Genomic DNA, 57,671 nt, shown 5'->3' with positions numbered 1-57,671 from the left:
GCGTCGAGGCACCCGGGGATCTGGACGCCGTGCTGTCGGGGGTCGTGCTCGACCCCCACCTGAAGTCCGGCCAGCTGATCGCCGAGGAGTTCGTGCCAGGGCGGGAACTCCACGTCGACGCGCTCTGGTACGACGGGGAGCCGCTGTTCTTCGTGGTGAGCCGGTACTACCAGACCCGGCTCGCCCTGATGGCGGGTGCGGGCACCGACGGCGCCCCCGCCGACGGCAGCGTCGTGCTCACCGAGCAGGACGAACCGCAGCTGTACCACCGGATACGCGACCTGCATCACGACGTCAACGAGGCGCTCGGCATCCGGCGCGCGGCCACCCATCTCGAGCTGTTCGAGCGGCCGGACGGCGAGCTGGTGTTCTCGGAGATCGCCACGCGGCTCGGCGGCGGCTGGATCGGCGGTGTGCTCAGCGAGTACCTCGGTTACGACGTGCACCGCGCGATCGCACACGGCCTGCTGCTCGGGACCATCCCCGCCGCGAACCCGACCCGGCGCAGGCTCGGCGCACTGCACCTGCGGCCCGCCCGTTCCGGCCGGATCACCGCCATCCCCACCGAGGAACGCATGACCGAGGTGGCCGGTGTGCTGCGGGCACAGCGGTTGAGGAGCCCCGGCGACCACGTCGAGCTCCGTCACCCGTCGGAGTGGTGCGCCTTCGTCGTGTTGGGCGCGGACAGCGCCGACGAGTACGACCTGCTCGCGCGCACGGTGATCAAGGAACTCGAAGTAGAGGTCGAAGACCCCGAACAGACGGAGAGACGAGTGGGACGACAGGACCTGAAGGCACACGACATCGAGGCGATGAACTACAACCAGCTGATCGGGGTGGTGCGTGAGACCAACCGGCCACCCGGCGGCCTGCGCAGCATCGCGCTGCTCGCACAGCACGGGTTCCTCGGGCCGGGGTCACACGTGCTGGAGATCGGCACGAGCACCGGGATCACCGCCGTGGAGCTCGCGAAGCTGGTCGGCTGCCGCATCACCGCGATCGACATCAACGAGGAGAGCCTGGTCGAGGCCCGGCGGCGAGCCGAGGACGCGGGCGTCGCGCACCTGATCGAGTTCGAACGCAAGGACGCCACCGACACCGGCTACGAGACCGGCACGTTCGACATGGTGTTCTGCGGCAACGTCACCTCCCTCATCCCGGACCGGGAACGCGCGCTGGCCGAGTACGTCCGGGTACTCAGGCCGGGCGGGTTCGTCGGCGCGATCCCCATGTACTACGTGGACGAGCCCACCGAAGAGCTCGTGGCCTCGGTCTCCGCCGCCATCCAGGTCGACCTCCAACCGCTGTACCGGGACTTCTGGCTCGACTTCTTCGTCGGCGGCGAACGCCACGCGTACTGGCGGCAGGACTACCGGTTCGACGACATCCCGGTCGCCCAGGTGGAACGGTTCGTGGCCGACATCCTCGCCCGCCCGCACCTTGCCGAGCTCGGCGCCGACGCCGGCGCGGCACTGACGCGGAAGTACCGCGAACACATGGTGCTGTTCCGCGAGAACCTTCGCCACATGGGGTTCAGCGTCATGCTGGTGCGCAAGGAGCCGGTGGACGTGGAGCCCGAGCTGTTCACCTCGAGTCTGGTGTAGGCCGTGCCGCACTGGCCTGCCCCGCTCGTCGGCGGCGCCCGGCTCTCGGTGTGGGCGCCGAGCTCACCGGCCCCACGCATGTTCCCCGACCGGTTCGGCCGAGGGGTGCGGGCGCTGGCGGCGGACGGGTTCGCCGTGCGCGCGCTGCCGTCCTGCGCGGCGGCGGACGGCGTCACCACCCTCGCGCCTCGGGCGATCGCCGACGAGCTGCACGGTCAGCTCGTGGATCCGGAATGCGCCGGGGTGGTGGCCGCGGTCGGCGGCTGGACGATGGTGACCGTCCTGCCCCACATCGACTTCGGGCTGGTGGCCGAGGCGGCCAAACCGATCATCGGCTACAGCGACCTCAGCCTGTTGCTGACCGTCGTGTCCGCGCGGTCGGACCTGGTCACCTTCCACGGGCCGATGGTGGTCTCCGAATGGGGCGAGGCCGGCGGCCCGTGGGAGTACACCCGCGACCAGTTCCGCCTGGTGACCGGCGGCGTGTGGTCCGAGCACACGGTCGTGCCCGCCCCGGTGTGGTCGGACGAGATGCTCTGGTGGGACAAGGAGGACACCAGGCGGCGCACGCCGAACACGGGCGGTGAACGCGCGCGCACGGTGTCGCCCGGTGACACCGTCGAGGGCACGCTGTGGGGTGGTTCCCTCGGCGCGCTGTCCCTGCTGGCGGGCACCCCCTTCTGGGAGGTGCCCGCCGCCGCCATCGTCTTCCTGGAGACCGAGGCGATCGCACCGGACGAGTTCGCCGCGCGGCTCCAGCAGTTGCGGCTCGCCGGGGTCTTCGACCACGCCGCCGGAGTCGTCCTCGGCAAGATCGGCAGGCCGAGGGCCTGCCTGAGCGGGTTCGCCGACTACGACGAGGTCGTGCGCGACATCGTCCCGCCTGGACTGCCCGTGGCCGCCGGGTACGACATCGGGCACCCCGAACCCATGACGACACTGCCCGTGGGGGGCCTGGCACGGCTCACGTGCCCCACGGGCCGCGCACCCGATCTCACGTTGCTCGGACCGCACTGACCCCCTACCGCATGACAGGATTGGCGCTGAGATGACGATCGACCAGACACAGGACACGCCGCGGCTGGACATCTCCATGCCCGGCTTCCCGGAGTCCCTGCCAGGGGACGTGGTCTTCGAGCAGAGGATCATCCGGCAGATCGGCGAAGGCTTCGAGCGCGGCGGTTTCCTGCCGTTGGACACCGCCGCCGTGCAGCGGCAGGAGGTGCTGAACGCGGGTGGCGCGCAGTACCTCGACGGCGGGATACCCGAGTTCGCGTTCACCGTGGTCGAACCGCCGGAGTCCGACACCGGCACGAAGTTCGGCCTGCGCTACGACCTGACCGTGCCGGTCTCCCGGTTCATCGCCGAGCGTTCGGCCGACCTGTCCTTCCCGCTGCACTGCTACCAGATCAACAAGGTCTGGCGGGCCGAACAGATGCCGACGGCGACGCACTGGCGCGAGTTCTACCAGTGCGATGTCGACGTCGTGGGCCGCGACGAGCTGAGCCTCATGTACGACGCGGAGATCGCCTGCGCGGTGGTGTCGGCGTTCCGCGACATCGGGGTCGACGGCTTCACGGTGCGCGCCTCCAACCGCAAGGTGCTGGCCGCGCTGCTGGACAGTCACGGGATCCGGGTGCACCGGGCACGCGCGATCGTGCAGATCCTCGACAAGGGGCAGCGCCAGGAGCCTGCCGAGACCGCCGCCCAGCTCCAGGCCGCGGGTTTCTCGGCGACGGTGGCGACCGACCTCGGGCGGCTGACCGCGGCGACGACCCTGGCGCAGGGAAGGGACCTGCTCGTCCACCGCGGCGCCGACACGGCCGGGCTCGACGAGCTGGACACGGTGCTCAGGGCGGCCGCCGACCTCGGTATGCCTGCCGACCACCTGGTCGTGGACTTCTCGATCACGCGTGGCCACGACTACTACACCGGCACCGTGTTCGAGACGTTCGCCACGGGTCGGGAGCACTGGGGCGCGATAGGCGCCGGTGGCCGGTACGACGACCTGTTGCGGCACATCAACGGACGCGACTACCCGGGTGTCGGCATGTCGGTGGGGCTCGCTCGTCTCATGGGCCTGCTGCGTGAGGACGGCCTCTCCCGAGAGGTCGAGATCCGCGGGAACACCACCGTGGTCGTGCCGACCGCCGACGGCTGCGAGGACGGCGTGCTGCGGGCGGTGCGGGAGTTGCGCGGGGCGAACATCGCGACGCGGGCGGTGTTCGACGTCGTCGACTCCGACGGCGCCGTCCGGCTCGCGGCCGACTCGGCGGTCGCCGTGCTGGTCGAGGTGGGCGAGGGCGGCGTGCCTACCGTGCGGGACCTGTCCGCGCCCGAGGAGTGCCACAAGAGCCCCGCGAACCTGGTGGCTGCGGTCGAGTCCTTCTTCGAGGCCCACCGACCTGCCTGACGACGGCTCCCGGGGTCGCGAGACCACTCGCGACCCCGGGAAGCCGTCACCTCGGCCGCGCCAGCAGGTAGACGATCCCGTAGAGGTCCGTGCGTCCCGCGCGGCGGAAGTCCTCGCCCATCCGGTCGCAGTAGGCGACGGGGTCGGTGTCGGTCGCGGGCGTGCGCGCCCCCGTGAGCAGGTCGACCATGGTGACGTCGTACCCGGCGCGGTCCAGCGCCCGCGGCAGGCCGTGCGGGTCGTGCCCGTTGGCGCGCAGGCCGTCCGGCCAGAACTCCAGCCACAGCAACGGGTGTCGACGCAGCGTCGCCCGCATCCCGCACAGGACCGACCACTCCCAGCCCTCGACGTCGATCTTGACGACGTCGGGCGCACCCCACTGTCCCGCGAGGTCGTCCACCGTGGTCACCGACACCTCGACCCGACCGGTGACGGCCGGCACGAGGTCCACATTGGTCGAGTGGCAGGCCAGGTTGGTGCCGCTGCGCCACAACGCCGTCGTGCCGGGGGCGCCACCGGCCGCGGCACGAACGACCCGGACGCACTCGTGCCCGTTGGAGCGCATGTTCCGGTCCAGCAGGTCGGCCATGACGGGCTCGGGCTCGAGTGCGACGACCAGTCCGGCGGGCCCGACGCGGTCCGCGAACAGCGAGGCGCAGTACCCGAGGTTCGCGCCGACGTCGAAGACTGTCATCCCCGGCAGGACGAGCTCACGCAGGAGCCTGGTCTCGTGGGCCCAGCTCACGCCCGTCGTCAGGAAGTCGCCGAAATGGCTGGCGTCCTCCGCGAACACGGTGAGCTCGGCACCCCATTCGGTGCGCACGCTGGTCTCGGTGAACGTCATCTCACGGCCCTCCACGCCTCACGGCGACACAAGCCGCCAACCCGGTTCCTGATCGCGGACCACTTCCCGCGGGTCGTGCCGGTGCAGGAGGGTGGCGCCACACACGGACGCGCGGTCGAACGGGTCGCACCGCACCGCGTCCACCTCGACGAGGTAGAGGTCGAAGGCGGCGACCGGCAGTCCGCTCGCCGACCGCGCATTCGTCCTGACCTCGTCGAAATCGCGCCAACCGCCGTTGTTGAGCAGCCGGACCGTGCTTTCACAGAATTCTGTGCGCAGTGCCGTGTCGGAGCTGGTGATGAATACCTGCTCGACGATCGAGACAATGCGGAAGAACTCGACGGGCAGCAGTCCGAACGGGTCCATGGGCCCGGTACTGACGCCGCGCGTGTCGTACAGCACGACCCGCAACTGCTCCCACCGGTCCGGCAGCGAGTAGCTGAACATGTTGTAGGCACAGAAGGGCCAGCGGTTCCGGTTGCGGACCGTGTGCCACAGCTGCGCACCGAGGTGTGCGATCCCGGCGGCCAGCAGCACGGCGGCCCCGGTCCTGACGCGGGTCATGACTGCTCCGAACTCGGCAATTGATTCCTGGGCCAGGCTATGGTTCCCATGGAGGTGCGTCAACGCGGTTCGACACTGTTCAAGTACCGGCGCGAACAATGGACAGAATTACCCCGTCGAACTATCTTTCGGGCATCATCGGCAGGAGTCCAGAAATGAGCGGGAACGTGATCGCGCAGCGGCTGCACGAGATGGTGTTCGCACAACCGGGTGCGGCGGACAGGCTCGCCCTGTGCCGCATGACCACCGGGCTCGCGGTCGCGCGGACGGTACGCCACCTCCCGCCGAGCGACTTCGTCGCCGAGTACGGCAGGCTGCTCGACCGGGCCGAGGGGCGGTCCACCGCACGCGCCACGCTCACGCCCGCGACCTACGACCTGCTCAGGGTGATCGCCGCGGTGTCGTCGGTCGGCTGGTCGGTCGGCGTCGAGAACCCCGCCGTGAAGCTGGCCGCCAACATCTCGTTCGCCCTGCTGCAGCGCGAGGTCGTCAGGTTCCACGACAGGGCGTGGAGCTACAACAGCCACCTCAACGTCTTCCTGGCCGCACTGTCCATCATGGACAGCTCAGGCGACGCCGCCGACGACGAGCTGGCCTCGGTCGTGCTGTTCCTGCTCCAGGCCTGCTTCGCGTGGACCTACCTCCAGTCCGGAGTGTCCAAACTGGTCGGGACCGGCTGGCGCTGGGCGGACGGGCGCACCCTGCGTGGCGCACTCACCGAGCTGGGCACGCCGCTCGGCAAACACCTGTCGACCGCCGACCTCCGGCTGGCACGTGCGGCGAGCACGGCGACGATGGCCTTCGAGTTCTCCTTCGTGCCGCTGCTGCTGGTGTTCTGGCGACACCGCAGGCTGCTCGGGCTCGGCTCGGCCGTCTTCCACGGCGCCGTCAAGGCGACGATGGACATCTCCTTCTGGCACCTGTCCTGGTTCTCGGTACCGCTGTTCGTGGCGCCGAAGCGGATGACGACGTGGGCTCGCCGCGTCCAGGCGCGTGGCACGGTTCGACGAATCGCGAAATCACTGACCACCAAGAGGTGACGATGTCTCCTGAAGGAACCAACTCGGCCCGGATCCGGCCACCGTCGAGCTGGCGGACGCCGGACACGCACTTCCTCACCGTCCTCGAGGATCCGTGGTACCGGCACGTGTTCGAGCTGACCGACCTCTTCCACACCGCGACGGTCGACTTCTGGCGCTCTCGGGACGGCCGCGCCGCCTATCTGCCGCTGACGACCGGCTCGGTCTCCAGCCCCATGGGCAGGGGCAGCGACTCGATACCGGTCGCCATCCAGGTGTCCGGAGTGGACACCTACCTCGCCGACTCCATGCAGTTCCTGCTGGAGCTGACCTGCCGGCTGACGCCGGGCCCCTCCTACTACGTGATGCCCTCGTTCCGGGGAGAGCAGGCCGACCAGACACACCTGTGCCAGTTCTTCCACAGCGAGGCGGAGTTCACCGGCGGCCTGGACGACTGCGTCGACACGGTCAACGACTACGTGCGCCATCTCGCCGAGACCTTCCTCGACCAGGCGGGCGACCTCGTGGCGAGGCTCGCGGGCGGCAACGACCACCTCAAGGTCCCGCTCGACGGCGACGCCTTCCGGCGGCTCACCTTCGACGAGGCGGCCCGCCTCCTCGACGACCGCGAGGAGTTCGTCGGCGGTGTGGGTACGGCGACCCGTTCGCTGACCCGAGCGGGTGAGCGACGGCTCATGGAGCTGGTGGGGCAGTTCGTCTGGGTGACGCACATGGACCACCTGTCCGTGCCGTTCTACCAGGCCTTCGAGCCGGGCGACCGCGACCGGGCACGCAACGGCGACCTGTTGTTCGGCATCGGCGAGACGGTCGGCTGCGGCGAACGGCACGAGACCGCGGCAGAGGTCCGCGAGGCGCTCGACCTGCACGAGGTCACCGAGTCGGCCTACGCCTGGTACGTGCGGATGCGGGAGCTGACACCGCTGCGCACCTCGGGTTTCGGCATGGGCGTCGAGCGCTTCGTCCTCTGGCTCACCGGCCACGACGACATCCGCGACCTCCCGTTGCTGCTGCGGTTCAACGGCCAGCGGATCGATCCCTGAGCATGACCGGGCAGATCCACGCGGACTCGTTCGCCGACCAGGCGGCACGCGACCCGCACACCGTGTTCGCCCGCATGCGGGAGCGGGACCCGATCCAGTGGCACGCCCCGACCGCGAGCTGGTACGTGACGTCCTACGCGCTCGTGACGGACCTGCTCCGGGAGCGCACGCTGTCGGCCCGCCTCAGCGGCCACGCCGCGGCACGGGACGTGGCGGCCTCGGCGCGGCTGCGCCGGTTGGTCGAGCTGTTCGACAGCTGGATGGTGTTCAGCGACCCGCCGCACCAGACCCGGTTGCGCGACGCTGTCGCCGACGGCTTCCTGCCCCGCGCGGCGCGGGCGTGGGCGGAGTGCGCCCGGTCCGTCACCGAGCAGGCACTGCCCACCGCGGATGGTGACGTGGTCGAGGTGGACCGCGTCAGCACGGTGATCGCGACGCGGCTGACCTGCGCGGTGCTCGGCGTGCCGGTGCGGGACGAACACCTGGTGCGCGGGTGGTCGGCGGATCTCATCGGCTTCCTGGCCACCCCCTCGGCCGAGCCCGCACGCACGGCGGTCGCGGCCGAGGCGGTGGAGAAGCTCGACGAGTACTGGCGAACGGTGGTGTCGCCCCGGTTGGCCGAAGACGACCGCCTGGCGCCGTTGCGCGGCATGATCGGGCTCGACCACCACTCCGCGCTGGCGTTGTTCACGCAGCTGCTGACCGGTGGCATCGACCCGGTCGCCAGCACGCTGACCACGGCGATGCACCTCCTGCTGGGTTCGGACACCGAGCACGGAGACGTGGACGCGATCGTCGAGGAGGCGCTGCGGTTCGACGCGCCCTTCCACTTCGTGCCGCGCACGGCGACCGCCGAGCTCCGCATCGGCGGGCACACGGTGCCCGAGGGAGCACGGGTCGTACTCGTCATCGCGGCGGCCAACCGGGATCCGGCCGTCTACGAGGACCCCGACGCGTTCCGGCCGGGCCGTCCGGGGCCGCCGCACCTGGCGTTCGGCCTCGGCGGCCACTACTGCCTCGGCGCGAGCCTCGCGCGCGTCCTGCTGCGGGAGAGCATCGGTGCCGTGCTGCGCTGGTCGGCCGGGCGCAGGCCACGCGTGGTCGAGGCCACCCGCACCCCGGCCTTCGGTGCGACCACCTGGCAGCGGCTGGCGGTGTGGCTGTGAACGTCATCGAGTGCGCCGATCAGGACGACGTCGAGCGGCGGTCCCGGTCGTGGTCGGCGGGCGAGGAGTTCCCACTGCTGGCGGGCGTCGCGGTGAACCGCTACCGCGACGTGCTCGCCGCACACGGTGTGCGCGAGTGGCCCCGCGCACGCGAGTGGTCGGCGGAAGGCGTCGTCGTCTCGGTCGGCGGCGGGGCGGCGCGGGCGGCAGGCCGGCTGCTCGGGTCCGCCACGCACCGACCACACGAGCACGTCGCCGCCGGGGCGCTCGCCGAACACGTCCGCCGTCACGCGGCGGTCCCGGTCGCCGTGGTCGGGCTCGTGGACGACCTCGCCGAGGCTCGGGACTGGCCGGGGGCGTGGGCGGGGCGGGTGGGCGTGGTCACCGCGAGGGACACCGGGTCCCTGCTCTGCCTCGTCTACCGCACCCTGACGGTCGACGCGTTCGAGCCGGGTCGTGACCTGCTGGTGACGCACCACTCCATGGCGGACGCCGGGCAGGCGGACGCGACCGCGCTCGACGAGCTCGACGAGCTGCGCCACGGCTCGATCCGGACGCTGGTCCTGCGCACCCACGGCCGGGAATGCGCGGCGAGCCTGCCGGACGGCGTCCTCTGCGGCCGCTCCGACCACCTGGGCGCCCCGCTCCCGGTGTTGGCGGACGGCCGGCGCGGGCCGTCCTGCCTGCGGGGCGGCGGCTGTTTCCGGCCCGACCTCGAGCCGCACCAGCGGCTGCCGGTCGCCGACCTCGACGCCCGGCTGGTGTTCGCGCAGAGCTGTTCGGCGGTGGCCGTCGGCAACGCGGTGTTCCCCGGCGCGGTGGGGCTCGGTCTCGGGTTCCTGTCCGGCAGCGGCGTCGCCGTGCTCGGCGCGTTGGGCAGGCACACCGCGCACGTGTCGCTGCGCCACGAGTTCGAGGCGGCGATGAGCGAGGGGATCCCGCTCGGGGACGTGCTGCACCGGCTCAACGTCCGAGGACACCGGCTCTGGGGTGAGCTCGCGGCGTTCGGTCTGCTCGGCGATCCCGCCCTGGTGCTGGCCGGCCCGGCGCCGCCCCGGGCGCCGAGCGCCGCGCCCGTGGCCGACTCGCCGGTCCTGCGGGCGCTGCGGCACTGGAACTCGACGGTGCTCCCCCGGCTGGAACGGCTGCGCTGGTTCGACCTGGACACCACGGCCGTGGCCGCGCTCCGCGACCGGGTGCGGAACCTGACGGGACAACACGACACCGTCAGCGAGACCGTCCTGGAGGAGACGGCGGTCGCCTTCGCGCAGGCGCAGGAGGAGCTGCTCGGCGAGCTGACGCGGAAGGTGCACGACAGCTGGTGGCAGTTCCAGGGCGGCCTGATGTCCGCACTGCGCCTGACATCGAGCGAGCCGTGCGCCTGTCCGCACTGCGGGCCGGGGCGCGCGACCGAGGTCCGGCTCACCCACCTGGTCGACCCGGACCTGGTCGTCCGGGTCGTGCAGTGCCGGCGCTGCGGTCCCGTGTTCCAGTCCACCGGCGACGGTCCCCACCTGCGGCCGGTCGAGGAGGCGGTCTGGACCGGGCGGGCGGTGCCGGTGGACGTGAGCGCGGTCGTCGCCAACCACGGCACCGAACCGGTCGACTGCGCGGTCGGGTTCGCGTTCGTCGCCGGGGACTACCACGAGCTGCCGGGACCGAGCCGGCAACGGGTCTGGCTGGCGGGTGGCGAAGCACGCCCGATCCGCTGGCCGGTCCTGGTCACCTCGGCGAACGTCCGCCCGGACGAACACGAGATGGCCTTCCTCTCGCTGAGCGACGGCGTGCTGACCGCGATGAGCGGACACCTGTGCCTGACCGAGGACTCCACCACGGACGCGAGGAGTGACCGATGAACGCGGTCGACGTCATCCGGCTGAGCCGCCGGTACGGGCGCGGGGACTCCGGGAACGCGCTGTCGGACCTCTCGCTGACCATCCCGGTCGGCGAGGTGCACGGCCTGCTCGGCCCGAACGGGGCGGGCAAGACGACGCTGTGCCGGATCCTGTCCACTGTGCTCGCCCCGACGTCGGGTACGGCGACGGTGCTCGGCAGTGACGTGGTGACGCAGGCAGCGGCGGTGAAGCGGAAGCTCGCCGTCGTCTTCGGCGGGGACCGCGGCCTGTACGGACGGCTCACCGCCAGGCAGAACCTGTCCTTCTGGGCTGCGCTCTACGGGTTGTCCGGGCGCAGGGCGCGCGAGCGGGTCGACGCGGTGCTGTCGGTGGTCGGTCTCGACGAGCGTGCGGCCGAACGGGTCGACACCTTCTCCCGGGGGATGAAGCAGCGGCTGCACCTGGCACGCGGCCTCGTCGCGGAACCACCGGTGCTCATCCTCGACGAGCCGACCGCCGGGCTGGATCCGGTGGCCACCCGTGAGTTCCGCGAGCTCGTGCGTGCGCTTCGGCGCGGTGGGAGCACCATCCTCCTCGCCACGCACGACATGGCCGAGGCGACGGCGTTGTGCGACCGGGTCACGTTGCTGGACAGGGGCGAGGTCCTCGCGACCGAACACCCGGACGACCTCGGCAGGCTGGTGACGGGGCACGAACGGGTCGAGGCGGACGGCGTGCCGCCGGACGTGCTGGCGGACCTGTGCGAGCTGCCCGGCGTGCGTGCGGCGGACCCGGCCGACGACGGATGGCTGCGTCTCGAGTGCGCGACGACGGCGGCGACCAGCGCGGTGCTGGACGTGCTCGTCCGGGCAGGCGTGACGCGACTGCGCACCGGAAGGCCCACGCTGGACGAGGTGTACCTCCGCACCTACGGCGGCCGGGGTCTGGCGGTGCGGGCATGAGACTGTTCCTGGCCGCGTTCGGTTTCCAGCTGCGCAAGGCGTGGCGGTCGCCGGACACCCTGCAGGCGTGGCTCACCACCCCGTTCCTCACGGTGGTCATCCTCGCGATCGCCGACCACTCCGGACGCGTCGACCTGGCCCCGTACGCCGTGGTGGCGCCCACGCTGATGGCGCTGTGGACGATCACCCTGTTCAGCGCGGGCGAGATGATCACCGACGAGCGCGCGCAGGGCACCCTCGAAGCACTCGTCGCCACGCCCGCGTCGTTCTCGACGATCGTCACCGGCAGGCTGTGCGCGGTCGTCGGCCTCGGACTGCTCGCGATGGCCGAGGCGTGGCTCACGGCCGGGCTCGTGTTCGGCCTCTGGATCTCACCGGCGCACCCGGTGGTCCTGCTCGCCTGCCTGCTGGTGAGCGCGGCGGCGATGGCGGGTACGGCGAGCGTGCTCACTCCCCTGTTCGTGCTGGCGCCGTCGGCACGGATTCTCCAGAACACGCTGAGCTACCCGTTCTACCTCCTCGGCGGGGTACTGGTGCCTGCTGCCGAGCTGCCGGAGTGGCTGCGTCCGGCCAGCAGGGTGATCTTCCTGTCCTGGAGCTCGGACCTGTTGCGGGACGGACTCGCGAGCCCACCCGTCGCGTGGGTGGCGCCCCGGCTGGCGGTCGTCGCGCTGCTCGGCGCGGCCGCGTACGCGGTCGGCGTCCTCCTGCTGCGGCGGGTCCTGCTCCGGGTGCGTCACGACGGCACACTCCCCCAGACGTGAGGCGACGATGCGAACTGCGGTCCGGGTGGTGCGGTGCAGCGCGGCGAACGCGTTCGCCGACCTGCGGGTGATCTACACGTGGAAGACGTGGACGTTCGGCTGGTTGGGCCGGATGCTGGCGCAGGTCACGTTCTTCACGTTCCTGGGCCACCTGCTCGGCGATCCTGGCGCGACGAGGTTCCTCGTGCTGGGGAACTCGTTGATGGCGTGCGTGATCGAGTGTCTGCTCGTCATCCCGTCCAGCGCGTGGGAGCGTGCCGCAGGCACGCTCGGACTGCTGGCCGCTGCGCCGAGTGGTGTCGGGTGGGTGTTCTTCGGGCGCAGCCTGCAGTGGCCGGTCAGCGGGACCGCCACCTCGCTGGTGTCCCTGTTCGCACTCGGACCGCTGTTCGGGGTGACGTGGTCGCCCGCCCAGGTCCTGCCGGTCGTCGCCGTGGTCGTCGTCACCGCGTTCACCACCTACTGCCTCGGCCTCGTCCTCGCCGCGGTGGTGCTGTGGTTCGGTCAGGTGCGCAACATCACGAGCAATGTCGCCTACCTGACGATGATGGTGATCTGCGGCGTCCAGGTGCCGGTCGGCTACTGGCCGGGTTGGGTCGGCGCCATCGCGGAAACAGTGCCGTTGACGCACTCCCTGCGTGCGTTGCGCGGTGTGGCCGACGGCGCCCCCTTCCTCGACGTGACCGTGCACGCCGTCCTCGCCCTCGTCGCGGGCGCCTGCTGGCTCGGCGCGAGCCTCCTCGCCTTCCGGGTGGCCATGTACCGGGGCCGCAGGGCGGGCACGATCGACTTCGCCTCCTGAACACGGAGTACACAGTGGACATCAGTCTCTTCTATTTCGCGGACGACGCCTCGGCGTCGCCGACCGGTTGTTATGACCTGCTCCTGGACGGGGCGCGGTTCGCCGACGACGCCGGCTTCCGCGCGGTGTGGACGCCGGAACGCCACTTCCACCGGTTCGGCGGCCTGTACCCGAGTCCGGCGGTCACCGGCGCCGCGGTCGCCGCGGTCACCCGCCGGGTCGAGGTGCGCGCGGGCAGCGTCGTCCTGCCGCTGCACGACCCGATCCGGGTCGCCGAGGAATGGTCGATGATCGACAACCTGTCCGGCGGACGGGTCGCGCTCGCGTTCGCGTCCGGCTGGCACGCGGTCGACTTCGCGCTGTGCGCCGATCCCCCGCAGGCGTACCGAAACCGCCGCGCGCTGCTCGCCGAGCACGTGGACACGGTGCGGCGCCTGTGGCGCGGCGAGAGCGTCGAACGCGTCGACGGCGCCGGGGAACGGACGGCCATCCGCGTCCTCCCCGCCCCGGTGCAGCCGGAGCTGCCGTTCTGGATCACCAGCTCCGGCAGCACGGAGACCTTCCGCACCGCGGGCGAGCTGGGCGGCAACGTGCTCACCCACCTCCTCGGCCAGAACCTCGACTCGCTGCGGCGCAACATCCAGGTCTACCGCGAGGCCCGTGTGGCCCACGACGGCGCAGCGGGCCACGTGACGCTGATGCTCCACACCTTCCTCGGCGATTCCGACGACGAGGTGCGTGCGCGGATCAGGGAGCCGTTCTCGCGTTACCTGGCCAGCTCGGTCGACCTCATCGCCCGCTCGGGCCCGACCCTCGGAGACGTCGACACGCTCTCCGAGAGCGACCGGGACGCGCTCGTCCGCCGTTCCTTCGACCGCTACTCGCGCGACAGCGGGTTGTTCGGCTCGCCGGACTCGGCGCGGCGGACGGCACAGCTGCTCGCGGACTCGGGCATCGACGAGATCGCCTGCCTCATCGACTTCGGGGTCGACCGGCCGTCGGTCCTGAAAGGACTCGAACACCTCGCGGCACTCGTCGCGGAATTCCGCTGATCGGAGAGGTGCCATGAACACTGGTGACGAATCCCTCCTGCACCGACTGGTCGAGCGGGCCGCGCGGCGGTGGCCGGACGCGCGCGCGGTCGTGACCACGAGCAGGACGCTCACCTACGCCGAGCTCGACCGCCTCGCGAACGCGACCGCCGCACGCCTGCACCACCTGGGCGTCGAACGGGACGAGCTGGTCGGCGTCGCGATGCGCAAGGGGTGGGAACAGGTCGTCGCCGTGCTGGCGGTGCTCAAGGCCGGCGCGGCCTACCTGCCGATCGACCCGGACCTGCCACCCGCCCGGTTCCGCGGGTTGGCGGCACGCGGCGAGTGCCGGTGCGTCCTGACCCAGGACTGGCTGACCGTCCCCGATCTCGACGGCGTGCACGTCCTGGCCGTGACAGACGAACAGGTCGTCGCCGCGCCGGCAGGCACCTCGACGCAGGCGGACCTCGCGTACGTGCTGTTCACGTCCGGCTCGACCGGCGAGCCGAAGGGGGTGATGCTCGAGCACGCCGGCGTGGTGAACACCGTGCTCGACCTCGACGAGCGGTTCGATGTCGGCCCCGGCGACGCCGTACTCGGATTGTCGGCGCTGAGCTTCGACATGTCGGTGTACGACATCTTCGGCATGCTCGCCGCCGGGGCAGCGGTGGTGCTGCCCGACCCGGAGGGCGCGCTGGACCCCGGCCACTGGGTCGAGCTGATGCACGCCAACGGCGTGACGGTGTGGAACACGGTCCCGGCGCTGCTGGCCATGCTGGTGTCGTGGCTCGAGGAGACGGCGGGCGCCGCGCCGAGTCCCGTGCGGCTCGCCTTCCTCGGCGGTGACTGGATCCCGCTCGACCTGCCCGACCGGGCACGGGTGTACTTCCCGGACCTCACGATGGTCAACATCGGCGGTGCGACCGAGGCGTCGATCTGCTCGGTCTTCCACGTGGTCGACCACGTCGATCCCGAGTGGACCTCCATCCCCTACGGCAGGCCGCTGACCGGTCAGGGTTGCCTGGTGCTCGACGACGGGCTGCGCCCGGCGACCGAGGGCGAGCTGTTCATAACCGGGCGCGGTGTCGCCCGCGGCTACTGGCGGGCCCCCGAGCTGACCGCGGCGTCGTTCGTCACCCACCCGGTGTCCGGGGAGCGGATGTACCGGACGGGCGACCGGGGGCGGCTCATGGCCGACGGCGCCATCGAGTTCCTCGGCCGCGCCGACCACCAGGTGAAGGTTCGCGGCTTCCGCGTCGAGCTGGGTGAGGTCGAGGCCGTGCTGCGGTCGTGCACGGCGGTCGGCGACGCGGTGGTCGTCGCTACCGGGCCCGCGCAGAGCCTGACCGGGTTGACCGCGTTCCTCACCCCGCGGCCTGGTGCGCGGCCGGTTGCCGAGGTCGTCCTCGCCGAGGCCCGCGAGCTTCTCCCGAGGTACATGGTTCCCGACGCCGTGCGTCTTCTGGACGCCTTCCCGTTGACGGGGAACGGAAAGGTCGACCGAGCGGCACTCGCCGCACAGGCCGGGGCGGGGCACGCGGACGGCGAGCCGCCAAGGCCCGGCCTGGAGCGACGCGTGGCCGAGGTGCTGTGCGACCTGCTGGCCGGGCCGATACCCAGCCGTACGGCGTCGTTCTTCGAGCTGGGCGGCAACTCGCTGGTGGCCGCGCAGTTCGTCGCCCGGCTGCGCCGGTTGTGCCACACCGACATCCCCATGACGCTGCCGTTCACCCACCCGACCGTGGCAGCGATGGCGGCCTTCCTGTCCACTCAGGACAAACCGGCACAGGCGGCGATCCGCCACGACCCCGCACGCGCGACGCCCGCGCCGGTGTCGTTCGGGCAGGAACAGGTGTGGTTCCTCGACAGGCTCGCCGACGGCAACCGGGCCTACCACTTCCAGTGCGACGTCCGGTTCCACGGCGGGCTGCGGCCGGAGCTGTTGCGCGCGGCGCTGACGGAGGTGGTGGCCAGGCACGAGATCCTGCGCACGACCTTCGAGGAGATCGACGGTTCGGTGGTGCAGATCGTCCACGACCCGGTGGCGGTGCCCCTGCCCGTCGAGGACCTGCGCCGGGCGCCCGCTCGCCTCACCGACCGGATCGCCGCGGAGCTCGGGCGGTCGTTCGACCTCCGGCGCGGTCCACTCGTCCGGTGGCGGCTGTACCGGGTGGCGGACGAGGAGTGGGTGCTGCTCCACACCGAGCACCACCTCGTGCACGACGGGTGGTCGCTCGCCGTGCTGTGGCGGGAGATCGAGGAGCACTACGTCGCGGCGGCAGGCGGTACCGAGGCGTCGTTGCCGCGCCCGCTCATCCAGTTCGGCGACTTCGCCGTGTGGCAACGCGACCGGTACGCGGCAGGTCGGCGGGAGGAGGTCCTGTCCTACTGGCGGCGCAGGCTCGCCGGCGTTCGCCCGTTCGACCTGCTGGTCGCCGGGCCGCGTCCGCCGAGGCAGACCTTCGACGGCTCGGCGCTGCGCGTGTCCCTGTCGACCGACCTGTACGCACGGCTGCGGGAGTTCAGCGCCGCGGAAGGCACCTCGCTGTTCGCCACCATGTTCGCGGCGTTCACGGTCCTGATGCACCGCTACAGCGGCGCGGACGACCTGTGCGTCGGCTCCTGGATGGCCAACCGCGAACGGGAGGAGACCGAGGGCCTCATCGGCATGCTGGTCAACATGGTCGCGTTGCGCACGACCGTCACCGACGACCTGTCGTTCCGGGAGCTGCTCGGCGCCGTCCGGGGGACCGTCGTGGAGGCGCTGGAGCACCAGGACGCGCCGTTCAACGACGTGGTGCGCGAGTTGGCCCCCGACCGCGACCCGAGCAGGAACCCGTTGGTGCAGACGTGTTTCAGCTTCCACGACTCGCCGATGCCCGCGCTGCGGTGGCCGGGCGTGCACGGCGTGCTGACCGAACGGAACAACGGGAGCGCGAAGTTCGACCTCAACGTCGTGGTCATCCCGAGGGCAGAACAGCGGCGTGCCGGAGAGCTGTCCGACGGCGACCACCTGACCCTGATGTGGGAGTACAACACCGACCTGCTCACCGAGGGGACCGCCACCGTGATGGCGGATCACTTCCAGCAGCTCCTGGCCGCGGCCGTGGCCACGCCGGACGAACCGGTCGGCGAGCTGTCGATGCTGACGGAGACCGACCGGCACGCGCTCACCGCGCTCACGGCGCCGGCCCCTCCCCACGGCGAGGACGTCCCGCGGTTGTTCGCGCGGCAGGTGGCGACACGACCGGACGCCGTCGCGGTCGAGAGCGACGACGCCACTCTGACCTTCGCCGAGCTGGACGCGGCCGCACGCGCGCTGGCCTGCCGGCTGGTCGAGGCCGGTGTGGGGGTCGGCGACCGGGTCGGCGTGTGCGTGCGGCGCACCCACCGGCTTCCCGTGGCGCTCCTGGGTGTCCTGTTGAGCGGCGCGGCGTACGTGCCGCTGGACCACCGCCACCCTGCGGCACGCCACGAGCTGATGCTGGCCGACGCCGACGTGCGCCTGGTGGTCACCGAGCCCGAGCTGGCCGGCGCCTTCGCGCCCCGTCCGGTGGTCCCCGTCGAGGGAGCCGCCCCTCGGACGGCACTGCCCGAGTCCCCCGAGCTGGCCTACGTGCTCTACACCTCCGGAACCACCGGGACGCCCAAGGGTGTCCGGGTGCCGCACACGGCACTGGCCAACCTCCTGCTGGCGATGCGCGACCTGACCGGGACCACCTCGGCCGACACCCTGCTCGCGGTGACCACGACGGCGTTCGACATCGCGGCACTGGAGATCTTCCTGCCCCTCGTGACCGGGGCGCGCCTGGTGGTGGCACCCGAGGAGACGGTCGCCGACGGGGTTCGGCTCGCGGCGATGCTGACCGAACGCGCGGCGACCGTCATGCAGGCGACGCCGACCACCTGGCGCATGGTCGTCGAGTCGGGGTGGCGGGCCGACGGCCGGTTCGTCGCCCTGTGCGGCGGCGAGGCGATGCCACCGGACCTCGCCGGTGCCCTCGCCGACCGGGCGAGCGACTGCTGGAACCTCTACGGGCCGACGGAGACCACGATCTGGTCGACCGCGTACCGGGTGCGGGGGCACGAGGCGGTGGTGCCGATCGGTCGGCCGCTGCGCGGCACGGTGCTCCGCGTCCTGGACGCGGCAGGCAGGCCGGTCGCGGTCGGTCTGCCGGGCGAGCTCCACGTCGGCGGCGTGGGCCTGGCGCTCGGCTACACGTCGGAGTCGTCGACGCGGGAGCGTTTCGTCGCCTCGCCGGACGGGCGCTACTACCGGACCGGTGACCTCGTCCGGCTGCGACCGGACGGCGAGCTGGAGTTCCTGCGTCGTGGCGACCGCCAGCTCAAGCTGCGTGGCTACCGGATCGAGCCCGGCGAGATCGAGCACGTGCTGCGTGGCTGCGCAGGCGTGCGCGACTGCGCCGTCGAGCTGCGCGGGGACCCCGCCCGGCTGGTCGGCTACGTCGTGGGTGACGGCTTCTCGGCGGACGCGGCCAGGGCACACCTCGCCACGCGGCTGCCCGGGTACATGGTCCCGCCGGTGTTCGTGCCGCTCGCGGCACTGCCCCTGTCGGCCAACGGGAAGCTGGACCGCGCCGCGTTGCCGGACCCGGCGCCCAGCGGGCCACGCGATGCCGGGAACCGCGACGAGAACGCGCTGGAGTCCCGGCTCGCCGCGGTCTGGGCCCAGGTGCTGCGGTGCGACGAGGTCGGGCTCGACGACGACTTCTTCAGCCTCGGTGGACATTCCCTGCTGGCACTGCGGCTGATCTCGCTCATCCACCGGGAGCTGAACGTGCCCGCCGACCTGGACCTGGTCTTCGAACACCCGACCGTGCGGGAGCAGGCCGCCGCACTGGGGGCTCGTCCGTGAGCGACCACCTGGTGCCGCTGGGCGAGACCGGCTGGCGGATCTGGCGGGACTCGGTGCTGCGCAGCGCGGGCTTCCCCGCGCACCGCGTGTCCGGCCTCCGCGGCCCGGACCTGGTGGCACGGGCCGAACGCGGCGACACCGACTTCGCCACCGCGTTCGCGCGGGAACGGAAGCGTGCGGAGGCGGCACTGGTCGGCTCGGTCGACGACCGGTTCCTCGAGGCCGTCACCTGGCAGAACCCCCGCCTGGCACGGAACTGGCTGCACCGGGTGCCGACCCTGGACCCGGACAACCACGGGCTGCGGCGCGAACAGCTGCTCACCATCGCCAACTACCTCCAGCGGTACTGCCTCAAGAACGACTCCATCGGCTTCTTCGGCCCGGTCGTCTGGGCACGCTGGACCGAGGGCGCCCGGCCACTGGTCACCCGTGTCGGCGAGGGCCTGTCGAGCTGGCTGCACGTCCACTTCGAGGTGTGGGCGATCGACGCGCTCGCGCGGGTGCTGGCGGCGGATCCCGGCGTGCGGCCGTGGCTTCGCCCACGCGTCGTCGCGTCGTGCGTGGTGAACGGCACCGAGCTGGTCCGCCCCCACGGCCCGCCGCTCGCCCTCGGCGAAGCGGACAAGGTGCTCCTCGCCCGCTGCGACGGGACGTCACCGGTGCTCGAGATCGCCAGGGTCCTGTCGCGTCCGCCGGGTGAGGTGCTCGACGCTCTGGACCGGTGGCGGGACGAGGGCGTGGTCCACCTCGGGCTGGAGGGCCCGTCCGAGTCGTGGCCCGAGCGGACGTTGCGGGCCAGGCTGGCCGCCATCGGGGACGCCCCCACGGCGGCCCGCACGCTCGGTGCGCTGGACGAGCTGGTCGCGGCCCGGGATCGGGTGGCGGCGGCGGCCGGTGACGCGACCGCGCTGGCGCGGGCGATGAACGACCTGGACGAGACCTTCCGCAGGCTCACCGGGGAGGCCCCCACCCGCAGGGACGGGATGACCTACGCCGGACGGACCCTGGTCTACCCGGAGTCCCGCCGCGACGTCGACGTCGAGCTGGGCGCCCCGCTGCTGGAGACGCTGTCGGCGCCGCTGGGCCTGGTCCTCGACAGTGCCCGCTGGCTGGTCGGCCGGATCGGTGACCACTACGCGGAGGTCTTCCTCGACGTCTTCCTGCGGTGCGGCGGTGACGCGGTGCCGCTCGCGCGGTTCCTCGGCATGGCGACGCCGCACCTGTTCGTCCGGTCCACCCCGCTGCGTCCGGTGGCACGGGCCGTGGCCGAGTTCCAGGAGAAGTGGGCCCGCGTCCTCGCCGTCCCCGACGGCGCGCGTCGCCACCACCTCCGCGCCGAGGACATCGCGGACCTCGTCCGCCACGAGTTCCCGCCGCTCCCGGCGCCCTGGTCGGCGGCCCGGCACCACTGCCCCGACATCCTGCTCACGGCCGGGGGCGACGTGGTGCTCGGCGAGCTGCACATCGCGAACAACACCGTCGAGAACCGGGTGTTCCTGCTCCACCACGACGACCCCGACCGGCTGATGGCCGCGATCGACGCGGACCACGCGGGCAGGCGGACCTTCGCGGTGCCGACGAAACAGTGGCCGCGGGTGAACTCACGCACCTACCCGCCCCTGCTGTCCACCGACTACACCTACTGGTGCCTGCACGACGACTCCACGGGAGCGCCGGGCCCGGTGCTGCCCTCGGCCGACATGACCGTGCACCGGGCAGGCGACCGCCTGGTCGTGCGGTCCGGCGCACGGGAGCTGGACCTGTTCGAGGTGCTCGGCGAACAGCTCTCCTTCGCGGTCGTCAACGCCTTCCGGCCCCTGGGCGCGGCGGCGCACCACCCGCGCGTCACGATCGACCGGCTGGTGATGCACCGTGAGTCCTGGCGGTTCGACGCGACCGACGTCGAGTGGGTCCGGCGCAGGGACCCGGCCGAGCGGTTCCGGCTCGCCCAACGGTGGCGACTCGACCACGGCCTCCCGATGCGGGCCTTCTACCGCGTGCCGGCACTGACCAAGCCCATCTTCGTCGACTTCGGCGCCATCGTCCTGTGCGAGCGCATGGCCAAGGCCGTCCGGGGCGCGGACCGGGTGACGCTCACCGAGATGCTGCCCGACACCGACGAGCTCTGGCTCACCGACGCCGCCGGTGACCACTACACCGCCGAGCTCCGGATCGTGGCGCTCGCCCAGGAACCCGTGCAGGCGAACGGAGACCGCCATGACCGTTGACCTCGACGTCACCCCCGCGCAGCGGACCCAGCTGCTCGGCACCCAGATCTCCGTCGACCCCCGCACGGGCTTCCGGGGGCACGCGATCGACCTCGGGGCCGGTGTCGACCACGCACGCGCGCAGCACGTGTGGGAGACGTTGTTGCGGACCCGCGCCAACCTGCGGGTGCGGTTCGTCGACGACGGCGACCGGGTCCGGCAACGCGTCCGCGCGTTCGCCGACCTGCCGGAGCGCTGCCGACGGCTGCCCGCGCGGAACGAGGCAGGCGCGACCGTGCCGGACCACTTCCCGGAGGTCCCGGACGTGTTCGGGGACACGCCGGTCATGGCGAGCTTCGCCCGCGCGGACGACGGCCGCGGCAGGCTCTTCCTCCACCTCCACCACGCGCTGGTCGACGAGCACTCGCTCGCGCTGCTGGGTGAGGAGGCCCGGCGCGTGGTCGGCGGCCACGCGGGCGCCGACGACACCGACGCCTATGTCCGGGCTGCGCACGCGTTGTCCGACGCGGCCTCGGGTGACGGCGAGAGCGAACGGGAGTACTGGCGCCGTCAGCTCGTCCGCCCCGAGCCGTTCACGGCGCTCGTGGACGGCACGGCGGACCAGGACCCGCCCGAGAGCGAGTCGCTGCGGCTCGAGCTGGCGGCGGCGACCGTCGCCGGGATCCACGCGACCGCCCGGGCGCTGCGGGTGACCCCGACCATCCTCGCCCAGGCCGCGCTCGTCGTCGTCAACCAGCGTGCACGGCCGGGCACCGTCGTCCCGGTGGGGATCCCGCTGTCGCTGCGTGACCACGTCGACGTGGGCTTCGACGCGGTCGGCCTGTACCTGAACGTGCTGCCGTCGGTGACGGCGGCGGCGGACGAGGACACGCTGGCCGAGATCGTGCGGCGGGTGCGGTCGAACGTCCTCGAACTGAACCGGCACAAGTACGTCCCGCTGTGGCGGATACCCGAGCTGGCCGGGCTCCCCCGTTCCCGGGTCACCTTCGCCGCGACGTCCTACTTCGGCACCACCCTGGCCCTGCGGCACGACAGCGGTGGCGCCGACCGGGTGCTTCCCGGCGGCGCGCTCCCCGCCCAGGCCATGCACGTCGACGTCACCCTCGGGAGCGAGCACGGCACGCTCGACCTGTTCCAGCACGCCTCGACGGGCAGCCGGGCTCAGGGCGCCGCCCTGCTCGACGCCTTCGCCGCGGTGCTCGCGGCCCTCGGCGGCGACACCGCGGCACGCGTCGCCGAGGTCGACGGCGTCGCACCGACCGTCGCCCGGACGCCGCGCTCCCCGGTGACCGCACCGGTCCGGGACGAGGGCCTCGCCGCGACGATCGCGACCGCGGTACGCGACGTGGTCGGGTACGACGTCGGCCGGGACACCGACGTGTTCGACGCCGGGGTCAGCTCGGTGTCGGCGGCACGGGTGGTCGCGTCGCTGCGCACGGCCGGGCTCCCGGTGAAGGTCAGGGACGTCTTCGCGCATCCGACGGTGAACCGCCTTGCGGGACTGGTGGCGAGCCGCGTCCGCGTCGGGTCCGGGAGCTGACGATGACCGGTGCGCTGCGGCTCCCGCTGCCACGTCGTCTCGCGGGCGCCTGCCTCGCGCACGGCGACCAGGAGATCCTCTCGACCGCCTTCGCGCATGCCGTCACCGCGTGCGTCGACGGCACCCGACCGTCGTTCACGATCGTGGAGCGCGCCGCTCCGGACCGGGTGACCGTGGCACTGGCAGACGCCGACGCGGCCGCGCTCTGGGCGGTGTGGACGGTGTTCGTCGAGCGTCTCCGGGAGCTGGTCGGCGAGGTGGCGGTGCCGACGCCGGGTGGCGACTGCGTGACGCACGCGATCCGGCGCCTGGCCGAGGAACGCGGCAGCGCGGTCGCCATCGAGGACGACCGGGAGTCGTTCACCTACGCGCGGCTGGCCGAGCTGGCCCGTGCGGCGAGCGGCCTCGACGGGGTCGTCGGCATCGTGGGCACGGCGTCCGCGCGGTTCTTCGCCGCCGCCGCCGCGGTGATGGGCGCGAACTGCGCCTACCTGCCGCTGGATGCCCGCCAGCCCGCGGACCGGCTGCTGCGGATGGTCCGCCAGGCGTCGTGCCGGGTCGTCATCGACGTCGGCGACGGGATGCCCGACCTCCCCGGCCCGCGCGTGGTGCCGTGGGCGGACCTCGTCCACGGCCGAGTCGGCGGGAGCGGCGAGTCAGCCGTGGAGACGCCCGCGTACGTGATGTTCACGTCGGGCAGCACGGGGGTGCCGCGCGGCGCCGTCGTCGGGCGGAGTTCGCTGTGGTCGCTGTGCCGGTGGGTCGCGCGGACCGTCGGACTCACACACGGCACGGTGGTCAGCCAGGTGGCCAGCGTGTCGTTCGACGCGTCGGCGCTCGAGGTCTGGCCCGCCCTCGCCGCGGGCGCCCGGGTGTGCGTCGCCCCGCACGACGCCAGGCTCGACCCGTTCGAACTGGTCGAGTGGCTCGCCGACAGGCAGGTCGAGTACTGCTTCTCGCCGACGCCGATGGCCGAGCTGGTGATGCGGGCGCCGTGGCCGCCGACCGCGGCACTGCGTGCGCTGGGCACCGGCGGCGACCGCCTGCACGCCGTGCCGTCCGAGCTGCCGTTCCGGGTCCTGAACCAGTACGGGCCGACCGAGTGCACCATCGTGGCGACGGCTGGCTGGGTGGAGCCGGGTGGCGACGAGCTCCCGCCGATCGGGCTGCCCCTGCCGTTCAACCACCACCTCGTGGTGTCCGAGTCCGGGTCACCGCTGCCACCCGGCACCGAAGGCGAGCTGTGGATAGGTGGGACCGGTGTCGGGCTCGGTTACGTCGGCGACCTCCACGCCACGCGGGAACGCTTCGTGCCCAACCCCCACTCCGACGCCGGGGAGACCGTCTACCGCACCGGGGACATCGTCCGCGAGCGCGCCGACGGTCGGCTCGAGTTCGTCGGACGGCGGGACCGCCAGGTGAAGATCTCCGGGGCGCGGGTCGAGCTCGGTGACGTCGAGGCCACCGTGCGGGCGGTGCCCGGTGTCGTGACCGCGGTCGCCGACCCCGGGGAACGGCGTCTGGTCGTGTTCGTGGTCGCCGAGCCGGACACCGGTGGCGGCCTGGTCGAGGCCGTCCGAGCCGCGCTCCCGACCTTCCTGCGGTACTCCCGGATCGTCGTCGTCGACACGATTCCGCTCAACCACAACGGAAAGACCGACCTCGCGACGCTGAGGACGCGCGTCGACCTGGCAACGGACCACACCCCCTGAACTGGTAGGCTCCTGCGGCCGGATTCTCATATGTGACAACGGAGATCGTCGATGGCAGACAGCGAGTTCACCCGTACCGCACCCGTCAGCGGGTTCCCGGAATGGCTCCCGGAGGTGCGGATGGTCGAACTGCGTTGGCTCGACAGGATTCGTGAGAAGTTCGAGTCCTACGGGTTCGCTCCCATCGAGACGCCCGCGGCCGAGACCCTGTCCGCGTTGCTCAAGAAAGGCGAGACCTCGCAGGAGGTCTACACCCTCCACCGCCTCCAGGACGACTCCGGCGGCGAGGCCAAGCTGGGCCTGCACTTCGACCTCACCGTGCCGTTCGCACGCTACGTCGCGCAGCACCTCAACGACCTCACGTTCCCGTTCAAGCGATACCAGATCCAGAAGGTGTGGCGCGGCGAGCGCCCGCAGGAGGGCCGGTTCCGCGAGTTCACGCAGTGCGACATCGACGTCATCAACCCCGACCACGTACCCCTGCACTTCGACGCGGAGGTACTCCGCATCGCCTCCGAGGTGCTGACCGAGCTCGAGATCGGCCAGTTTGTCCTGCGGGTCAACAACCGCAAGGTGCTGGAGGGCTTCTACCGGGGGCTTGGCGTGCCCGACCCCGTCGCGGTGATCCGCGTGATGGACAAGCTGGACAAACTGGCCGCCGAGCAGATCGAACGGATGCTGGTCGACCAGCTGGGACTGACGGACGGCCAGGCGAAGTCGTGCCTGCGGCTGGCGGAGCTACGCGGCGGCGACGCACCGTCCGTACTGCGGGCCGTACGGGACCTGGGGGTGAACGACGAACTCCTGGACGAGGGCCTGGAGGAGCTGGCCTACGTCCTCGACGCGTTGCGTGACCTGCCACCCGGCGTGGTCGAAGCGGACCTGTCGATCGCCCGCGGCCTGGACTACTACACCGGAACCGTCTACGAAGGAACGTTCACCGAGTTCCCCAAGTACGGCAGTATCTGCTCGGGCGGCCGGTACGCGGACCTGGCGGGCGCCTTCACCAGGCGAAGCCTTCCCGGCGTCGGTGTCTCGATCGGACTGACGCGGATCTTCGCCAAGCTACTGACCGAAGGCCGTCTCCCCGTCGGTCCGAAGTGTCCGACCCAGGTGCTGGTGGTGGTGCCCGGCCAGGACACACAGGCCGCGACAGCCGTGGCGGCGGTACTGCGTGGCCGGGGCATCAACACGGAAGTGTTCCACCAGACCGCCAAACTCGCGAAACAACTGCGTTACGCGATCGGCAAGGGAATTCCGTACGTATGGTTCCCCCCATTCCACGACGACGCCCAACACGAGGTCAAGGCACTGGCGACCGAGGAACAGGTACCCGCGGACCCGACAGTGTGGCTGCCCTGAAGCGTGAACGCACGCGAGATGCGCGACAGGTGTTTCGCGGGAGACCCCAACGGCCGCAGACCACGATCATCTCCCCAAGATCCAACAAGTGCATCCCTCTCTGACACCAACCACTTGCGAACTTGGAACAGTGCGTGCCAGGCCAGCGCCACCGGCCACGGCGCGAGCAGTGGTCGTCGCCGACCTGTCGCCTGCCTGGTGGGCGAACGTCAGCTCGCCGGATGACCCGCGATCCCGGCCATCACCGAATCGTGTCGCCTGACGGTGTTCTGGAAGTCGAGGATCTTCCCGGCCCGGACGAGCATCACCTGCATCCCGCCGAACTCCCCCGCACGCGGTCCGTCCGGCACCCGCAGGGTGTAGGAGACATGCCATCGAGGTCGAGGAGTCCGACCTGGAGCGCTTCCGCACCTGGCCGGCCAAGATCGCCGCCCCGCGACTACTTCACTGCCCCTGGCGGCCAAGCCACCCGCAATGCCGTCGAGCAAGCCGCCGCCGAACCGGCCGGCCGTGCTCGAGGAAGCCGCCTTGCACGCCGAAGCACCCGACTCCGTCGGCGAGGCAACGCGGCTGCGTGTTCATCCACTACTCCAGACAGTGCTTTGCTCGACCAGGGAAGCAGAATCTCCGACTGGGTCATTCCCACCTAACAAGGCACTTGCTCGCCTGCACAACACAAGTCCAGTACCCTTCCTGGACCGAAGAGCAAGAGCAAGGCTCTGCTCGTCCCCAACATCGAGAATTCCAGCGATGTTCAGAAGTTCGCGTTTTTCCTCCACGCCGGCGTCAGTGATCGCAATCGACTCGTGCCGGGTGGCCATCTTCATAGCGCTCACACCCTCGAAAAGAAGATCGAGACAAGCATTGTTTACCTCGTCAGGAACTGCCCTAAGCAGTAGCTGAGAGTGACCTACTCCGTATCGCCACACTCTGAACGTACGCTCAGAGCTGAAGGCAACCGCGCCTCCAGGCGTCTCATTTGAACGGATTGCCAACGACTTTTCCCCTATCGTACCAAGTGATCCGACTCCACGCGTGCGGCGATTGGCTCACCCGGTAGAGTTCCCAGTTCGTGAGCCCTTCGAATCCACTCGGATCAACCGACTTGCCGGCGGCCGCAGCAGCGCGGGGATTACCAATTCCGGTCAAATTGAACGAAATCCTAGTCTTCGATCCAGACTCGAGAAACGTGTTCAACTTCTTGTACCATGGCCCACTCCCTGGCCAGTTACTGTATGTAGCGCCGCCCGTCTCCATGCCGAACTCGTCAAGCGCCATCGGGTTCCCCTCTGCCTCCTGCAAGCCGAGCGCGACATGGTCACACGGAGAATTGTGCACCAAGACCGGCGCGGGACCAGCAAGTACATAGTATGTGTGGAGGCTGGCGACGGTGAGGTTGTAGACCCGTGCGTACTGGCTGTGTGTCGTGACCGCCAGAACCCGAGCCGCAGCCGCGTGCTGGCTGACGAGGCTGTCGCCGATGTGGAGGTTGGCGGCGGTGACCCAGCCTCGCACGGTGACCCAGAACGGGTGGTTGGCCGTGGCGGTGATCTTCCCGGTCTGGCCCCCCTCGGCTCCGTCTGTGTCAACGGTGAGGTCAACGAGTACCTTGCGCCCCTGGCCGACGATAGTGGCCACAACCTCCCGCGCACCGGTTTCCCCGGTCTCCGGATCGGTCGCGAGCACCAGGTCACCCGGTTCGATCTCGTCGATCGGCTTGGTCGACCCGTTGGCCATCAGAACCGGTGTTCCCGGGAGGAAGCTCTTTCCACCAGCACAGGTCTTGGCGGCGTTCGCCGCGGCACTCGCCTCCTTGGCTGCCGCGTTCTCGGCTTTCGCGCCTGAACTGAGGGCGTCGTCGATGACGCTGATACCTTTGACGCCCGCGCCAGCACCCACACCAACGCCAACACCAGCGCTCATCTCGATGGGAACCGATGCCATACCTGGAGCGCTGGCCTCGATGGCGCCGCCGACGATCGCGCCGCACGGTTCGAGGATGAGACAGGCGATGCCGGCGACGACACCGCCGAGGATCAGCCACCGCGTGCCCTCACTGAGCTCGTCCGGCGGTACGTACCCAGGTATCGGATCGAGAAGGTACTCCTCGCCCTCGAGGGGGTACCACTCGCCGTTGTTCTCGTAGAAGTGTCGTTGGAGGTCGCGTATCAGCGGGGGTTTGGCGACCCTTGACAGGTCGAGCACGGGTTTGCCGTGCGAGCCGACCTTCCCCGGATAGTTGCCGTGTGGAGTGGCCCAGCCCGCGCCGTTGTTGCATCCGTCGCAGTAGTGGCCGCCGTTGGCTGTCGGGCTGCTGGCGGGAGGATTGCTACAGGGTGGGCAGCCAATGCCGATCTGCGCGCCGGTGTACAGATCGCAGCTGTCGCAGTACTCGCCGGTCGGGTCGCTGTGGTCGACCGGGTTGTTGCCCGCGTAGGCGTAGCCGTTCCACGACTGCGGGTCAGCCGGGTCCAGGACCGGGTCGACAGTCGAGAACCGTCCGGTCGACGGGTCGTACTCTCGGGCACCGATGTGGACCAGACTCGTCGTGTCCTGGTATCCGCCGATGAACGCGTGTTTGTCCGGCCACGACGACGGTTGCGTCCCCCGTGAGTTGCCGTACGGGTCCAGGTAACGGCGGCTCATCGACAGGTCCGACGCCTTGACGCTGGCCGTTGACGTGCCGTGGTGGTCGGCGACCTTCCAGCTCAGGCCCGCGCTGGTGCGGACCGCGACCTGGACGCCGCCGAGCTGGTAGAAGCGTGTCCCGGTCTTGGTGGTGGTACCGGTTGCGACGAACAACTCGAGGTCGCCGACGAACAGTGTGGTGCCGGTGGCGTCGCGGGTGATGAGACGATTGCCGTCAGCGTCGTACAGGTACGACGACTCCTGACCGGAGGCGTCCGACGCGGTCGCGACGTGGCCCTCGATGTCGTACGTGAACGTTTGCGCGGCGCCGGCCTTGGTGCGGGTCAGGGTGTTGCCCGACTCGTCGTAGCCGTAGGAATCCGTGGTGTTTCCCGCTGGACCGACAGTGGTCGCCGACGTCACGGCGTGTGGGCGCGGCATGCCCGGATTCGGATAGGTCAGCGTGGAAACCGTGTCGCCGGCGGCCGCGTGGTCGGTCTCGGTCGTCCGGTTGCCGGTGACGTCGTGTGTCCATTCTGTCCAGTACGGGGCCGAACCGCCCAACCCTGTAGTGCTCGGCGCCGTCTCGCAGTCGCTTGACGACGGTGTCCACGCCTGGGTCAGTCGCTGCAGGTAGTCGTACTGGAAGCACTGCGTGTCGCCGACGTCGGTGATCTTCGTCAGCGCACCGGAGGGCGTGTAGGTGTACGCACGGTTGGTCACCCATTTGTCCGTCTGTGTGGCGCGGACGGTCGCCGACGAACTCAACCGGTTCGTGCCGTCCTCGTAGGTCCACGTCGTCGAGACCTGTTTGGGGTCGTTCGGGTCGGCGTAGTTCATCCGCAGCGGCTGGCCGAGCTGGTTGTACTTGACATCCGACACGAGCGTCGTGCCCGCGCCGCCGCCGGCGTTGGCCGCGTAGAGCTGGGTCGGCTTGCCCAGCGTGTTGTAGGTGAAGTACATCGTTTCCGTCGGCAGGCCGCCCACACCCGGCGACGACCGCGTCGCCACGGCACCAGTCAGGGCGTTGTAGGTAGTGCCGAAGTCGTACGTGCCGGCCAGGCTGCCTTCGTTGCTGGGGATGGTGATCCTCGAGCCCTTGGGTCTGCCGGCCGTGTCATAGCCCGAAACGGCCGTAACGTAGGCTTTGCCGCCCACGAAACGCACGGAGCTCGTGGGTGCGCCCTTGAGCAGCGTGTCGTAGGTGTGGGTCGTGAGTCGCGTGCCTGCGGTGGTGTTCTCGAAGGAGCCGGTCTGCCGGCCGAGGTTGTCGTAGGAGTAGGCGATGGTCTTGCCGCGCGCGTCGGTCGCGGTCAGACGCTGCCCCATCGCGTCGTAGGTCGACGTCGACCTACCCGCGTCCGGGTCGATCTGGACGATCTGGTGACCGCGCAGGTCGTACTCGAACGTCCAGGTGTTCTGGGCTGTCGCGTCGGTGATGGTGGCGAGCTGACCAGCTCGGGTGTAGCTGTACGTCGTGGTGTCGGCCAGGTCGTCAGGGCCGGTGTGTGCCAGGTCCTTGTACAGCAACGTGCTGACCTTCTGGCCCTTACCGTTGCTGATCACACTCGAAGCGGTGCCACCCGCCGGCGGGATGACGGTCACCCGGTCGCCGTCGTAAACGGTGGTGGTGCGCCACTGCTCGACACCGTTGTGCAGGTAGATCGATGCTGTACCGCGGTTGGCCGAGTCGTAGTTGGACACGGTCGTGCTCGGCACGGCGTTGTCCTGGACGACCAGGAGAGCACCCTGCGGCGCGACGCTGTTCCAGTACGGGTTGTGCACCTTCCACGCCCGCCCCTGGGAGTCGTACAGCGTGTCCGTGACGATCCGGCCGCCGTCCGCGTACGAGGTCGGTTCCTGGACCTGTACGGTGCGGCCGAGACCGTCGACGATCGTGTATGTGGTTGCGTAGGCACCGGAGGCGAGCAGCCGGTTGGTGGTCACCACGCTCGGCGGCAACGTGTTGACGGCGTAGCCGAAGGTCACGTTCGCGGACTGCTTGGCGGTCTTGGAGCGCCCGGGTAACCACACAGCCGTGACCCGGCCGAGCGAGTCGTAGGTCTTGTCCGTGCGCAGACCTGCCTGGTCCACTGTGGACGTCGGTAGGCCGGAGACCGCGTCGAACGTGGTGGTCGAGGTGAACGACGTGGCCACTCCGGCAACGGTCACGGGCGGGCTGGTGGTCGTGACCTGGGTGACCGGTCCGCCGGTCGACGGCGTGTAGGAGGTCGTCGTCTCGCGGTTCAACGGGTCGGTCGTCGTGAGCGGCCGGCCGTAGACCGTGTCGTACGTCGACTTCGTCGACTGGTACGTCGGTCCGCCGTCTGCCGGCCACGTGTCCAGTGTGTCGACCTGGGTGAGCCGGCCCTCTGTCGGCGCGACGCCGAAGTCCTGGCCGTCGTAGTGCTTGTGGTCGTCCGAGATGATGTTCAGCCTGGTCGCCGGGTTGGTCTCGACGCAGGGCCCGGACACACGCTGGACCGAACTCGGCAGCGTGTACAGCCAGCTCGTCTCGTTCTCGGCGTAGATGGTGCGCGTGCACGTGGTCTGCGCCGGGTCGTCGGTGTCGCCGTCCTCCTGGACCGCGAGCGGCAACCCCTTGTCGTTGAACGTCGTCGTCTTGCGGCTCTCGCGCCACGAGTTGGTCGCGGCGATCCACGTCCGCGTGCGGGTCAGGCCGATGCCCGTCACGAACGACTGGACACCGTCGGTGTCGGTCGCGGTCGCGGTGGTCGACCACGGGTCGTTGATCGTGGTCGTGATGACGTCACCGTCCAATAGGGACAGTGACTCGCGGGTGATTCCCTGGTATTGCCGGGCGTCGGGGACAGACTCGTGGAGGGAGTCGGTCACCGATACACTCTTGGTGCCGGTCGCGGCCTTGTCCCCGTCCATACCGCGCAGGTACGTCGCCTTGACCGCGGTCCGTGGACCGGAGGGGTCCTGCGGGTTTCCGGTCGTCGTGGTCACGTCACCGTAGCCACGCCACTGTGACCAGGTCCGGTACCTCGCGTCGACGAGGGGGTTCTCGTCGTAGTGCCAGGCGGCGCCGCCCTCGTAGTCGTAGTGCGTGCGGTTCTGCACGGAATGCTCTGTGCGGCCGTCGGTGTAGACATCCGTCGCGACGTACTTGTTGAACCAGTCCAGCACCGGCTGGGTCTTCCCGCCGGGTGTCCAGTACATCGGGTAACAACGGGTCGTGTTGGTCGCCGGGTCGGGCGCACCATCCTGGCAGTCCGGCGTCGAGTAGTCGACGGTCAGCGTGCCGCCCAGTTCGCCGACCAACGACGTGATGCGGTATCGGGAAAGGCTTGTGTAGTCCTGGCTCGCGAACGTCCTGTTGGTCTTCGCCGTGCCCACGAAGGTCGTGGGCGGCATGGCCAGCGGGTCGCCGACGAGTCCGGTGTGGACGATGTTGTCCAGCCAGAGCACCGGGTTGGTGCCGTCGCCACTCGCCGGGAAGGTGTGTGCCAGGGTCCATTTGTCCCGTTCGTTCCACCCACCCGCCCCGTTGGTGACCTGAGTGGTCACGGAGGCCAGCCGCTTGCGGGTGAAGAACGTCGGATAGACACTGGTGCAGGTCGCGTCCTCGGCACAGATCTGGTCGGCGGGGACGTCCGGCCACGACGACGCGGTACCGGAGTTCAGCTGACCCGGATCGCAGGTGACGGCGCCCGATGGCAGGCAACGTTCGGCCGGTTCGAACACAACCCGAGCGGGCGCGCCGGCGTAGGCACCGCCGGCCTTGGTGTTGAGGCCGTACTCCATGCGCAGCAGGTAACCGCCGCGCACGTACCGGGTGCCCGCGCTGGTGGTGTTCATGTTGAGCCCGTAGTAGTTGGTCTCGGGCTGGTAGTAGTACGCGATCTGGTTGCCGGACGGGTCGACGACGTAGTCGAGGTTCCATCGGTACGCCTGCTGGCACGAGGACGCGGCGAACGTGGCCTGGTGGCAGGGTTCACCGTCGTTGTTGCCGAACACGGGTGCGGTGAAGGTGGACTGCGTCTCGGGTTTGTCGGCGTCCCAGCCGGGCAGGTGGTTCAGGCCGAAGAAGTACTTGGTGCCGTCGGTGGTCGTGACCTTCCAGTACTCGCCGTCCTGGGCGCCGTTCGACGCGTTGGTCAGCTTCTCGACCTTGGCGCCGTCATCCCGCTGGGGGTGCCATACGCCGGAGTCTTTGTCCTTGACCAACGGGCCGGTGTGTGACCCCAGGGACAGTGTGGCGTTGTCCGTGGCCCAGCACTGGTCGCCGGTCTTGGTCTGGCCGTTGTTGCCGCCGAGGTCGTTGGCGCACGACTTGTACGACCGCTCGATGAATCCGCCGACCGACAGGCCCCAACCGTCGCCCACCCAGGACGGTTGGTTGTTCGTGGCCGAGGTGGCGCCGTCGACGCTGCCGGAGGAGTAGGTCAGCGACAGCCCTGGCGCGTCGCCGGCCGGTGGTGAGGGCAGCGTGATCGGGTACTCGTAGGTGAACTCGCCGCTCGAACCGCCCGCCGACCACGCCCCTGCCGGGGACAACGAGGTGGCGGTCAGGTCACCTTCGCCGCCGTTGGGACCGCCGACCGCGGCTACGAGCAGTGACCCGAGGGCACTTCCCTGTCCGGCCTGCGCCGGCAAGGCGACCTCGCCTCTCAGGTGCCTGTTCTTCGTATGCTCCGTCGCCAGCGGCGTGCCTACCCGGCACTCCGACCTGTCCGGTGTGGACACCAAGCAGTCCGGATAGGACACGAGGGTGAGCCGGTCGCCGAAACCGGCACCGTAAGCGGACGCGATGCCGCCGTAGTATACGTCGACGGTCAACGGGCCGGTGACGTCGCCGGAGACCGGCACGACCTTCGTAAGCAGGCCGGCGACGCCGGCGCGGTCCGATGCGGCGCGGTCGAGGGTCTCGACACGGACGCGGCCCGGTGCGCCGCCCGCGGACTTCCTGCCCACGGTCAGCGGTGCCGCGGCTGCGTTCTGCGCCGTGACGTCCACCTCGACGGACGTGGCGACAGGCCACGACGTCACCGGAGGTTCGGTCAGGGCGGTCCGCTGGGACTCACCGTGCGGCGCGGGATGTGGCTGCACTGCCCGTCCCTGCACAGACCGAGCGGTCTGCAGAGTGGGTAGGTCCCATCCCAGTCCGTGCCACCCCACCGGACCGGGCGCCGCCATCGCGGTGGTCGATGTCCCGACGAGGAGAATCGACAAGAAAAAGGACAGGGTCCTGCTACGCTGCCAGCCTCGCACGGCTCTCCCTTGTCAGACTCAGTGCCCGGTCTCGAAGAGCGCGCCCGGGTCGTCGGCGGTTCGGTCGTCCTCGATCTGGCCCACGGTGCGCACGCCGGAGTACAGCCGGATCCCGGCGAGACCACCGTGCCACGGGTTCACCAGCTGCCCACCGTTCCCGTACCCGGTCCCGGCCACGACCGCGCCGGTGTTGTCACGGCTGACCACACCGGCGGAGCAACCCTGGACGGTCTGCGGGCCCGAGGTCCCGATCTCGGTGTTCTGGAGTTGTCCGTCGACGTAGAAGCACGCCTGGTTGGTCGCGGCGTCGTACGTGCCGGCCAGGTGCGTCCACTCGCCCTCGACGGCGTTGGCGTCACTGATCACGACACGCGAGTCGGATAGCTCAAACGCCCATCGTCCGCCCCCGTCGGGGCGATACGCCAGCGACACAGGTGACTTGTCACTGTCCGCGAACGCGACCGCGGTCGCAGTGCCGCTCGCGAGATCATCCGCCCGGACCCACGCCTCGAGAGTGAAGGACTTGTCGGTGCGGAAGAACGCGGGCCTCGGCCAGGTCACCCGCGCATTGCCAGGGAAGTACGCATAGGCGCCGTCCGCGTCCGTTGTCTCGCTGACCGATCCGGTCGGCGTGCCAACGGCCTGGGACAGGTCCCACGAGTCGTCCACATAGGAGCCGTCGGCGAGACCGGCCACCTGGCTCGCGGTCAGAACACGCTGCCACATCTGCACGTTGTCGATGGTGCCGTTGAAGAAATGCGTCGGGTTGCCGCTGTAGTCGTAAGCACCGACCGTCACATGCCCGGTCGCGTCCCACGGAACTCCCTTGAAGGGCGTGGCCTTGACGAACTTGCCGTCGACGTAGAGCTTGACCTGCTTCGCCTCGTTGTCGTAGACGCCGGTGACGAGTGTCCAGACACCGGTGGTGGTGACCGAGTCGGGCTGGTAGGCCCAGTCCGTGACCGTGCCTGCCGCTTCCATCCTGTTCACACCGAAGATCCACGCCTTGACGTCGGGCGAGTAGCGCATCTGGAACGCAGGCTTGTTCGTGGCGGACTGACCGACCACCGCCTGGAACGAGGTCAGATCCGCCAGCTTCGCCCAGGCCGAGACGGTGAAGGACTGCGACGTGTCCACGCCCCGGGTCGTGGAGTAGCTGTAGCTGCCGGCCGATCCGCTGTACCGCAACGCGTTGCCGGTCTTGCCCGCGACCCAGGTCGCGTTCGTGGTGATCAGGTTGTTCTCGTAGCCTGCGCCGTTGTTGCTCGCATCGAGCACCGTCGTGCCGGCTCCCTCGTCGAACTTCCAGTACCCGTGCAGCGAGGGGACGGGTGCGGGAACGTAGTCCCCGGTGAGCTCGGAACCGATGGCGCCGGTGGCGAGCTTCGCGCCGGCACCTTCGGCGAGGCCATAGCTCGCACGAGGCACCGCTACCGACGCCAGCTCATGCACATCCTGTGGGGACAGCGCCCGTTGCCACACCTGGACATCATCGACGAATCCGGGGAAGTGATCGACTCTGGCGTCGTTCCACTTCGCCCCGCCGACCACGAACGAACCGGTGGCGTTCCACAACGATGTGTCGAGCGTCCGCATACCGACCTGTTTGCCGTCGACGTAAAGCGAGACCTTCCTCGTGATCGCGTCGTACGTGCCCACCAGGTGCGTCCAGGTGTTCAGTCGAGGAACAGCCGAGTTGTCGGCCGACGTCGTGCGGTTCGTGGTGGCGGTCACCGCGTCGGTCGGCGTGGTGGACAGGGTCCACTTGCCCACATCCGGGGAGTACTGCAGGAAGAACCCACTGACGTGGGCCCCGTCCTGCGACACCACTGTGTAGGACGAGTTCGTGCTCGAGAGGTAGGCCCACGCCGCCACCGAGAAGGACGACGAGGTGTCGATCACCTTGGCCGATGTCTCCAGATAGCCGCCACTGGTCAGGTACATGCCGCCCCGGGTACCGTACTTGGCGCCGAACGCATCCGCCTGCGTCCAGGAGTTGCCGCGGCTGTAGCCCAGAACCCATTCGGCGCCACCTCGGAGAGTGAGGGGATGCGCCGTCTCCCCCGGGTTCAGTGTCGCCACCTGGTCCGATGCGACCGTGCCAGCGGTGTCGTCGAAGGCCCACGCACCCTTGAGGAACTTCGCGGACGTCAGCGGTGCCACGGTGTACGCGCACGCCGTACCGACTGTGGTGAGTGGGCTCGCACACGTGCCGTCGGCGCCCGGTGTTCCCGCCTTGTTGACCGCACGGATCCTGACCAGGTTCTGGTTCGAGTTGGCCGCCGAGGTGGTCACGCTGGCGAAGAACCCGACGACGCCTCCCCCGCTCTGCACGAGCCGGTTGGCCGGCACGCTCGGTGACCCCTGTACCGACGGCTCGCTGCCGTCGGTCGTGTAGACGAACCGGCTGACGTTGGTCGCTCCTGCCGCGCTCGCATCGACCCACACCCTGAACGACGCGATGTCACCTTGGTTGACCGGCAGGGTCCCGATCGGGTCGACCGCCGGCGCGGGCGGCAGCGAGGTGTCCACGGAGAACTCGCAGTCCCAGTCCCAGCGTGGTGACGACAACTCACCGTCGGTCACCTGCGCGGCCCACTTGTAGATTCCGTCGCTGGTGATCCAGTCGGGCGGAATCTGGACCTTGGCCAAGGCCTGCCGAGTCGGCCCAGGGGTGCCGAACCAGGGCAGTTCGGTGATGTTGTCGTGCCAGGTGCCGGGGACATCGGTGCCGTAGGGGCCGCCGGAGGTCGCCACGTGCACGCCGAGGCTTCCGCCGTCCGGATCGGACACACGAGCCTGCACGACGGGTGTCCTGGTGGCGATCCACGGCCGTTCCGGGCCCTTCACGCAGGGCACCGTGCCGTTCTGCATGGCATGCCCGGCAGGGTTGTCCGGGATCGAGTTGTAGTGCACCTCGAGGTAGGGATTGAGGCCGAACGTGCGCCACGAGGTGGTATCGGTCTCCTTGCTTCCCTTCAACAGGAAGCTCAGTGCACCCAACCCGTTCGCGGCGGCGTAGGTGACCGCGCCCGTCGCACCGAACTGCATCGACACGTTCGGCGCCGACGACTGGTTGGTCACGTTGCTCGACGACTGGAGCGCAGGCACACCGGGGATGCTCACCAGTCCCGGCTGATGGGTCCAGTCGACGGTGGGTCCGAACGCGTTGGTCAGGTGCAGCTCCGTGGGTGTGGCCGTGCCGTCCGAATGCCAGGAGTAGAGCAGGGTCGTGTTCAACGTCGCCCACTTGATGACCTTGCCGATGACGGCGCTGGTGTTCATCTCGACGTAGGTCCGCGAGATACCGGAACCGTCGGTCGTCTGGTAGCCGGCTTTGAGATTGTCGAGCAAGCCGCTGGTGACGTCGTAGTTCCTGGCCGAACTGAAGCCCGACTGCACAACGGCGTGATGGGCCTTGCCGCAGACGGCGCACGAGTAGTCCGGATCCAGGTACACTGGGTACTTCGTGGCCTTGTCCAGGAGAAAGCCCTGATCCGGAACGATCGACAAGGTCCGGTCGGCGACCTGGACACCCATCACCGCGGTACGCGAACCGTTACCGATCCCGCCGCCGGCCGCGTTGCCAGTGGAGTCCCACATCCGGGTGGCGTCACCCGTGAAGACAAGCGTCCCAGCGGCGTCGACGACCTCGAGACGCGGCTCGGTTCCGGCGGCCTGACGTACCCGGGTGTTCCTGGTGTGCGAGCCAAAGGTGATCTTCCTCAACCTCGGGTCGCGGGCCGCGTCGGCGGACTTGATCACCAGTACCTGGCTGAACCCCAACACGTCCGCCGTGACCTTGAGGTCCACGCCGGGAAACACTTCCGGATAGGTCGCGATGGCACCAGCCAACACCGGCGCCGGCAGGTCAGCCGGCCAGCTCAGCCCGACCTCGTGGCCTTGATACGCCAGTCGAGCGAACGGGCTGTTCGCGGATCCTTTGCCACCGGCCGACAACGTGACGTCGACGACGGCCGCCTTCGGCGTGACAGTCCCATCAGGACGTCGGGTCAGCGTGGCGTCGACGCCGGTCCAGCCCTCGCCCTGCCGCACCCGGACCGGGCGTTCGTGCTGCCGGTAGGTGAACGACCCGTCAGGATTGGCGAAGAACTCCTCGGTTGCGTTGTCATCCCGGTGATCAGCACCGGCTCGCGCAGTTGCTTGGCCCTGACCTGTGCGGCCGCCTCGCCGACGACATCGGCGGGCGCCGCTGCCGCCACTCCCACGGGGAACAGCAGTCCCAGGCTGACGACCACGGTTCCGAACGTCGACCACCGGAGTGATCTGAGCGTGCGCGAACCAGTACCAGACCTCACAGGCGAACCCCCACGTTCGAGGCCCGCTCACCGGCTGCACCCTGGGCCAGTAAAAACTCAACCACACGAGGTCAACGAAGTAACTAGGCCGAAAGCCTCAACCACTTACCGCTACCGATCTACGGGCCGGATCACCTGCTCCATGTGGTTCTTCAGTCGCGGTGGCGGTTCCAGGGGCCGGTCACCGCGAGCGTGATTCCGGGGTCGTAGATGTTGAAGAACATCGTGCTCCCGTCCGCGGAAAACCCCACACCGGACAGTTCGCCATAAGCGGGTTCTTCGGCGGTACCGGCGTTGACCCGGTTGCGGGCGAAGTGGAAGACCTCACCGTCACGGGTGGTGCCCAGCATGTAGGCGTCGCCGGTACCGTCCTCGCACATCATCAACCCGCCGTAAGGTGACATGCAGATGTTGTCGGGCGCGTCGAACTCCGGGTTCCCCGGCCCGGGTGTGGTCCGGGTGAAGATCACTTCCAGTCGCAGGGTGCCACGCCGCGGGTCCAGCTTCCACACCTGACCATCGTGATTCACCGCGGAACCCAGTTCGGTGCGCGCGAACGACGACACGAAATACACACACCGATCCCGCTCACCCCACCACGCACCCTCCAGCTTGTAACCACGCGTGATCGGCTTCGAGTAGTCCTGCGCCCGCACCGACACGGCCGCGGCCAACGGGTCGGGAACAGTCAGCCACTCCACCCCACCGAACACCGTCCCCGCCTCCCCCACCACCGACAGGTCAGGCAGCTCCGGCACGTGCAACGCCTGCAACTCCCCACCCGCCCGCAAGCTGCCCCACCCGCCACGAGGCCGCGCCGGCAGGAACCGGTAGAAGCCACCCAGCGGAGCGACGAACGCATCCTCGGTCTCGTACACGACCCCGGTGTGCGGATCCACCGCCACCGCCTCATGCTGGAACCGACCCATCGCCGCCAAAGGCGTCGGGTTCACGTTGCGACCGTCGTCGTAGGGATCGACCTCGAAGACGAACCCGTGATCCTTGATGTAACCCTTCTCGCCGGCCCTGTCCTCGGTCTCCTCACAGGTCAACCACGTACGCCACGGCGTGCGCCCACCAGAGCAGTTGATCGCCGTACCACCCAGGCTCACGTGCTCGGACTCGGCCCGACCACGCCCGTCGACCACCACCGTGCTCGTCCCGCCAGCCCCCGCCGGATCGTAGGTCCGCTCCGGCAACGCCGCCACCACGATCCGCGACGTCGGCGAACACTCGTGGTTACGCACCAACCGAGAACCCCGCCCGCGCCCCGGAAACACCCCCATACCGTCGAACCGACTCGGCACCGGCAAACCGTCCGGCCGAACAGTCCCCTCACGCGACAGGACCGAGTACCGGAAACCACGCGGCAGATCCAACACCCCGTCCGGGTCCGGAATCAGCGGACCATACCCCACCGACGGCCCCGCGATCCCCGACGCCGGCTGCGCCGCGAACAACGCCCCCACATACCCCGCCACCACCACCCCGGCCCCAGCACCAACAACACGACCCAACAACTGACGACGCGACACCGTCACGGCAACTCCCCAGACCAACATGAACACCCGATGAACCACGATTAATAGCACGCGACCCGCGAACACCCGCACGAGGTTGCTCACACCGACGGCAATTGATCGTCCTGCTGACCGCTGCGGACAATGAGAGTGTGTTCCCGCTTCCCCGGCCATGGACGCTCACATCGACAGCCCTGATCAACCGGGTCTCGGCACAGTTACGCCAGCGTGAAGTTGGTCCGGTGTTCCGCCCACTCGGCCAGGATCGTGGCACGGGAGGTGGACAGTCCCCGATCTCCGCAACGCGTCCACCTCGGTGCCCCAGAATCCTCCGGTCCTCCGCGCGACGAACACCGGCTCCAACACCTGCGGCGGGCCGAGTACCAGCGCGCCGAGTTGGTCCTCGCTGTAGTCGACCATGTTCCGCCCTTCCATCTCCACGACGGCGGCGAGGCGGTTCGACGCCGAGCGCGCGAGCCTCGTCAGCCGCAGTGTCGCGACGGCTGCCAGCGACCGAGGCTGCCCGCGCCTGGGCGAACCGGACGGCGGCCCGGCGCGTTGGAAGCCGCCGCCCGGACGCGGACCTCGTCCGGACGCGGTCGTGGTGGCTCGAACTCTGCCAGCCGCAGCACCTCCGGGCCGCCGTAGCGGTCGTACTGGAGGCGCTTCACGAGGCGTATTCGTTCGAGATCTCGGTGGCGTAGTTCTTCCACAGTGGTTCCATGGTCTCGGCGTTGACCGGCTGCCCGGACTCGATCATGGCCTTGAAGTCACGGAAGTACTGCACGTACAGGTCCGGCGTGAACGTGTTCAGCATGACCGCGTTCTCGTCGCCGATGTTGGCGAACGTGTGTGGTGCCCCGGTCGGCACGATGACCCAGGTGCCCGGCCCGGCGTCGTAGTGGTCCTCGCCGACGGTGAACCGGAACGTACCTGCCAGCACGTAGAAGCCCTCGTCGTGCTGGGCGTGGCGGTGCTGCAACGGGCTCGGGGTGCCCGGCGGAATCGTGACCTCGGCGAACCCCAGCCGGTGGTCGGTGTGCTCGCCGTTCTCCAGGATCCGGATCTGCTGCGCCCCGCTGCCGAGGATCTCACCCTCACCGGGACGGACGATGTTCACCTTCGCCACGACTTTTCCCCTCTATTGCCGATCCTGGTGACCACCATCCTGTCCCGGGCCGGTTGTGCGCGTCTTGGTCGCCCGTGCACGGTTGCTGGTTACCAGTGCACGGGCGTTGTAGCCGTACGTCGCCTTGAAGAGCTTGCTGAAATGGGCCGGATCGGAGAATCCCCACCGGCCGGCCACGGCGCTGACCGTACGTCCGCTTCCGGTCAGCTCGGCCCGGCAGCGCTCAAGGCGGCGACGGCGGATCAGCGCCGCGACGGTAAGCGGCTGATCCTCGAACAGTTTGTGCAGCCTGCGTACGGAAATGTGGTGGGCGGCGGCGATGCTGGGCGGGGACAGCTCTGGATCAGCCAGCCGGGCCTCGATGTAGCCGGCGATCCGGTCCCGCAGCCGCTCGTCCGGGGCCGGTTGTCCGTCGCCCAGCCGAGCCTCCAGCGCTACCGCGATCAGCTCGACGACGGCCGCCGCCGACCTCAGCGCCTCCGCCTCGCGGAACTCGTTCGCCGACCTCGCCGACTCCCGAGCCAGCACGGAGACGAGCGCGCCCGGACCGTGACTGCCGTCGATGCGTACGCCGACGAGCCGGTCGATCTGCGCGGGCCGGATCCGAAGCTCCCGGCGCGGTACCAGGATGGTGACGTGCGCCGCGGCGGTGCTCTCGAACCGGATCGTCCTCGTGGGATCGAGCAGCACCAGGTCGGCCGGCCCGAGTTCGGCGTCGCCGGGCCCCTGCCTGATCCGCGTCCGGCCCCGGGTCATCACCTTGATCGCCAGGTTCTCGCCGTCGGAGGCGGCACGCTCCCGCCCGATGCAGGAGCTCGCGGGCGTGACGAGGGAGACCAGCCGCAGCGGCCCGAGGTCACGGGTGGCGATCCGGCCCCGGAAGCCGGGCCCGGCCAGCCTGTTGACCAGCGACGGAAACCCGCTGGCCGCCAGCGCGTCCTGGAACGTCTCGAGGTTGCCGATCACCGGTCAACGATAACGCCGACGCTTCCGGTCGGGCACGGTGTTCGGCTGTGGTGACCGCTGACATTGCCAGCCTGGTCGTCCCGGTGCGAGGCGGTGTTGGAACAGTCCCTACGCATCAGATCGGTTGCCCGCTCCTACCTTTGCAGTGTCACTGGATGGTCGCTGTGGCTCCAGTACGAAATCGGGGTCGATCTGGGCCGTCAGGTCCACCTCCGTGCGGCTACCGGCCCAGGCGTGCACGTTGCGCAGGTGGAAGTCCTCGGCCTGGCGCTGGTAGGCGCTCCAGTCCCGCTCGGCGGCGTCCAGTGCCGCGTGGAGGGCCACCAGGGCGGTCAGGTTGTCCGGCTCGAGCCGGGAGACCGGGCGGATCTCGCCGCGTTCGGCGGCGCGGACGTGTTGGGACCGCCCGACCCAGCACAGCAGGTCGTCGCCGACATGCTCGCGGAGGAAGTCCAGGTCGTCCTCGTCGCCGATCTTGTTGCCGATGACCGCGACCCGGATGCCGAAGTCCCTGGCGTGACCGAGGTACTGGCGGTAGACGCCGACGCTGCGCAGGGTCGGCTCGCAGACCAGCGCGGTCAGGTCGAACCGGGTGAACAGGCCGGACGCGAACGAGTCGGCGCCGGCGGTCATGTCCACCACCACGTACTCCCCCGGCCCGTCGACCAGGTGGTTGAGCACGAGCTCGGCGGCGCCGACCTTGGAGTGGTAGCACGCCACGCCGAGGTCGTCCTCGGTGAAGGGGCCGGTCACGGCCAGGCGGGCACCCTCGATCTCACGCACGCAGGCGGCGTAGATCGGGTTGTCCTCGACCACACCGAGCAGCCGGGAACCCGTGCCCGGCGGGGTGGTTTTGATCATGTCTTCCGGCGACGAGATGCGCGGGTTCGTGCCGCGCAGATAGTCCTTGATCAACGGCAGGTGCGCGCTGAGCGTCGGTAGCGTCAGCGCCTCCTCCTCGTGGGCGCCCAACGCGGCGGCGAGGTGCTGGTTGATGTCCGCGTCGATGGCCAACACGGGCAGTTGCCGAGCGACGAGGTAGCGGACGAACAGCGAGGACAGCGTGGTCTTCCCGCTGCCGCCCTTGCCAACGAAGGCGATCTTCACCAGGTGCTCCAGAAGCGGTTATCGGTAATGACATCTATGTTCAGTTGTGGAGAACCGTAGCGCACCGCAGGCTCGGCCGCGTCGAAGAGGGGTAGAGGTGTCGATGAAGGCAGGCGTGTTCCTGGTGGCAGGCAGATTCCCGGGCCAGGATGACAGCGAGGTCCTGCGGCGGTCGGTGGACGCGGTGGTGTGCGCGGAAGCCGCCGGGTTCGACGAGGTGTGGATCGCCGAGCACCACTTCACGCCCTACGGGGTCTGCCCGTCAGCCGTCACGTTCGCCGCGCACGCTCTGGGCATGACGCGTCGGATCGCGGTCGGCACCGCGGTCAGCGTTCTGTCCACGGCACATCCGGTCGCGCTGGCCGAGCAGGCCGCTCTGCTGGACCACCTGGCCGGCGGCCGGTTCAGGCTGGGCGTGGGACGCGGTGGGCCGTGGGTGGATCTGGAGGTTTTCGGCACCGGGCTGGACCGCTACGAGCGGGGTTTTGCCGAGAGCCTGGACCTGGTGCTGGACTGCCTGACCACCGGCCGGGCCCGCGCGGACGGCGAGCACTTCACGTTCCGGGAGGTGCCCATCGTCCCCACGCCCCGGCCCGTGCCGCTCGCGGTGGCGGCCACCTCCCCCGGCACGGTCGAACTGGCCGCGGCCCGCGGCCTGCCGATGTTGCTGGGCATGCACATCGGCGACGAGGACAAGGCGGAGATGGTCCGGCACTACGACCAGACCACCGCCGCGCTCGGCCGCGCACCGGCCTCGGTGAAGCACATCTCCACCGTGGTCGCCCACGTCGCCGACAGCCGGGAGCAGGCGTGCGCCGACCTGCGCGCGGCGATGCCGGACTGGCTGGCCGCCGGGCTCGCCGCCCACACCCCCGTGGACGACCGCCCCCGACCATCCCGCGATCCCCACGCCTACACGGAGTTGCTGTGCTCACTGCACCCGGTCGGCAGCGCCGACGAGTGTGTCGAACGGCTGCTGGACAGCGCGCGGAACACCGGCATCGAGCACGTGATCATGATGGTCGAGGGCGCCGGCAGCCATGAGCGCACACTGGCCAACATCACCCGCCTCGGCGCGGAAGTCCTCCCACGGCTGGGGAACCTCAGCAGTCCCGAAGCTCCGGGCTCTGGTTCAGCAGCTGACCGCGGGGCGAGATGAACGCCCGGTACCGGTCACCGTCCACAGCGGACGGACGGAACGCGGCAACCCGGTGACAGTTCTGGAAAGCCAGCTTCACCCCGAAGTGCCGTTCGAGGCCACCGCGGATGGCGTCGGAAGCCAACGCCCGCAACAGCTGGCCCCGCTCGGTCTCGCTCGGCGGCGGGATGGTGTTGTCGGCGAACTCGTCCGCGCCGTTCTCCAGGTCGCCGACCACGCCACTGATCAGCCGCCAGGCGTAGGGCAGCGAGTCACGAACACAGGCGACGAACTCGGCGTCGTCCACCTCACCGCGCTCGGCACGGTCGAGCAGGGCGGCGGGAACATCCAGGGACATGGGCAGATCTCCGATTCGATGCGTTCTCGGCAGGATGACAACCATTTCCAGTCGTACTGTCGTCGCCAGGCCGTGGCAAGGGACACGGCATGTTGTCAGCGGATCGGACCAGCACACGCCGTTTGCGACAATGATTATCATTACAAGTACGCGTGCCACTCGTCAAGATGGCACTCGCCGCGCCTTCGACGACGCCACCGCTCTCGACGCTCACCTGCGGGACCCGATCGGCGTCGCCACCGTGGCGGTCGCCGAGCATCGTCCCGGTGACCACGGATCTTGAGCTTGTCGCCGATCCGCGCCACGAAGTGGCACTCGCTGCCGTCGAACCGGACGAGGTCACCGTAGAAGTAGCATCGGGGCTCCACGCCGTCGATGTCCGGCAGCGTGCGGAACCTTCGCCCCGGTCAGCCGAGCGATCGAGGCGTGCGTCACCGGCCGCTGACTCCCGGGTGGCGCCGTGGAACCTCGGTGCGAGCCCTGCCGATGGCGGTCAGGTGTGTCGACATAATCCGGCGGACGTCTCGGCCAGCGCGGCCGGAGTCATGCTCAGGCGCGACGAGCAACCAGCAGATGCGATCCGTGCAACGTTTTGGCCCGGCCTTACGGTCCTATACAGGGAACTCAGCTGACCGCCCGCCGCTCGCTCACCTCCGTGAGCCGGGAAGGGCCTGCTGTCTGGGGGAAGAACCATGTCGACTCAGTTCCGAGTGCTCGGGCCCGTCGAGGCTGACCACGACGGTGGACGAGTGAATCTCGGTCATGCCCGTCAGCGGTGTGTGCTGGCCGCGCTTCTCGTCGACGCCGGTCGGGTCGTGCCCGTCGACGTGCTGCTCGGCCGGGTGTGGGCCGACCGACTACCCGGCAACGCCCGGGTGACGCTGTCGGGATACATCTCCCGGCTGCGGCGACTGCTGACCGTCGCAGGCGACGTGGACCTGGTTCGCGACTCCGACGGTTACCGGCTCGACGTCGACCCGATGGCGGTCGACCTACACCGTTTCCGCGCCATGGTCGCGGAAGCCAGGACCGTCACCGCCCGGGAGGCGGGTGCGGTGCTGTTCGCCGAGGCTCTGGCGTTGTGGCGGGGAGAGGCCTTCGCCATGCTGGATGTCCCGTGGTTCAACGATGTCCGTGCGGAACTGGACGCGGAGCGGTTGGCCGCGTCGGTCGACCGCAACGATCTCGTCCTCGCTCAGGGGCAGCACCTCACGCTGCTCACCGAGCTGACGGCCAGCACGGCGTCGCACCCGTTGCACGAACGGCTGGCGGCCCAAGGCGAAGCTCACGTCCCGGTGTACGTTGCCGACCAGCTTGACCATCTCCGCGGTCTCGGCATCGCGCACCCGCACCACGGCGGGGGTGAGGAACTCGAAAAACCGCTCCGCCCGTTCCCCCGCCTCCTCCGACACCGCGCCGACGATCTGTGGCAGTCGCCTCAGCTCCTCCAGCGCGTGCCCTTCCATCGTCCGCTCCGGGCAGAAAGCGAGGTTGAACCGTCGGCCGGTGGTCCGCAGCACGGGCTCCACGACCCCTCGGGTCGTCCCCGGACCGACCGTCGACCGCACGATCACCAGGTCGTCGTCCGACAGGTGGCGCGCCACGTCCTCGGCGGCGGTCCGTAACATGTCCACGTGCATGCCGCCCCGCTCGTCGAGCGGCGTGCCGACGGCGATGACGAAGACGGTGGCGTCCGCGTCGTCCGCCGTGATCCGGTCCGTACAGCGCAGTGCTCCGCTCGCGACGGCCCTGCCCAACGTCTCGGCAAGGCCCGGTTCCCGGAACGGCGCCTTCCCCGAGGACACGAGGGCACGCACGTCCGCCCTCGGCTCGACACCGAGTACCTGGAACCCGAGATCTGCCAACACGGCCGCCACGGTCAACCCGGCGTGACCGAGCCCGAGCACGCACACCCGCCGGTCCGGAAACGACGAGATCGCTCTCACCACCGGCACCTCCGTCAGAATCGAGTGCGCGGCACGCGCCTCAACTTGTCCTTTCCGACGCTGACAGCGGTTCGTCGACATTAGACAGTCACAGCACCCGGACGGGTATTACCTGACATCGATAGGAGTACCGCGCCCATGCCTAGGTATCGCGGCGTCACCGCGGTATCGCGCAGCACACGAACGCGTGAGAACTGCGTGGGTGTCGCGGACCGCCGGTCAGCTCGCGCCGGCTGGTCCTACCCGTCGTACTGACGGCCGCACCGCCACCCGGTTGTGGGGTGAACCATAAGATGCAGGCATGCGCGAGACCGACGTTGAACTGGCGATCCGGGCGGCTGAAATCGGGGCGGGTGTCGCTCGCGCGATGTACGGCACACGAATGGAGCGGTTCGCCAAACCCGCGGACGATTTCGCGACGGAAGCGGACATCGCCGCCGAAGAAGCCATCATGACCGTCCTGCGGGAAGCCCGACCGCATGATGCCTTCCTCGGCGAGGAAAGCGGCGAGTTCGGCGATGCCACCTCCGATCGCCGGTGGCTGGTCGACCCGCTGTGCGGGACGCTGAACTACGCGGCACACACACCGTTGGCCGCGGTCAACGTGGCCCTGCGGGCCGGCGACCGGCTCACCATCGCGGTTGCGGCCGACCCGTTGTCCGGCGAGGTGTTCTGGACCGACGGCGAGGGCGTTCTCGTCCGCTCCGTTGGACGGGACGTGCCACTGCGGCCCGACCCGACCAGCAGTCTGGTCGACCTCAACCTCAACTCGCCATTCCCGAACAAGAACTGGTTCCTCGCGGCCAACCTGCTCACCGACGATGACTTCATGAGCATGTTCGACGCCAGGGTGCTGTCCACCACCCTGGCATTGACCTGGGTGGCGGCCGGTCGCCGCGCCGCCTACATCACCGACGGGCACCTGCACGGCAGCGTGCACTTCAGCAGTGGCATCGCCCTGTGCCAGGCCGCCGGCTGCGTCGTGACCAACCTAGCCGGCGGACCCATCCACACCGGCGTCCAAGGACTCATCGCCGCAGCCGACGCCACAGTCCACGCAGAACTGCTCAACCTGCTCTCTCCCCCCAGCGACAGCGAACCCACCTGACCAAGCACGAGGCACAGGCGTGACCACAACCCGCCCAATAGCTGTCGCCGGAGCAGGTGGCTGCGGCGACGATGGTGGCCGAGGGCCAAGGCCCGCAGGTTGACGTTGACCGGCCCCGACACAGTTCGGGTGGCAGCGCGTCGCGCTGACCGGCGCGGCAATCGATTTCTGTGGTCGGCGGTATCGCGTCCCAACCGTTCTGGCAGTTCTGGGGCACGTCGCCGGGCAAGACCACGCGCACCGCGTGCCTCAGCCACATCGCGAGGGTGGCGGCCGTCCGGTGACTCGCTCGATTCACCGTTCGCGGTGTACCCCTCTGGCAGTTACCTCGGCAACGGAGGTACCTTGTCGTGGTGACCGACGAGTTGGCGTGGGCGCTGCACCGGCTGGCACTGGCGCTGTTCGAGGTGGACCTCGCTGTGGCGCGCCGGCTGGGTGTCAGCTCGGTGGAGTACACGGCGATCAAGCACGTCGCCATGTCCGACAGGCCGGTCGGACCTGGTGAGATCGCCCAGCTGGTGGGTGTGTCGTCCGGTTCCGCGACCGAGCTCGTCGACCGGTTGCAGCGCGTCGGTCACGTGCACCGCCGCCCCGACCCGCACGACGGCCGAAGGCGAGTCGTGCACCTGACACCGACGACCGTCCGGCGACTGGAAACCGAGCTGCGCGCGGCAAGCGTGGGCGTCGGCGAGCTCGCCGACGAGCTGCCACCGGAACTCACCCGATCGTTGACCGACGTGCTCGGGCGGCTCTCCGGGCGGTTAACCGACTGGGCACGGACGGCGTCCCGACCACACGGAGGTGTTCGTTGATGGACAACGACAAACTGCGCAGTCTCGCACTGGCCAGCAGCTGCGCGGCCTTCATCGCGGTGCCCAACGTCGGCGCGCTGGCAGGCGGCGGCGAGAAGACCGATCGCTACGACACCGTGATCACACCGCCGTCCTACGCGTTCGCGGTATGGGCGCCGATCTTCGCCGCGTGCGCCATCGACACCCGTGTCCAGTGCACCGCCGACGGCCGGACCCGACCGAGCAGCAGGCGGACCGGGTGGCCACTCACCGCCGCCTACCTCACCAACACCGCCTGGTCACTCGCCGCACAGACCGACCGGTTCCAGTACACGCCTGCGTTGCTCCCGCTCGCCACCAGCCTGACCGCGGTCGCGCACAACCGCCTGCGGCACGTCCCACCGAGCCGGTCGACCAGCACCGCCACCGGCATGCTCCTGGGCTGGACCGCACTGGCCAGCACGGTGAACATCCTGGCCGACGCCGTACGGCGCGGCGCACCACCACACAGCCGGACGACAATCACCGCGGCGGCAACCGGCCTGCTCGTCACCGGGGCCGCACTGACCGCCAGGATCACCCGCACGCCAACCCGCGGCGCTCTCGCGGTCGCCGCCCCCGCTGTCTGGGGCTTGCTCACCACCAGCGCCGACCGCCGACGCCCACCCACCATCCGCGCCGTGTCCGCCGCCGCGGCGCTCGCACTGGGTGGCATCGCGGGATGGCGCCGCAGCGTCAAGCCCACGTGAACATGCCCCGGCCGCCCGCGTTCACCGGTGCGCAGGCCGTGGGATCAGTGTCGGTCGCGACAGGCCGGGCAGGCCACGCTGCCGCCCCGAGGCGGTGATGCCGTGCTGCCGCTCGGTGGACGACCGGTGCCAAGCCTCCGCACGACGTTCCCCGGTGTCGACCAGGAAGCGACTCCACAGCAGGTCAAGATCCGGCCGGGACGGTCGAACCGTCGTTCCCCACCGCCACGAGGAACTCGATGACGTACGCCAGCCAGGACGCCACGTCCTCGTCCGGCATCCCTTCCCGCATGGCACGCAGCTCGTTCAGCACGCAGGCCCAGGCGAAGCGATGACCCCAGTGCCGGAACACCATGACACCACCGGCGCGCGGCAGGTCATCCAGGAGCCGGTGCACCAGGTCCCGGACCTTGTTCGCCGCCATGCTGCCGTCGTCGGGGCGCGCCCGGTCGCAGTACTCGGCTGCGGCGTCCCGGATCCAGGTGATCTGCCAGGGTGGGAAAACGCAGATTATCTCGGCTCCCAAACGGTCCCAGGTGATCAATGTCATCGCTCCGCACAGTCATGACCGCCGTTGTCCCCGGCGCCGAGTCGTTCCAGATCTCGCACGGTGGCATCGTTTCCGTTGTCCGCCAATCACGTCCGCCCTGTCGACGGTAGCCGGGCCGAGGTGTCCCTCCCACCGCTCGGGTCTATCGCGCAGCCGGTCTGCCCGAACCGTCGGCACGGTCACGGACGGGAGGCCCGTCGGCGGGCCGACGACGTCACCGACCAGGTGCCGTGCCTCGCACGCATCCGTCCCAACAGGACGGCTGGACGCACGACCCAGCCTTCCGACACGGCGAACCTTGTCGCTCACGGCCGCCGCACGGCTGAACACCGGATCGGTCAGCCCGCTCGCACACGCACGGTGGCCGAACGGGCAGGCGGTTCGCCTCGAGTACCGGGTTCGGTACCTCCGTGCAGCACGGTTGCACCGAACTCCCCGGAACAGGCGCGCGTGCTCGTCACCGGCGCACAATTGTGCGGTTCCCACCCCGTTCTTCGCGAGATCGGCACCCCCTACCTGGCACGTCTCGGCCGCGCTGCGTACGACAACTCCACGGATCACCCCGAACCGCCTGCTATATCATCGCGCTGTGTCACTGATCGCGTCCGGTCATGGACACTGCCCGCGGGAGGAGTCGCATGACGGTCACCGGTCAGGCTGACCACTCCGGGGCCGAGTCGGACTTCAACCCGATGGTCAACCCGCACCAGGAGGATCCGCATCCGTTCTACCGGAGGGCCCGCACCCGGTCCGTGATGTTCAGCCCCTCGGTCGACGCGTACCTGGTCTGCCGTTACACCGACGTCCACGCGGTGCTCGACGATCCCGAGACGTTCTCCGCGCGGCTCGCGTTTCCCTTCATCTACGACAACCCGCCGGAGGTCGTCGCGGAGCTGCGTGCCGGCGGGGTGCCGGAACAGCGACGGCTCGTGGACGAGGACAGCCCTCGGCACCGGCAGATACGGGCACTGATCGACGTCGGGTTCAGCGCGCAGCGCATACGTTCGCTGATGCCGGTTGTCTGGCGTCGCGCCGAAGAGCTGGTCGACCGCTTCACCGGCGGGACCGCCGACCTGGTCGCCGAGTACGCCGGCCCGTACGTGCAGGGCATCATCAACGCCGTCATCGGCTTCCCCGTCGAGGCCGCCGAGCGGGTCGAGACCTCGACCCTCGACTCGTTCACGCTCTCGAACCCGGCGGCGCCGGTCGAGGCCAAGATCGATGCCGCGAGGCGGCTCGGGGAGTTCACGCGCTACCTGCAAGCCCTTGTCGACGCCAGGAGGGCGGCGCCGAGGGACGACCTGATCTCGGTGCTCGTGCACGGCGCCGACGGTATTCCGGGGCTGGCACAGGACGGGGCCGTGCACGGGATCATCCGTGGCACCCGGATCGCCGGGTTCCCGACCACCCGCGACGCGATCACGGCGACGACGTTGCTCGCGCTGCAGAACCCGGCCGTGCACGAGGGAATCCTCCGGGAGCCGACGCAGACCATCATCAAGGCGACAGAGGAGGCACTGCGCCGCAACCCGCCGAACCGCGGTGTTTTTCGGGTAACCACCCGCGAGGTCGAGCTCGGCGGCACCCGCCTGCCGCAGGGTGCACGCGTGCTCGTTCTCTTCGACTCGGCCAACCGGGACGACACGGTGTTCCCCGACGCGGACGCCGTCGTGCTCGGCCGGCCGAACGTGCACGACCACGTCTCGTTCGGCAGAGGGCTGCACGCCTGCCCCGGCGCACCCGTCGCCCGCGCCGAGATCCAGGTCGCCCTGCGCACCCTGTTCGGCCGCCTGCCCGGTCTCCGCCTCGCCGACGGCTTCGAGCCCACCTACCGGGCCATCCACCTGGTGCGGGGTCTGGAGTCACTTCGCGTGCAGTGGTGAACGCGTCGTCGTGAACCGAAGCCAGGGGTGCAGTTCACCCGGCATCGTGGCCAGGCCTTGGGCGCCAAGCGTCACGAGCTCCCGCGAGCGGTCGCCCGCCACCAGCCGCACACCGTTCTCGCATCGGGGCAGGCACGCGGCGGCCGACTCCCACACGTCGTCCGCGGCGGCGGGTGGCAGGTCCACCACCACGACGTCGTTGTCCGGATCGCGGTGCCACCTGATCCTCATGCCAGTTCCGGGTGCAGGACGCGCACGCCGGCGTCGGTCACCACCGCGGCGACCCGGCTGCCGATGTCCGCCGGCGCCGCGGCCCTGATCAGGCCCGAGGCGACCAGCGTGTGCACCGCAGTGTGGTCACACCACGAACCGTCCACCGTGAGGTCGGGTTCACAGCTGACCAGAAGCGCCCCGCGCCCGTCCTCGACAGCTCTCAGGATGGCGTACTCGCGTTTGTTGAGGGTTTCCATGACACGTCACGTCTTCCTGTCTGTTGTGGGACCTCGGGTAGAACGAACCTCGGCCAGCCGCAGCTGGTAGGCCGGCGCGATGTCGTCCGGCGTCCAGTCGGCCGCGTGGTCCAATCCGACGTCCACAGTGGATATCTCGGGTATTGCGTCGAGAACTTCCTTTGCCCTGACCACGAACGAAGCGCCCATCAGGCAGGCGGGCTCGGTCACGCCGATCCGCACCAGCACCGCGGCACCGTCCGGTGCCGGGGTGACCGTGAGCTGCCGGACGAGGCCGAGGTCGACCAGCCCGACCGGCGCGCCGGCGACCACGCTGCACGGGTCGATGATGGTGTTCAACGCCTCCCGGACCCGTTCGGTCAGCTCCACGGTGCCGCCATGGCCGCGGTGTTGCGGGGAATCGCGTCGAGGTCCAGGCCGAGGATGCGCGCCAGGTTCCCGCCGAGGACGGCCTGTTTGAACTCCGGCGTCATCGGCGGCAGGCCGTAGCCCTTGGCCAAGGTCTCCGGCCACTCGAACCGCCAGAACGCCTCCACCATGGGACGCGGATGCAGTGCGGTGCAGCCGGTGCCCCAGATGATCCGGTCGTGCGCGCCGGTCATCACGAACGCGGCGAGGATCTGCGCGAACTTCAGCGGCGAGTTGACCAGGTACGCGCTCACGCCCTCGAGGACCACGGTCGCGTTGCGGTGGTAGGAGAGCTGTATGGCCGTCTCCTCGACGTACGCGAAACCGCCGTGCACGATCTGGAACCACATGTCCGGGAACGCGAGCAGCGCGTCCTCCAGGTCGCGCGGGTGGAACGGCCCGGTCGGGCACCCGCTCATCGCGACCGCCTTGTGCACCGCGACCGTGCGGATGCCGCGCTTGCGTGCGTGCTCCAGGATGGGGAAGACCGCGTCCCGGTCGTCCATGCGGGTCTCCTGGCCGACCCCGTCGTAGATGTCGTACGGGTAGAACTTCAGGCCGGACACGCCGACCTCGTCGACGAGCCGGTCGACCTCACCGATCGGGTCCGGGTGGAACGGCCAGATCCCGCCGAACACCGCGACGCGGCCGGGATGACGCCTGCGCAGCTCCTGACCGACCCACAGCGGTGAGGCGCCGTCCTTGTACAGCCCGTACAGCGGGATGTCGTGGTACACCGCGAAGTCGGTGGGGCTCTGCGCGAAGAGGGCGTCGCCGAGCAGCTCCGCGTCCGCCCGCACGAAGCGGTCCTTGTCCAGCAACCACTCCGGTTCGCCGCGCGGCGAGAAGTTCAGGTGGTAGCCGTGGTAGAGCGAGTCCACCACCAGACCGGCGACGGGGTTGGTGTAGGTGCCCGGCGGCGAGTAGTAGCCGTGGACCACACCGTCCACGACGACGCAGTCCTCGATCATCGGCTACCCGCCAGCGCGACCGGCTCGACAGTGGCGGCCTCGTCCACCACGGGGAGCACCAACGAGAAGACGGGAACGCTGATCACCGCGACCGCGAGGTGCATCACCATCAGCACCAGGATCGGCGTGACACCAACGGATGCGACGAAGTACAACGCGATGTCGGGGACGAACGACGCGAGCACTACCGAGGGCACGAGCCTGCGCAGCAGGCTGGCGGGCCGCTTCGCGTTGCGCCGGACCGCCGCCCAGCCGGCGGCGCCGGCGACCACACCGAGGAGGGTCAGCGGAAGAAAGGCAGCCGGGTTCAGGGGGCCGAAATCCCCTACCGAGGTGATCTGCCTTGCCAGCGAACCGATGCCGAGATTGACGACGACCGCGGCGACGGCGGCGATACCCACCGCGGCGACGATTTCCATGGGGCGTTTGGTATTCACGCTCGAAGCATGGATGAACGCACTTCACAGCCGCTCCATCCGTGAGGCCGGCGCGGAGATCAGGGCGGTGGTTCGAGGCCCATTCGGCGGAGTCCGGCCTCGTCGGTGCGGACGTAGACCCGGTCGCGTGCGGTGCGCGGGACGCGCCACTCGTCCGGCACGGCGCCGAGGTACTCGGGAACGACCGTCCAGTTCGCCCACGCGATCACCAGGAACGGCGCCGCGGTCGTCTTCTCCTCGCGCACGCCGCTCCTCGACCTGGTGTCGGCCGCCGAGGTGTGCTGCCAGGCTGCCCCGGGACCGCCGGTCCCCGCCTCGACGTCACCGAGCCGCGTTCGGCCGCCGGTCTTCACGCCGGGGCCCTCCTTGCGCTTGTCCTTGGCGACGTGCGTGGTCGAGTCCTTCGCCGTGAACTCGGCGGACCCGGCGAGCGGCACGACTCGCGCGCCGTCCAGGTACGCGTTGAACCTCAGTGCTGCCAAGGGGTTCGACACGACGGCACCCGCGCTGTAGTAGCCGTCGAGATCCAGACCGTCCAGCAGGTAGCCCTTGTCACCCATCGCCTCGGGGAGGTGCGCCGACAGCGCGCTCGGTCTGGTGCCGGTGTTGATGGTGTCGAGTGTCGAGGTGGCCTGCGCGGGGACGGCGGTCGGCGCCCGTCCGGTCGACTCCCCCACCGGGACGCCGTCGACGATCTCCCGCACGGTGAAGTGCAGGTCCAGCGAGCGTGCCAGCACGGTGCGGTGGTCAGGCAGGGTGTCGATCCGTCCGGGTCGGCGCGCGCCAGCGCCCAGCTCGCCGACCGGCACCTTCGACCGCACCGCACCGGGGATCGCGTCGAGGGTGCGCACACCGCTCCAGGGCCGCGGCGTGAACAGGTCCGCGAGCCCGTGGCTCAGCACCCGCGGCGCGCGGCTCGCGTGGGCCGTCTTCGTGACCGTCAGCTCGAGGCCGAGGTCGTGCACGTAGGTCACGGTGTCCCCGTCCGGCGCGGTGTAGGCACGCGTGGCGCTGACGGCGACGGACTCGGTCCGGTCGCCCGAGGACCGGTGGGTGCCGGCGATGGTGCCGACGCCCCGCAGCGGGTGCCCGCCCACGGCGTCCGTGCCCAGGAACGTTCTCGACGCCAGCTGCCGCGACCGGCTCCCACCGGTGTCCTTCGTCGTGGTCCGGGTCGTCTTGGTCTCGTACTCGCCCGTCCACCCCGGCGTGGTCGAGTGGTACTCGCCGAGGCCCTCGTTGCCGCGCAGCGTGAGCGCGACGGTGTAGGTGCCGACCGGGCCCGCGACCGTCTCCGACCACCGGATCCCGGGGCCGCTCACCAGGTCCGGGTAGCGCGGCTCGAGGCCGCGCGCCCCCAGCTCGGCGACGATCCGCCGGTACAGCGACTCCCCGGCCCGCCGCTCGACGTCGCCGTTGACCTGGTCACGCACCCACGCGAACACCGCCCGGTCGGTCACGCCGCCGAGGAACCGCGAGAGCACCGGGCGGGGCACCGACTCGCGCGGCACCAGGTCGAGCAGGTCGCGAGTCGCGTCGAGCAGCCGTGCGGTGACCTCGGGCCGGACCGACCGCGGGGTGAAGCCGTCGATGTCGTGGTCGGGCGGCACGACGTCCGCGTGTTCGGCCGGCGCGGTCCGGGACGTCGGCGGCACGTCCGTGAGGCCGAGCTGGCCCAGCTCGTCGGCGGGCACCCAGAGCCGGACGGCGTTCTCGCGGTGCGCCTCCCGGTTGTGCCAGCTGCCCGGCTCGTCGCCGTGCGCGACCGTGGTGCCGGCCACGGCGTCCCGGCCACCCGCGAGGACGCTGACGTCGTAGGCGACCGGGTACACGGGCCCCTCGTAGGTGGTCACCGTCGTGTGTTCGAACTCCTGGACCGTGCCCTGCCCAGCCTCGCTCCTGCCGCCGTCGGAGTACCCGAAGGCCTCGTGCACCTCGAAGTCGCCCTTGCTGCCGGCCCGGAACCGGCCCGCCGTGCTCGTGCCTGTGCCGCTCGTGGCCGACCGGCCGGTGGCCCCCGTGACCGTGGCGGCGAAGGTCAGCTTCATCGTCTCCGGCTCGCCGACGATCCTGGGGTTGCTCAGCGCGAGGTGCACCTTGACGTCACCGACGTGGTCACCGGCGAGAAGGCCGGTGCCCCGGCGGTGGACGGGCAGCTGGAGGACCCCGCTCTCCGCCTCGACGAGGCGGGCGGCGACCTGCCTGCGGCCGGCGAACTCGTGCGTGGTGTGCCGGGCGAACGGGTCGACCTCGGCCTTGCCGAGACCGGCACGCAGGGCGTCGGCCAATCCGGTCGGCAGGTCGACGCCCTGCACGACGAAGTGGTCCGGCAGTGCGCCCTCGCGCCAGCCGTCCGGGCGGCGGGGCGTGCGGTGCGGGACCGGCGTGAACGCGCTCCGCTCCTCGACCGGCCGGTGGCCCGGGGCGAACCGGCCGCCGGTGAACGTGGCGGCCCGGCCGCCGGGGACCGTCCGGACGGCGAGCACGCCGTCGTCGCCGTGGACGGTGATCCGGTAGTGGTCGACCAGGTGGTCGTGCGTGCCGACGTGCGCGGACTTCCAGGTCTGCTCGTGCCCCACCCCGCTCGACGACGTCAGTGTGGACTCGGCCGCGCTGATCGTGCGGGAGTGCTGGCCACGCAGCTCCCCCGTCCCGACGCCGCCGATGCTGCCCCGCAGACCACCGCCACCTCCTGCCGTGTACCCGGTCCGGACCGTGTCCTCGACGCCGGTCGTGCGTTCGGCGCCGAGCGTGCCCTTCAACGAGGCACCGGGCGTGCGGGGTCTCGCGGCCGACGCCTCGCTTTCGGGCCGCACGGCCTCGACGACCACCTGGACGTACCCGTCCGGGCTGCCGGTCACGGCGCTGGTGCTGGACACCAGCAGCGACGACATGCCGTCGCCGTTGAGGTCGGAACTCCGGTCGGCGGCGCCACGCGCGGAGAAGACGCGGGAGACGGCCGCCTCGTTCTGCGCGACGTGTGCCGCGGAGGTCGCCTCGCCGGCGTGCAGGACGCCGGCCGGCAGTGCGTGGCGCAGCGTCTCCTCGACGGCGGCCAGGTTGGGGAACCGGGTCTCGCCGGTGAGGATCTTCCGCGGCGGGAAGGGATCCGTGTCGGGGAGGTGCTCGGCGGCCGGGGCCTCGTCGTTCACCGCCCGCCACGTGACGGCAGCCGCGAGCACCGCGTGCCGGGTCTCCTCCTGACGCCCGTCGTCGAACACGACACGCAGGCGGTAGGTGAGATCGGTGACCCGACCGGCCAGTGTGCCCTTGGCCGTCCACGCCAGCTCGTCGCTGACCTCGCTGCCGCGCGTGGTGACCCGCTCGTCGTGGTTGGTCCGTCCGCCCTGGACGAGACCGACGGCACCCACGTTCTCGCCCAGGATGTGCGCACCGGACTTGAGCCGGACGCCGAGGTCGACCTTCTCGGCTCTCGACACCTCCAGTGAGTGCCCCGTGGTCGTCCCGGACTTGCTGGTGAGCTTGCCTTTCACGGGCGTCGGAAGGCGGAGTGCGTAGGAGTCGTCACGGTCGGCCAGCAGCTCGATGGTGGCGGTGTGGCTGGTGCCCCAGGTGTCGTGGATTTCCAGACTCTCGCGGAGGGGGTGTCCGTCGAGCAGGTCGGTTCCGCGTTGCGAGAGGTGGTCGCCGCTGGTCAGGCCGCGAAGGACGGCACGCACGGGTGAGCCGATCTCGTCGGCCCGGCCGCGCCAGGCGGGATGCCGGTGCAGGACCTCCCTGGCGGCGTCGAACAGGCCTCCGGCGGTGAGGCGCACGGCAGGCGGTGTGGCCCCGTCGCTGTCGGGGGTGGGTACGGGGTCGATGGTGAGGTCGGCGAGCGCGTCCGGGGTGCTGACGACCGCACCGCCCGGCTGGTGGCCGTCGAACCGGACGGGCTCGGTGCCGTTGCCGGTGAGAGTGGCGGTGTAGCGCAGGTCGTGACGGCTGCTGGTCCGGTCGCCACTCGGCTCGATGGCGGTGCCGGACCTCGACTCGGCGGAGCTGACGGACTTCCACGTCGAGCTGGGCACGCCGCCCTTGAGGTTGACGCCGAGGTCCAACGCGGACGAGAGGGGCAGGTGGCCACCGACGGTGCCGTCCTTGCTCCTGGTGCCCGACCGCGAGAGTTTGGCCTTGCCGTACTTGCCGGAGCTGCTCTCGATCTTCCCGTT

39 protein-coding genes and 2 pseudogenes (2 of these 41 cut by a window edge) are annotated in these 57,671 nt (G+C 70.0%); 22 read left to right on the top strand and 19 right to left on the bottom strand.

The features are described from left to right. The 3 genes in view from CLV71_RS22155 to CLV71_RS22145 are tightly spaced (at most 31 nt apart) and all read left to right on the top strand, a layout consistent with a single transcriptional unit that may run on beyond the window. Positions 1-1,604, top strand: the 3' portion of a protein-coding gene (locus tag CLV71_RS22155) for a methyltransferase domain-containing protein (RefSeq protein WP_133904755.1). Its footprint begins 460 nt before the window's first position; only the last 1,604 of its 2,064 coding nucleotides appear in the window; its start codon lies off the left edge, out of view; its stop codon occupies positions 1,602-1,604. A gap of 3 nt (positions 1,605-1,607) precedes the next feature. Continuing rightward, positions 1,608-2,621, top strand: a complete 1,014-nt coding sequence (locus tag CLV71_RS22150; RefSeq protein ID WP_133904754.1) for an LD-carboxypeptidase — start codon at positions 1,608-1,610, stop codon at positions 2,619-2,621. A gap of 31 nt (positions 2,622-2,652) precedes the next feature. Then, positions 2,653-4,017 carry an ATP phosphoribosyltransferase regulatory subunit gene (locus tag CLV71_RS22145; protein WP_133904753.1) on the top strand — a complete coding sequence of 455 codons (1,365 nt, stop codon included), beginning with the start codon at positions 2,653-2,655 and terminating at the stop codon, positions 4,015-4,017. A 46-nt stretch (positions 4,018-4,063) separates the two neighbouring features. Here CLV71_RS22145 and CLV71_RS22140 read toward each other — a convergent pair whose 3' ends face one another. Both CLV71_RS22140 and CLV71_RS22135 read right to left on the bottom strand, forming a co-directional pair. After that, positions 4,064-4,861 (bottom strand): FkbM family methyltransferase, encoded by a 798-nt coding sequence (locus CLV71_RS22140; RefSeq protein ID WP_133904752.1) that lies wholly within the window; start codon positions 4,859-4,861, stop codon positions 4,064-4,066. A gap of 18 nt (positions 4,862-4,879) precedes the next feature. Continuing rightward, on the bottom strand, positions 4,880-5,425 hold the full coding sequence (locus CLV71_RS22135; protein WP_133904751.1) for a hypothetical protein: 546 nt from the start codon (positions 5,423-5,425) through the stop codon (positions 4,880-4,882). Positions 5,426-5,580: 155 nt separating this feature from the next. On the opposite strand from CLV71_RS22135, the gene CLV71_RS22130 reads away from it, so the two are divergent. From CLV71_RS22130 to hisS, 13 genes are read left to right on the top strand one after another with little or no spacing between them, the layout of a single operon-like run. Continuing rightward, on the top strand, positions 5,581-6,465 hold the full coding sequence (locus CLV71_RS22130; protein ID WP_133904750.1) for a hypothetical protein: 885 nt from the start codon (positions 5,581-5,583) through the stop codon (positions 6,463-6,465). A 2-nt stretch (positions 6,466-6,467) separates the two neighbouring features. Continuing rightward, positions 6,468-7,505, top strand: a complete 1,038-nt coding sequence (locus tag CLV71_RS22125) for an amino acid--tRNA ligase-related protein (protein WP_133904749.1) — start codon at positions 6,468-6,470, stop codon at positions 7,503-7,505. A gap of 2 nt (positions 7,506-7,507) precedes the next feature. Continuing rightward, complete coding sequence (locus tag CLV71_RS22120) at positions 7,508-8,671, top strand: cytochrome P450 (protein WP_133904748.1); 1,164 nt, start codon at positions 7,508-7,510, stop codon at positions 8,669-8,671. Then, positions 8,668-10,527: a hypothetical protein gene (locus CLV71_RS22115; protein WP_133904747.1), complete on the top strand. Its 1,860-nt coding sequence runs from the start codon at positions 8,668-8,670 to the stop codon at positions 10,525-10,527. The genes CLV71_RS22120 and CLV71_RS22115 overlap by 4 nt, the downstream gene beginning before the upstream one ends. After that, entirely contained in the window at positions 10,524-11,468 is a 945-nt protein-coding gene (locus CLV71_RS22110) for an ABC transporter ATP-binding protein (RefSeq protein WP_133904746.1), read from the top strand. The genes CLV71_RS22115 and CLV71_RS22110 overlap by 4 nt, the downstream gene beginning before the upstream one ends. After that, positions 11,465-12,232 carry an ABC transporter permease gene (locus tag CLV71_RS22105; RefSeq protein WP_133904745.1) on the top strand — a complete coding sequence of 256 codons (768 nt, stop codon included), beginning with the start codon at positions 11,465-11,467 and terminating at the stop codon, positions 12,230-12,232. Before CLV71_RS22110 ends, CLV71_RS22105 begins: the two co-directional genes overlap by 4 nt. Before the next feature lie 7 nt (positions 12,233-12,239). Then, complete coding sequence (locus CLV71_RS22100; protein ID WP_133904744.1) at positions 12,240-13,034, top strand: ABC transporter permease; 795 nt, start codon at positions 12,240-12,242, stop codon at positions 13,032-13,034. Between the two features lie 14 nt (positions 13,035-13,048). Continuing rightward, positions 13,049-14,086 carry a MupA/Atu3671 family FMN-dependent luciferase-like monooxygenase gene (locus CLV71_RS22095; protein ID WP_133904743.1) on the top strand — a complete coding sequence of 346 codons (1,038 nt, stop codon included), beginning with the start codon at positions 13,049-13,051 and terminating at the stop codon, positions 14,084-14,086. A gap of 13 nt (positions 14,087-14,099) precedes the next feature. After that, positions 14,100-18,941: a non-ribosomal peptide synthetase gene (locus CLV71_RS22090; protein ID WP_133904742.1), complete on the top strand. Its 4,842-nt coding sequence runs from the start codon at positions 14,100-14,102 to the stop codon at positions 18,939-18,941. Next, on the top strand, positions 18,938-21,169 hold the full coding sequence (locus CLV71_RS22085) for a lantibiotic dehydratase (RefSeq protein ID WP_133904741.1): 2,232 nt from the start codon (positions 18,938-18,940) through the stop codon (positions 21,167-21,169). Before CLV71_RS22090 ends, CLV71_RS22085 begins: the two co-directional genes overlap by 4 nt. After that, positions 21,159-22,709 (top strand): condensation domain-containing protein, encoded by a 1,551-nt coding sequence (locus CLV71_RS22080; protein WP_133904740.1) that lies wholly within the window; start codon positions 21,159-21,161, stop codon positions 22,707-22,709. The genes CLV71_RS22085 and CLV71_RS22080 overlap by 11 nt, the downstream gene beginning before the upstream one ends. Before the next feature lie 2 nt (positions 22,710-22,711). Then, positions 22,712-24,421 carry an AMP-binding protein gene (locus tag CLV71_RS22075; protein ID WP_133904739.1) on the top strand — a complete coding sequence of 570 codons (1,710 nt, stop codon included), beginning with the start codon at positions 22,712-22,714 and terminating at the stop codon, positions 24,419-24,421. A gap of 51 nt (positions 24,422-24,472) precedes the next feature. Next, the gene (gene hisS, locus CLV71_RS22070; protein ID WP_133904738.1) at positions 24,473-25,783 is read left to right on the top strand and encodes a histidine--tRNA ligase; all 1,311 of its coding nucleotides are present in this window, start codon (positions 24,473-24,475) and stop codon (positions 25,781-25,783) included. A 209-nt stretch (positions 25,784-25,992) separates the two neighbouring features. On the opposite strand, the gene CLV71_RS47850 is transcribed toward hisS, so the two are convergent. The 8 genes from CLV71_RS47850 to CLV71_RS22035 all read right to left on the bottom strand — a co-directional run bounded on the left by CLV71_RS47850 (position 25,993) and on the right by CLV71_RS22035 (position 42,690). Next, positions 25,993-26,133: a hypothetical protein gene (locus tag CLV71_RS47850; protein WP_166664206.1), complete on the bottom strand. Its 141-nt coding sequence runs from the start codon at positions 26,131-26,133 to the stop codon at positions 25,993-25,995. A gap of 625 nt (positions 26,134-26,758) precedes the next feature. After that, entirely contained in the window at positions 26,759-33,427 is a 6,669-nt protein-coding gene (locus CLV71_RS22065; RefSeq protein WP_166664205.1) for a polymorphic toxin-type HINT domain-containing protein, read from the bottom strand. A 240-nt stretch (positions 33,428-33,667) separates the two neighbouring features. After that, positions 33,668-37,705, bottom strand: a complete 4,038-nt coding sequence (locus CLV71_RS22060) for a LamG domain-containing protein (protein WP_133904736.1) — start codon at positions 37,703-37,705, stop codon at positions 33,668-33,670. A gap of 415 nt (positions 37,706-38,120) precedes the next feature. Continuing rightward, positions 38,121-39,581 carry an alkaline phosphatase PhoX gene (locus CLV71_RS22055; RefSeq protein WP_208297683.1) on the bottom strand — a complete coding sequence of 487 codons (1,461 nt, stop codon included), beginning with the start codon at positions 39,579-39,581 and terminating at the stop codon, positions 38,121-38,123. A 389-nt stretch (positions 39,582-39,970) separates the two neighbouring features. Further along, the gene (locus tag CLV71_RS48540; RefSeq protein WP_208297682.1) at positions 39,971-40,159 is read right to left on the bottom strand and encodes a hypothetical protein; all 189 of its coding nucleotides are present in this window, start codon (positions 40,157-40,159) and stop codon (positions 39,971-39,973) included. Further along, a complete protein-coding gene (locus tag CLV71_RS22045; RefSeq protein ID WP_133904735.1) occupies positions 40,156-40,617 on the bottom strand; it encodes a cupin domain-containing protein in 462 nt (153 codons plus the stop codon). Before CLV71_RS22045 ends, CLV71_RS48540 begins: the two co-directional genes overlap by 4 nt. A gap of 12 nt (positions 40,618-40,629) precedes the next feature. Next, positions 40,630-41,583 carry a helix-turn-helix domain-containing protein gene (locus CLV71_RS22040; RefSeq protein ID WP_133904734.1) on the bottom strand — a complete coding sequence of 318 codons (954 nt, stop codon included), beginning with the start codon at positions 41,581-41,583 and terminating at the stop codon, positions 40,630-40,632. Positions 41,584-41,691: 108 nt separating this feature from the next. Beyond that, positions 41,692-42,690, bottom strand: a complete 999-nt coding sequence (locus tag CLV71_RS22035; RefSeq protein WP_133904733.1) for an ATP-binding protein — start codon at positions 42,688-42,690, stop codon at positions 41,692-41,694. A 103-nt stretch (positions 42,691-42,793) separates the two neighbouring features. On the opposite strand from CLV71_RS22035, the gene CLV71_RS22030 reads away from it, so the two are divergent. After that, the gene (locus CLV71_RS22030) at positions 42,794-43,849 is read left to right on the top strand and encodes an LLM class flavin-dependent oxidoreductase (RefSeq protein ID WP_133904732.1); all 1,056 of its coding nucleotides are present in this window, start codon (positions 42,794-42,796) and stop codon (positions 43,847-43,849) included. Here CLV71_RS22030 and CLV71_RS22025 read toward each other — a convergent pair. Then, positions 43,794-44,186, bottom strand: coding sequence for an SCO5389 family protein (locus CLV71_RS22025; RefSeq protein ID WP_133904731.1), 393 nt, complete (start codon positions 44,184-44,186; stop codon positions 43,794-43,796). The genes CLV71_RS22030 and CLV71_RS22025 overlap by 56 nt on opposite strands. A 692-nt stretch (positions 44,187-44,878) precedes the next feature. Here CLV71_RS22025 and CLV71_RS50680 point away from each other — a divergent pair. Further along, positions 44,879-45,403: pseudogene (locus CLV71_RS50680) on the top strand (AfsR/SARP family transcriptional regulator); the annotation flags it as partial. A gap of 186 nt (positions 45,404-45,589) precedes the next feature. Here the strand turns inward: CLV71_RS50680 and CLV71_RS50675 are convergent. Continuing rightward, positions 45,590-46,213 (bottom strand): annotated as a pseudogene (locus CLV71_RS50675) (Rossmann-fold NAD(P)-binding domain-containing protein); the annotation flags it as partial. Positions 46,214-46,433: 220 nt separating this feature from the next. Here CLV71_RS50675 and CLV71_RS22005 point away from each other — a divergent pair. The 3 genes from CLV71_RS22005 to CLV71_RS21995 all read left to right on the top strand — a co-directional run bounded on the left by CLV71_RS22005 (position 46,434) and on the right by CLV71_RS21995 (position 48,780). Beyond that, complete coding sequence (locus tag CLV71_RS22005; protein WP_133904728.1) at positions 46,434-47,240, top strand: inositol monophosphatase family protein; 807 nt, start codon at positions 46,434-46,436, stop codon at positions 47,238-47,240. A 353-nt stretch (positions 47,241-47,593) separates the two neighbouring features. Further along, positions 47,594-48,052 carry a MarR family winged helix-turn-helix transcriptional regulator gene (locus CLV71_RS22000; RefSeq protein WP_133904727.1) on the top strand — a complete coding sequence of 153 codons (459 nt, stop codon included), beginning with the start codon at positions 47,594-47,596 and terminating at the stop codon, positions 48,050-48,052. Next, positions 48,052-48,780 (top strand): hypothetical protein, encoded by a 729-nt coding sequence (locus tag CLV71_RS21995; protein WP_133904726.1) that lies wholly within the window; start codon positions 48,052-48,054, stop codon positions 48,778-48,780. The genes CLV71_RS22000 and CLV71_RS21995 overlap by 1 nt, the downstream gene beginning before the upstream one ends. A gap of 184 nt (positions 48,781-48,964) precedes the next feature. Here CLV71_RS21995 and CLV71_RS21990 read toward each other — a convergent pair whose 3' ends face one another. Next, positions 48,965-49,330: a hypothetical protein gene (locus CLV71_RS21990; RefSeq protein ID WP_133904725.1), complete on the bottom strand. Its 366-nt coding sequence runs from the start codon at positions 49,328-49,330 to the stop codon at positions 48,965-48,967. Between the two features lie 638 nt (positions 49,331-49,968). Here CLV71_RS21990 and CLV71_RS21985 point away from each other — a divergent pair. Then, positions 49,969-51,213, top strand: a complete 1,245-nt coding sequence (locus CLV71_RS21985) for a cytochrome P450 (RefSeq protein ID WP_133904724.1) — start codon at positions 49,969-49,971, stop codon at positions 51,211-51,213. Here the strand turns inward: CLV71_RS21985 and CLV71_RS21980 are convergent. The 6 genes from CLV71_RS21980 to CLV71_RS21955 form a co-directional block, all read right to left on the bottom strand. Further along, on the bottom strand, positions 51,193-51,444 hold the full coding sequence (locus tag CLV71_RS21980) for a hypothetical protein (protein ID WP_133904723.1): 252 nt from the start codon (positions 51,442-51,444) through the stop codon (positions 51,193-51,195). The genes CLV71_RS21985 and CLV71_RS21980 overlap by 21 nt on opposite strands. Then, complete coding sequence (locus CLV71_RS21975; RefSeq protein WP_133904722.1) at positions 51,441-51,683, bottom strand: hypothetical protein; 243 nt, start codon at positions 51,681-51,683, stop codon at positions 51,441-51,443. The genes CLV71_RS21980 and CLV71_RS21975 overlap by 4 nt, the downstream gene beginning before the upstream one ends. A 6-nt stretch (positions 51,684-51,689) precedes the next feature. Then, positions 51,690-52,052 (bottom strand): metal-sulfur cluster assembly factor, encoded by a 363-nt coding sequence (locus CLV71_RS21970; protein ID WP_166664203.1) that lies wholly within the window; start codon positions 52,050-52,052, stop codon positions 51,690-51,692. Then, positions 52,043-53,062 (bottom strand): amidohydrolase family protein, encoded by a 1,020-nt coding sequence (locus CLV71_RS21965; RefSeq protein WP_133904721.1) that lies wholly within the window; start codon positions 53,060-53,062, stop codon positions 52,043-52,045. Before CLV71_RS21965 ends, CLV71_RS21970 begins: the two co-directional genes overlap by 10 nt. After that, complete coding sequence (locus tag CLV71_RS21960; RefSeq protein WP_133904720.1) at positions 53,059-53,481, bottom strand: DUF6069 family protein; 423 nt, start codon at positions 53,479-53,481, stop codon at positions 53,059-53,061. The genes CLV71_RS21965 and CLV71_RS21960 overlap by 4 nt, the downstream gene beginning before the upstream one ends. 77 nt (positions 53,482-53,558) lie before the next feature. Continuing rightward, positions 53,559-57,671, bottom strand: partial view of a WXG100-like domain-containing protein gene (locus tag CLV71_RS21955; RefSeq protein ID WP_133904719.1) — the 3' portion only. Its footprint extends 2,745 nt past the window's final position; the window shows 4,113 of its 6,858 coding nt (coding positions 2,746-6,858); its start codon lies off the right edge, out of view — the gene reads right to left on this strand; its stop codon occupies positions 53,559-53,561.

Source organism: Actinophytocola oryzae, from assembly GCF_004364325.1.
GTDB lineage: Bacteria > Actinomycetota > Actinomycetes > Mycobacteriales > Pseudonocardiaceae > Actinophytocola > Actinophytocola oryzae.
Note: the sequence above shows the minus strand (reverse complement) of the source record. Positions and strands in the feature narration are given on the sequence as shown.

Coding starts and splice junctions, on each gene's coding strand:
- CLV71_RS21965 (WP_133904721.1), bottom strand. CDS start 53,062: ATGATCGAGGACTGCGTCGTCGTGGACGGTGTGGTCCACGGCTACTAC.
- CLV71_RS22080 (WP_133904740.1), top strand. CDS start 21,159: ATGACCGTTGACCTCGACGTCACCCCCGCGCAGCGGACCCAGCTGCTC.
- CLV71_RS22125 (WP_133904749.1), top strand. CDS start 6,468: ATGTCTCCTGAAGGAACCAACTCGGCCCGGATCCGGCCACCGTCGAGC.
- CLV71_RS22025 (WP_133904731.1), bottom strand. CDS start 44,186: ATGTCCCTGGATGTTCCCGCCGCCCTGCTCGACCGTGCCGAGCGCGGT.
- CLV71_RS22140 (WP_133904752.1), bottom strand. CDS start 4,861: ATGACGTTCACCGAGACCAGCGTGCGCACCGAATGGGGTGCCGAGCTC.
- CLV71_RS22135 (WP_133904751.1), bottom strand. CDS start 5,425: ATGACCCGCGTCAGGACCGGGGCCGCCGTGCTGCTGGCCGCCGGGATC.
- CLV71_RS21995 (WP_133904726.1), top strand. CDS start 48,052: ATGGACAACGACAAACTGCGCAGTCTCGCACTGGCCAGCAGCTGCGCG.
- CLV71_RS22090 (WP_133904742.1), top strand. CDS start 14,100: ATGAACACTGGTGACGAATCCCTCCTGCACCGACTGGTCGAGCGGGCC.
- CLV71_RS22100 (WP_133904744.1), top strand. CDS start 12,240: ATGCGAACTGCGGTCCGGGTGGTGCGGTGCAGCGCGGCGAACGCGTTC.
- CLV71_RS21960 (WP_133904720.1), bottom strand. CDS start 53,481: ATGGAAATCGTCGCCGCGGTGGGTATCGCCGCCGTCGCCGCGGTCGTC.
- hisS (WP_133904738.1), top strand. CDS start 24,473: ATGGCAGACAGCGAGTTCACCCGTACCGCACCCGTCAGCGGGTTCCCG.
- CLV71_RS21990 (WP_133904725.1), bottom strand. CDS start 49,330: ATGACATTGATCACCTGGGACCGTTTGGGAGCCGAGATAATCTGCGTT.
- CLV71_RS22130 (WP_133904750.1), top strand. CDS start 5,581: ATGAGCGGGAACGTGATCGCGCAGCGGCTGCACGAGATGGTGTTCGCA.
- CLV71_RS22075 (WP_133904739.1), top strand. CDS start 22,712: ATGACCGGTGCGCTGCGGCTCCCGCTGCCACGTCGTCTCGCGGGCGCC.
- CLV71_RS22105 (WP_133904745.1), top strand. CDS start 11,465: ATGAGACTGTTCCTGGCCGCGTTCGGTTTCCAGCTGCGCAAGGCGTGG.
- CLV71_RS22030 (WP_133904732.1), top strand. CDS start 42,794: ATGAAGGCAGGCGTGTTCCTGGTGGCAGGCAGATTCCCGGGCCAGGAT.
- CLV71_RS21975 (WP_133904722.1), bottom strand. CDS start 51,683: ATGGAAACCCTCAACAAACGCGAGTACGCCATCCTGAGAGCTGTCGAG.
- CLV71_RS22005 (WP_133904728.1), top strand. CDS start 46,434: ATGCGCGAGACCGACGTTGAACTGGCGATCCGGGCGGCTGAAATCGGG.
- CLV71_RS21980 (WP_133904723.1), bottom strand. CDS start 51,444: ATGAGGATCAGGTGGCACCGCGATCCGGACAACGACGTCGTGGTGGTG.
- CLV71_RS22110 (WP_133904746.1), top strand. CDS start 10,524: ATGAACGCGGTCGACGTCATCCGGCTGAGCCGCCGGTACGGGCGCGGG.
- CLV71_RS21985 (WP_133904724.1), top strand. CDS start 49,969: ATGACGGTCACCGGTCAGGCTGACCACTCCGGGGCCGAGTCGGACTTC.
- CLV71_RS22145 (WP_133904753.1), top strand. CDS start 2,653: ATGACGATCGACCAGACACAGGACACGCCGCGGCTGGACATCTCCATG.
- CLV71_RS22120 (WP_133904748.1), top strand. CDS start 7,508: ATGACCGGGCAGATCCACGCGGACTCGTTCGCCGACCAGGCGGCACGC.